The sequence below is a fragment of the Pseudomonas sp. B35(2017) genome, assembly GCF_002113645.1.
In the GTDB taxonomy this organism is placed as follows: Bacteria; Pseudomonadota; Gammaproteobacteria; order Pseudomonadales; family Pseudomonadaceae; genus Aquipseudomonas; species Aquipseudomonas ekonensis.
The window spans coordinates 1-55,654 of sequence record NZ_NEIZ01000026.1 but is presented as its reverse complement, the minus strand read 5'-3'; the positions used below and the strand labels follow the sequence as shown (position 1 = coordinate 55,654).

Sequence of the window (55,654 nt, the reverse complement as noted above, 5' to 3'; positions counted from 1 at the left end):
CGAACTAGCCGTAAAAAATGATGTTCCATTCAACGAAATCCCGGAAAAAGATCCGCGATTGACACTACCAGCGGAACTCACTCCGATTTCCGAAAAGATCATTAACTATGCATTGGGCAAAAGCCAAACCATTGGCCTTTCTCCTCAAGAAGAAGAGCTTCTTTTTCAAAAATACATTCACCTGTCCGACAACTGGAATGCGGCAAAAGGCATGAACAACAGCGATCTGGACGTTGTATTTATCAATCGACCTACAGACAACAACCAACGCACGGTTCACCCCAATGAATAGGCATCTACGCTTTATCGTTGCGCTCATACTTACGGGTGGCTCAACCTTCGCCCACAGCGGTTCGCTGCCTTATGAGGCTTGGCGCTTGGGTTTCTCAGCTCCGAACTACATGGAAGTCTGGATCGAGACAGCTGACGTCATAGATGTTCAAGGTCAAGTTTATAGACGCGCAATGAGCGGCAACTCAGCCATTCAAACCCCACCCAACAATTCCGGCAATCCGAAGGGTTGGCCAAAAAGGCCAGGCTGGGGAAAAGGGAAATACGTGACAGGGGCCGACCTTCCCAAAAAAATCTATGTTCGCTGGCAGTCCTTGGTCGAGCCGCAAACCTACCAAATGGGAATTGACATACCTGAGTCGACAAGGGAAATCATGCGCAAAGGTGAAAAAACATTCTGCGCTGCCGACGGAAAATGGATTACAGGTTATCGAGAAGCATTGGTTGTTGGCCTTGCGCCTGGCGGCATAGCAAAGGTTTGGGTGCTAGGCCCTTGTCTGTCGCCCATTGAGGTCACGAGAGTAAAGGCAGAAGTTGACCCACGAGGCCCATATGAAGGGAAATCCGGCGGCAAATATGACTCACTTTCCGACGTGTCCAAAGCCTACGTCGAAAAAAAGGGTGTCCCGTATGGCTCCTGGTGATATTTCGATACTCGCACTATGAGTACCTGGTTCAAGCCAGCAGATTCAGCAGCGAATGGACAACAGACGGTCGGAACTCGTGGAAGGTGCCCATCATTCCGTTTCGCTGCTTCGGGGTCAGCCGATTCTCGTCGACTACGTCTACAGGATCCGGCAGGGTCGCAAGAGCGCTTTCCTGTACGAAAACCTGGATACCTCGCGGGGCAGCAACGTGCACTGGAGGTGCATTGCCCTCAAAAAGGCGTGGACGTGCTGCTGGTGATCGGAGAATTCAGCCCCTTCCTTCGGCCTCAAACCGGAGAGATGGTCGCCAGCACACCGATCAGAATGGTCAGCGTCAGAAACCCACCCAGGAAAATCGCCATCTTCGCCATGTTGCTCTCCTCAATGCCAGGTTTGCGGTGCACCGGGCGCTTCGGGATGAAGGCCGCCGCGGATGACCGAACTGCCGGGCTATTTTGAGCGTGTGTCTGTTTGGGTTACAGAGGCAGATTGCGCAAGAAAAAGCGGATCAGATGGACATCTGATCCGCTTGCGCGATGCCCCTACATTCAGCGCAGCACACAAAGGTGCCCATTCCCGCTTGTTGATCTAGAGTCATGGGCGCCTTTCGAAGAACAACAACAGACAGGAGTGAACGATGGCCGACCTCAACCTGCACCCCAACGCCGCCCGATCCCTGGACCGCTGGCACGCGATGATCCGCACCGGCGACCTCTCCGCGCTGCCCGAGCTGCTCGACCCCAAGGCGGTGTTCCGCTCGCCGATGGCCCACACGCCCTATCCGGGCGGCCCCGTGGTCGCCATGATCCTCAACACCGTGAGCACGGTGTTCGAGGACTTCGCCTACCACCGGGAACTGGCGACGGCCGACGGGCTGAACGTGGTGCTGGAGTTCAGCGCCAAAGTGGGGAACAAGGAGCTCAAGGGCATCGACATGATCCGTTTCGATGAGCAGGGGAAAATCGTCGAGTTCGAAGTGATGGTGCGGCCGATGAGCGCGCTGCAGGCGCTGGGAGAGGAAATGGGGCGGCGGCTTGGGGCTTACCTGGCGGCGGCCAGAGCCTGATCCATCGCCTCGCCCCAGGCAAGGCACCGGGCGCAAAAAAGCCCACTGACCGTCACCGGTTCAGTGGGCTTTCTCAATCTGGCGGCTGGTTACAGCGCCATGTCACGCGAAGCGTTTTCCTTCGGTGCCTTGGCCTTGTCGGCCGCAGCGTCCGCCGCCGGGGCGGCCTGGCCGATGACCGGTGGGGTCGGCAGTTCCAGGACTTTGGCGGTGTAGGCCCACTCTTCGGCCACTTTGGCCGGATCGCTGTTCAGCTGGGTGCCGTAGCTTGGAACGATCTGGTGCAGCTTGGCTTGCCACTCAGGGGTGGCGACCTTGTCCTTGAAGACCTTCTGCAGCACGCTCAGCATGATCGGTGCAGCGGTCGAGGCGCCTGGCGATGCGCCCAGCAGGCCGGCGATGGTGCCGTCCTGCGAAGCGACGATCTCGGTGCCCAGCTTCAGCACGCCACCGGCCTGCTCGTCACGCTTGATGATCTGCACGCGCTGGCCGGCCTGCCACAGGCGCCAGTCTTCGGCCTTGGCGTTCGGGAAGTATTCCTTCAGCGCGTTCAGGCGGTCTTCATCCGACAGCATCAGTTGGCCGGCGAGGTACTCGACCAGCGGGTATTCCTTGATGCCGACCTTGGTCATAGGCCAGATGTTGTGGGTGGTGGTGCTGGTCAGCAGGTCCAGGTACGAACCTTCCTTCAGGAACTTGGTGCTGAAGGTCGCGAACGGCCCGAACAGGATGACGCGCTTGCCGTCCAGGACACGGGTGTCCAGGTGCGGAACGGACATCGGCGGCGCGCCGACGGACGCCTTGCCGTAGGCCTTGGCCAGGTGCTGCTCGGCGATGGCCGGGTTCTCGGTCACCAGGAACGAACCGCCCACCGGGAAGCCGGCGTATTCCTTGGCCTCTTCGATGCCGGACTTCTGCAGCAGGTGCAAGGCACCGCCGCCGGCGCCGATGAACACGAACTTGGCGTCGGTCTCGGTCTTGGTGCCGTCCTTCAGGTTCTTGTAGCTGACGCGCCAGCTGCCGTCGGCGTTCTTGGTGATGTCCTGCACTTCGCTCGACAGCTTCAGGTCGAAGTTCGGCTTGGTCTGCAGGTAGCCGGCGAACTGGCGGGTGATCTCGCCAAAGTTCATGTCGGTGCCCAGCGGGCTCCAGGTGGCCGCGATCTTCTGGTTCGGGTCACGCCCTTCCATCATCAGCGGAACCCACTTCTTGATCACTTCAGGATCTTCGGAGTACTGCATGCCGGCGAACAGCGGGCTCGCCTGCAGGGCTTCGTAGCGTTTCTTCAGGAACTTGATGTTGTCGTCACCCCACACGAAGCTCATGTGCGGCGTGGTGTTGATGAACGAGCGCGGGTTCTTCAGGACGCCCTGGCGAACCTGCCAGGCCCAGAACTGACGGGACACCTGGAACGCTTCGTTGATCTCGACGGCTTTCGGGATCGACACCTTGCCGTTCTCGTCTTCCGGGGTGTAGTTCAGCTCGGCCAGCGCAGAGTGACCGGTACCGGCGTTGTTCCAGCCGTTGGAGCTTTCCAGGGCGACGCCGTCGAGGCGCTCGACCATCTCCATCGACCAGCCCGGCTCCAGCTCGTTGAGCCACACACCCAGGGTGGTGCTCATGATGCCGCCGCCGATCAGCAGCACGTCCACTTTCTTCGCTTCTTCCGCGTAGGCGGACGACAGCCCCATCGACAAAGCCAGCCCCAGCAAGGCCGTGTTCACTTTCTTAAACATCTGTTGCACCTATGATAAAACGCCTTCCGCCCGCCGCTGTTGTGCGTGTGGGGCCCCTTGTTCGCGACGCTCAGGCCAGCGGCGCGGGTTCCGGCACACTTCAAAATTGACGGGTGGGCACACAAGGCCGACATGCGACATCGGCCTCAGTTATATGTCCCTTCTGAACTGACTTCTTATCATTATTGGCTTCAGCTACTTGAGCGACAGTGATTCCGCCGGCCCGCGAATGGCGGGCCGAACCGAATGAGGTCAAACCAAGTTGGCGCGAAGAATATCACGTCAGGGCCAACCCGCGCGTCTGTTCCCGACTTGGCGGTCTCTTTGCGCCTGGCCCGTTATCGGCCGCGCGGGGCGGAACATGACGGAGCCTTTCAGCCGTTTCCACCCCATTTCCGGGTGTCCCATCGCGAGCAGGCTCGCTCCCACAGGGCTCCGCGGTGATGCGGCAATGTGTTACTCCGTGTTAACAACGGGAGCGCGTCACAGCCGGAACCGGTCCACCGACTGCGCCAAACGCCCCGCCAGGCTCGACAGTTCATCGGTGGTGCCCGCCGTCTCGCCGATCACCTTGCTGTTGCCCTCGGACATTCCGGCGATCATTTCCACCTGATGGGCGATTTCGTTGCTGGCCTGGCTCTGCTCGCCGATGGTGCGGGTGATGTCGTTGACCAGTTGCGTGGTGTTGAGGGTGGCCTCGAGGATCTCGCGGATGGCGCGCTCGACATCGGCCGTGACCGCCATGCCCTTGTCGACCTGGGCCACGCCGGCCTCCATGCTGCTGACCGCCTCCCGGGTGCTGCTCTGGATACGCTCGACCATGGCGGCGATTTCCTGGGTCGAGGCGCTGGTACGGGCGGCGAGGCTGCGCACCTCGTCGGCGACCACCGCGAAACCGCGGCCCTGCTCGCCCGCCCGGGCGGCTTCGATGGCGGCGTTGAGCGCCAGCAGGTTGGTCTGGTCGGCAATGCTCTTGATCACCTGGATGATGTTGAAGATCCCTTCCGACTCCTGGTCCAGCGTCCGGATGACCTGGGCCGAGCGCTTGGCCGAACGGGCGATGTCGTCCATGTCGCTGACCACTTGGTGGATCACCTGCCCGCCGTTCTTGGCCAAGGTCTCGGCCTGGCTCGCCATGTTCAGGGCCCGCTCGGCGTGGCGGGTGATCTCTTCGATGCTGGCGGTCATCTGGCCTGCGGCGGCGGCCATGGTGCCGGCGGCGGCGCTCTGCTGCTGGCTGCTGTCGGCGACCTGGTGGCAGCCGTGGCTCAACTGCTCGCTCATGCCGCTGACGCCGTGGGCATTGCGCCGCACCACGTCGATCATGTCGCGCAGGTCGCGCTGCATGGTGCCCAGGGTGCGGATCAGGCCGCTGGCTTCGTCCCGGCCGGCGGGCTCGGCGATCGGTTCGCTGAGGTTGCCGTGGGCGATGCTCTCGGCGATGCGGCTGGCGGCCCTCAGGGGCCCGGTGATGCCCAGGTACACCCAGCGGCCCTCGGCCAACAGCAGCAACAGGCTGGCCAGCAGCACGGCGCCGAGGGCGACGTTGGCGCTGCGGATCGCTGCGGCGGTGCCTTCGCCGGTCTGACGGGTGTTGCTCTCGATCAGTTCGCTGAGGGCGGCCATGCGCTCTTCCAGCTGGCTGAACGCCGTGTTGAACGTGCCCAGTTCCTGCTGCGCCGCCTCGGGGTTGTCCAGCGCCAGGCCGACGATCCGTTCGCCCGCGCCGATGTAGGTGTCCAGGCTCGGTTTGATCTGTTCGAGCGCAGCGCGGATCGTCGGGTTGACCGGCAGCTTGAGGTTCTCGCCCAGCACCTCGCGAAAATGCGCCGCGTGCTCGTTGACCGACTGGCGCACCTCCTCCGCGGTGCTGGTGCTTTTGCCAAGGCCCGTGAGCATCGCCGAGAACACGTCGGCGCGCAGGGCGTCGTGCATCATGTCGGCTTCCAGGTGGTTGCGCAGCGCGGACATGCTCACCGCGCTGTCGTCGAACGCGGCGGACATCCGCCCGTTCCCCACATAGCTCACCAGACTGACGATCAGCGCCGTCACCAGGCTGGTCGCTATCAGCAGCATCAAGCGCAGTTTGATCGACACCGTGGTTTCCTCCCTGGTCACGCCGCCAATTGAGTCGTCAACGTTTGAGTTAAGCCTATTTCCGCCGGCCTGCCGCATCGGAACGTCTCGGCGTGTGTCTACGCCCCACCGTCCGCCCTCCGGCACGGAACTCCCGCACCGCCGCGCACCTCTCACATTATGTGGTAAGTCCATTTAGCCGCTTGCTGTTGGAGGTACACCGCCATGCGCCACTTAGTGCTCGTTTCGTCCCTCATCCTCTGCCTGCCCTTCGGCTCGGCCCTGGCCCGCGTGGACGCGGGCGACGTCGCCACTTCGGCGGGGATCTCCGCATCGCTCTACTCGACCTTCAAGGACCACAAGCTGGTGATTCCGGCCCGTGACGACCTGTCCGCCTTCGTCGCCAGCGGCGGCGCCATCCGGGGCGTGTACCTGGAATCGGTGCTGCAGCAGGTGCGCCAGGACAACCCAGGCCTTACGGCCAGCGACGAAGAACTGGCCAACGCCATCCTGGCCCATTACGAAGGCCTGTCGCAGTAGGCCAACATCCCCGACAGCGGTGGCCGACCGTAGTCGCCACCCTTTCGCCCTGCCGATGGACGGCAGGCGGGCGGGCATGGGCAAAACCGTCGGACGGCCTCTATGATGGAGGCCATGACGATTTGCGCACCGATCCGCTCCCCCTGCCCTCCCGGCGCCTGCAATTGCGGGCGCGATCCACTGCTGGAGAATCCCGGCGCGGATGTGCGCATCCTGATGCTGACCCGCCAGGAGGAAAAGCGCTTGCTCGAACGCCTGGAAAACCTGCAGAGCCTGGCCGACCTCGAACGCCTGCAAGGCCGGATGTTCGAGCAGCTGGGCATCCGCGTGAGCATCTCGCCGGGGTTCAACGAAGTGCGTACGATGCGCGGCATCGCCATCGACATCGATGAATTGCCCGGCCTGTGCCGCAAGACCCGTCAGTCGATCCCCGCTGCCATCCGCCGGGGGCTGGAGCGCCACCCGGAAATCGCCTTCGCCCTGCTCAACGCCCACGACCTGCTGCGCGACGCTTGACGGCCGCCCCGGTCAGGCGCCGCCCTTGGCCTGCTGCTCCAGGTGCACCTGCAGATCGGGGTCGATCCCCAGCGCCGCCGCCAGCTCGTCCAGGTAATTGCGTTCGGCCTCCTGCTGGTCGTCCACCAGCATCACGCTGGCCAGGTACATCTCGGCGGCCATCGCCGGATCGCCCTGGGCCGACTGCGCCACCTCCGCAGGATCCAGCGGCTTGGCCACCTCGGCGTCGAGCCATGCCTGCAGTTGCGGATCATCGGTGTGGCGGCCGATTTCGCTGCTGATCAGGTGCTTTTCCGATTCGTCGATGCGCCCGTCGGCCTTGGCCGCGGCGATCAGCGCACGCAGCACCGCGTGGCTGTGTTCCTCGACCTGCGGGCCGGAGAGCATGTCCGCGGTCTGCGGCGCCTGTTGCGGAGCGGCGCTGGCCTGGCTGCGTTGCCAGGCCTGGTACGCCTGGAACGCCATCATCCCGAGCGAAGCCAGCGCCGCGTAGTTGGTGCCGCCGGAGCGGCCCTGAGCGCCACCGCTCAGCGCTCCGCCGCCCAGCAGGCCGCCCAGCAGCCCGCCCAGTCCGCCCAACCCGCCGGCGGGCGCTCCGCCTGCGCTGTTGCCGCCTCCCAGCAACCCGCCGAGCAGGCCGCCGAGGCCGCCCAGCCCGTCGCTGGCCGAAGCACCGCTTTGTTGTCCCGCAGAGGCCTGGCCCCGCAGCAGTTGTTCAAGCAAATCGCTGGTGTTCATGACGGTGTCCTCCGGACGGCGTGAATGCGTCTGGCAACGATAGCCCTGCGCTGCCGCAGCGCCAGCACCGTTTGGCTGAAGCGCGGGGCCGGACGGCGATTTCTCCGGCATCCTTTTTCCGCGGCCAGCTAAGATTCATTGAGGGTGAACCTTATCCCGGCGCCACCGGTCGATACCTGCAACCCTGACCCGGCCCGCCTCACTTTCTGGAGAACGCCCCGTGATATCGACCGTCCACATCGCCAGGCTCAAGGCCTGGGGCGCCCATGGATTCACCGCGACCGGCGTGGTCACCGCTTTCCTGGCCACCCTCGCGCTGTTGGAGAACCAGCCGACCCATTGCCTGATGTGGCTGGGCGTGGCGCTGATCGTCGACGGGCTGGACGGGGCGCTCGCGCGCAAGGTCAACGTGCAGTCGGTGCTGCCGAGCTTCGACGGCTCGATCCTCGACCTGGTGATCGATTACCTGACGTACGTGTTCATCCCCGCGCTGTTCATCTACCGCTACATTCCCCTGCCCGACTACACCCTGCTGCTGACGGTGTCGCTGATCCTGGTGTCGTCGCTGTTCTGCTTCTGCAACGTCAACATGAAGAGCAAGGACAACTACTTCGTCGGCTTCCCCGCCGCCTGGAACGTGGTCGCCCTGTGCCTGTACATCATCGCGCCGGGGCCGTGGCTCACCCTGCTGACGGTGATCGGCCTGGCGCTGCTGACCGTCACCCGGATGAAGTTCCTGCACCCGTTCCGCGTGCGCCGGTTCATGCCGATCAACATCGCGGTGACGGCCATCTGGTTGCTGTGCAGCCTGTCGCTGGTGCTCAACCATCCGGTGATCAATCCGTTCGTGATGGGGCTGTGGCTGCTGATGTCGGCGTACTTCCTCGGCATCTGCGTCTGGCGCACGGCGCTGGAGTGGTTCGACGGCGCTCACCTGAAATAGAGGTTTCCCATGCCGATCCGTATCGTGCGCCTGGGCTCGCCCCGCGCCCCCGAAGAAGGCCTGCGCCTGGGCACCGTGCGCCGCCCGCCGCGCGGGGTGCCCAAGGCCGAGTTCGCCCGCCGTGATTTCTATGATGTATGGCAACCGCTGCTCTCGCCCAGCGCCGACCTGGTGGCCGAAGCGCTGCACGCCGAGGACGCCAAGGCCTGGGCCGCGTTCGTGCGCAAGTTCAAGGCCGAGATGAAACAGCCGGCGGCGAGCCAGATGCTGGATCTGCTGGCGGCGCTGTCGCACCAGACGTCGTTCGCCCTTGGCTGCTATTGCGAGGAAGAAGCGCACTGCCACCGTTCGGTGTTGCGCGAACTGCTGGTGGCGCGGGGGGCGCAGGTCAGCTGAGCGTTCGCGAGCCCTTCGTTGCCTGTCCCGCCGCCATCGCTGGCAAGCCAGCTCCCACAGTATCCGGGGTGTTCGCCTCAACGGCGGGCAACCGCAGTCCTTGTGGGAGCTGGCTTGCCAGCGAAAGCAATGGCCGCTTCGATGCAGGCATCGGCTCTACCACAGTATCCCGGGTGTTCGCATCAACGGCGGACAACCGCAGTCCCTGTGGGAGCTATAGCAATGGCCGCCTCGATGCAGGCATCGGCTCTACCGGCACCCGTCGCAGCGTCGCACTTGCAGGAGCAGGCCTCAGCGTTTGGCGATGACCACCTCCAGATACTCGCTCGGCACCACCAGCGATTTGTCCCCGCCCCGGTTCAGGCTGTTGAGCAATTGGGCCAGATCGCTTTCCAGCGCCAGGCCGCTTTCCGGCGGCAGCGCGGCGAAGGCTTTGTGCACCGGTCCGTACCAGTGGCGGAAAATGTCGATGAAGTGCGCCGCCGAGCGATAGCGGAAGTTAAAGTGGCGCCGCGTCACCTGAACCGCAAAATGGCGATCGTCGAACCGGGCGTGCAGCCAGGCTTCCGTCCCCCAGTTCGAAGGCGGCTGGGCGCCGGCCGGCGGCGGCAGGTGCCGGCCCAGGGTCTTGAACATCTGGCCGACGAACCCTTCCGGGGTCCAGTTGGCCAGACCGATCCGCCCGCCCCGTCGGCAGACCCGCGCCAGTTCGCTGGCCGCCTTGTCCTGGTCCGGTGCGAACATCACGCCGAAGGTCGACAGCACCGCGTCGAAACTGCTGTCGGCGAACGGCAGCGCTTCGGCGTCCGCCACCTGAAAGGTCACGTCCAAATGCTCGGCGCGAGCCCGGTCCTGGCCGCGTTCGAGCAGCGCCGCGACGTAGTCGGTGGACGTCACCAACGCGCCGCGCCGTGCCGCCGCCAGGGTCGCGTTGCCGTTGCCGGCGGCGACGTCCAGCACTTCTTCGTCGCAGCGCAGGTCGCAGGCCTCGGCGAGGTTTTCGCCGACGATCTGCAAGGTGGTGCCGATCACGGCGTAGTCGCCGCTGGCCCAGGCGACTTTCTGGCGTTCCTTCAGGGCAGAGAGATCAATGGGGGTACTCATGATGCGCAGCTCCGCTGACGGTGGCCCGGCTCATTCGGCCGTGGTCGGGTCGATGATGCTCGTCACCTGCGACACGCTGTTGGCGGGGAATCCGCCCAGCCTGGCGTGCTCGCGAACCAGCTCTTCGTTGGGGGCGATGTACACGCAGTAGATCTTGTCGCCGGTGACGTAGCTGTGCAGCCACTGCACCTGCGGCCCCAACTCACGCAACACCTGGCAGGACGTCTGCGAAACGGATTTGAGTTCTTGCGGCGAGAGCTTTCCGGCCCCTGGAATCTCGCGTTCAATCACAAACTTCGGCATGGCAACCTCGCTTGCTTCTCATCGGTGCTTGCGCCGGCAGTGGCGCAACCCGACCACTATCGCGCCGGGGGCGGCCGGCGTCCTTGCCAATCGTCCGGAGAGCCCGCAAAACCGGGGCTTTGCCGATGAGCGGCGGGATTTTGTAAAGGCGTCGAAACACAACCGCGCCCACGGAAAACGGCCCGGGGCTTTCGCCGCCGGGCCGTCAGTCTGCGCGGCTCATGCGGCCGGCGCTTTCGCCTCTTCCAGCAACTGCCGGATCATCTGTTCCTGGGCCTCGTAGCGGCCTTCGCCGAAGTGGGTGTAGCGCACTTGCCCCTTGGCGTCGATCAGGTAATGCGCCGGCCAGTACTGGTTGTCGAAATGCCGCCAGATCGCGTAGTCGTTGTCGATGGCCACCGGGTAGGTGATGCCGAGCTTCTTCACTTGATCCTTGACGTTGTCGATGATCCGCTCGTAGCCGTATTCCGGCGTGTGCACGCCGATCACCACCAGGCCGTCCTTGCCGTACTTCGCTTCCCACGCCTTGACGTACGGCAGGGTGTGCTGGCAGTTGATGCAGTCGTAGGTCCAGAAGTCCACCAGCACCACTTTGCCGCGCAGGGATTCGGCCGTCAGCGGCGGCGAGTTCAGCCACTGCACGGCGCCGGACAGGGACGGCATCGTACCCTTGCCTGCCTCCTCCATCAGCGAGTCCGCCCGCACTTTGCTGATGAAATAGTCGACCACCTTCGGCACGTTCTCCAGCACGCCCTTCTCGACCGACGCCACACCTTCGGACGACGTGCTGGCCAGCAGGGGCTTGTCGGCGCCGGTGGCGATCACGGCGGCGGTGGCCAGCACCGCCACGCCGGCACCGCGGCGCAACCAGCCGGTGAACGGGATCGACGGCTTGAGCCGGTTGACCAGCCCGCGTCCGGCGAAGATCAAGGTACCCAGCGACAGCGCACTGCCCGCGCCGTAGGCCAGCAGCAACAGGCTGGTCTGGGCGTTGGCGCCTTGCAGCATGGCACCGGTGAGGATCACGCCCAGGATCGGCCCGGCGCAGGGCGCCCACAGCAGACCGGTGGCGACGCCGAGCATGATCGATCCCATGGGACCGGCCTTCTTCCGGGCGTCCGGATCGAGGCGGTTGCCGAGCAGGACGAAGGGACGCGACAGCCAGTCGCCGACCCGGGCCGAGATCAGCGACAGGGCGAACAGCACCATCACGAACAGCGCGATGTGGCGGCCGGTGTTGCTGGCCTGGATCACCCACTCACTGCTGACCACCGCCAGGCTGGAGACCAGCGCGAAGGTCAGGGCCATGCCGCCGAGGGTCAGCAGGATCGAGGAGCGGCTGCGGTGGGCACCGGCGAACAGGAACGGCACCACCGGCAGGATGCAGGGGCTGAGGACGGTCAGCAGGCCGCCCAGAAAAGCGATGAGAAGCATGGGAGTCACCTTGATGTCGGAAGTGTTCCAGGTTCTGTGGCGGTCAGGCGTTCTGGCTGTCCAGCCATTGGCTCTGGGGTGTGCGGCTGGCGCCGTTCTCGGCCACCAGTTGACCCTGCGGCGTGCGGCTGGAGCCGTCGGCGGCCACCAGTTGACCCTGCGGCGTGCGGCTGGAGCCGTCGGCGGCCACCAGTTGACCCTGCGGCGTGCGGCTGGAACCGTCGGCAGCCACCAGTTGCCCCTGCGGCGTGCGACTGGAACCGTCGGCGGCCACCAGTTGGCCCTGCGGCGTATGGCTGGAGCCGTCGGAAGCGAGGCCTTGCTTGGCCAGCGGCGTCAGTTGGAAGCAGGTGCCGTTGCCGCAGCTGTGCTGCTCCACGGCAGCGCTGGCGTGGGCGGCGACACCGGCGAAGGCAAAGGCGAAAGCGGTCAGAAAGCGCGATACGTTGTTCATGGCGTTGATCCTTTTATGAAAGTGGGCAATCAGTTTTCGTTGTGGCAGCCGTCGCCGAACTTGCTGTAATCGAGCACACGGGTCTGGCCGGCCGAGTCGAGGTAGGTCATGCGGGCGTCGACGATGCCGCAGCTCCCTGGGTTGCTTTCCTTGAGGGAAATCACTTTCTGGATGTCCAGATGCGTGCCGTAGGTGTAGGTTTGCGCAGCGACATCGGCCTCGGCGCGGGCCGACAGGGTGCAGATATTCAGGGCGGCGAACAGGCAAGCGGCAGCGATGGTCTTGGTCTTGGTCTTGGCGTTCATGGCGTTTTCCTCGGGCGTCAATGGATGATTCGTTGTCCGGGCCCGGCGTCTGTGCCGTGCCTCGATGGAGCTCATTGAACGTTGGCGAGGTATCGCGCTTGTGTCGGCAAACGGCGCGTATCCATGGCTGTGTATCTGTGCAGGCCGGGGATACACAGCGATACAAAACCCTGAAAAAATCCGCTTTTTGCGTCAGCCTGTATCCGCCTGCGCGGCAGATACACTGCAATACAAACCCAGGCAGGCGGGCCCCTCGGGGCTCGATAGACTGCGCGTCATCCCCTTTGATTGAGGTTTGGCCCCATGGATCATGTCGATCACATCCTGATCGTCGACGACGACCGCGAGATCCGCGAGCTGGTCGGCAATTACCTGAAGAAGAACGGCCTGCGCACCACCGTGGTCGCGGACGGCCGGCAGATGCGCAGCTTCCTGGAAGCCAACACCGTGGATCTGATCGTGCTCGACATCATGATGCCCGGCGACGATGGCCTGCTGCTGTGCCGCGAGCTGCGCGCCGGCAAGCACAAGGCCACGCCGATCCTGATGCTCACTGCGCGCAACGACGAGACCGACCGCATCCTGGGCCTGGAGATGGGCGCCGACGATTACTTGACCAAGCCTTTCGCCGCCCGCGAACTGCTGGCGCGGATCAACGCCGTGCTGCGCCGCACGCGCATGCTGCCGCCCAACCTGGTGGTCACCGAAACCGGCCGCCTGCTGGCGTTCGGCCGTTGGCAGCTGGACACCTCGGCCCGCCACCTGCTGGACAAGGACGGCACCCTGGTCGCCCTGAGCGGCGCCGAATACCGCCTGCTGCGGGTGTTCCTCGACCATCCGCAGCGGGTGCTCAGCCGCGACCAGCTGCTCAACCTGACCCAGGGCCGCGAGGCCGACCTGTTCGACCGGTCCATCGACCTGCTGGTCAGCCGCCTGCGCCAGCGCCTGCTGGACGACGCCCGCGAACCGGCCTACATCAAGACCGTGCGCAGCGAAGGCTATGTGTTCTCCTTGCCGGTCGAAGTCCTCGGAGCCCCTGCATGAACCTTGCCCTGCGCTGGCCGCGCACCCTCGCCTCCCGGTTGTCGCTGATTTTCCTGATCGGGCTGATCCTCGCCCAGGCGCTGTCGTTCGGCGCGCAGTACTACGAGCGCTACGAAAGCGCCAAGCACACCATGCTCGGCAACCTGGAGACCGACGTCTCGACCTCCATCGCGATCCTCGACCGCCTGCCGGCCGAGGAGCGCCCGGCCTGGCTCAAGCGCCTGGCCCGGCCCAACTACGGTTACCTGCTCAGCGAGGGCGAACCCGGCACCCCGATCGGCGCAGGCGATGTGCCGGTGGCGGTCACGTCCATCACCGACGCCATCGGCGAGGCCTACCCGCTGACGTTCACCGACATCCCGGGCCCCAGGAAACACTTCCAGGGCCACCTGCGCCTGGGCGACGGCAGCCCGGTGACCATCGACGTGTGGCCGTCGATGGCGCCGCTCTCACCCTGGCTGCCGGTGGTGCTGATCGGCCAACTGGCCCTGATGCTGGTCTGCACCTGGCTGGCGGTGCGCATCGCGATCCGCCCCCTCACCCGCCTGGCCAATGCGGTGGAGACCCTCGACCCCAACGCCCACCCGATCAACCTGGACGAAAAGGGCCCCAACGAAGTGGCCTACGCGGCCCGTGCGTTCAATGCGATGCAGGCGCGCATCGCCGCCTACCTGAAGGAGCGCATGCAACTGCTCGCGGCGATTTCCCACGACCTGCAGACCCCGATCACGCGGATGAAACTGCGGGCCGAGTTCATGGACGACTCCGCCGAGAAAGACAAACTGTGGAACGACCTCGGCGAGATGGAGCACCTGGTGCGCGAGGGCGTGGCCTACGCCCGCAGCATCCACGGTTCCACCGAAGAGAGCCGGCGCACCCACCTGGACTCGTTCCTCGACAGCCTCGTGTTCGACTACCAGGACATGGGCAAGGACGTACAACTGGGCGGCAAGAGCGACGCGGTGATCGACACCCGCCCCCACGCCTTGCGCCGGGTGCTGGTCAACCTCACCGACAACGCCTTGAAGTTCGCCGGCGCCGCCGAACTGTGGGTCGAGCGGCAGGACGGCAAACTTTCGGTGAAAGTCATGGACCGCGGCCCCGGCATCGCCGAAGAGGAACTGGCCCAGGTGATGGAGCCGTTCTACCGCGTGGAGAACTCGCGCAACCGCAGCACCGGCGGCACCGGCCTGGGCCTGGCCATCGCCCAGCAATTGGCGATGGCTTTGGGCGGTTCGCTGAACCTGAGCAACCGAGAAGGCGGCGGACTGTGCGCCGAGCTGCGATTGCCCCTGCAAGGTTGATTTCTGTTTAAGAACCGCCGGCAAGCCGACGTCACGGACTACATTGCGCGATGCCGGCGGCTACAACGCCGGTAGAATCGGCCGATTGTTGCCCCTGGGCGACCCCTCTATCGTTGCGTGTATCGCCACATGCTCGCTGAACAGCCGAGCGATGAAGCAGACGTCCTCCGGCGACCGTCGGTCGTGACTGTCAGGTCTGACAGTCGCCGGACGCCGACATTTACTGTGTGGTGGCATCACATGCGCTCCGACCGAGACCGACCGCCATGACACTGCTGGAAAACGTAGAACAGACCTGCAAACGCCTGGCGCCCGGCGGGTGGCAGTCACTGATGCGGGCACACGGGCTGGACCTGTCGGCGGTGCCGCTTGACGTCGAGCTGCTCAAACCGCTGACCATCGATAGGTCCCTGCCGGGCTTCGAGGATTTTTCAATGGCAGGCTTCCGGGCCATCGAGCCAGGAGAACCCTCGCGCAGCCTGCTCTTCCATGCCTTGGCCTCAGCGCGGGTCACGCTCGATGCAACCGGCCAGCCGTTGCAACTGTTTCCCTCCCCGGCCGAGATCGAAACGCTGCTCGACCTGGTCTTCGGCATCCGCCCTCCCACACTCGACGAGCTCCGGCAAAGGGCCCGGGGAGCGCCTCTCGCCGTAGCCGTGTTTGCCGGCGAATACCGTTGCGCCGTCGATACGGTGCACGGCGTACACGCCGACCTGTGCTTTTCCCGCACCGGCATCGCCCGTGTCGGCACCGCCGCCGCCCGCTACGACCCCCGCCTGCGGAGCCATCTGCCTTGGGTGGACGATGATGCTTACGGCATCCGGGTCATGCCTGTGCGCTACAGCGCCTATGTCGCCGTGCAGCTCAAAGGCGACGCCGAACGGTTCGGCCCGTTGGACTTGCAGGAGGACATCGACGACGGCCTGGATTTCTGGGTGCCGTTGCACAAACTGTTCGCAGGCCCCGAATGCATCGCCGGCATGGAGCTGACGCTGCGGTTGGACAACCACCAGATCAACGAAAAGCTGCGGCACATACACCTGCGCCATGCCGGCACCGGTTGGCAGGAACCGGAGATCAGCCAACCGCCGTTCGTCATCAGCGAGGGTCTGGCGTATTGGGCAGACCCGGCGGATCGGGGGCCAGGGCTGTTGCTGCCGCAGGTCAGGCCACGCCTGGTCGAGCCGGCCTGCCTCGACGGCCAGCCCCTTGCCTTTCAGATGCCGGCCGGAACCGCCGGCATGGTGCATGGCCGCCACAAGCTCAATGAGGACGGCAGCATCGAGGATCTGAACGACCGGGAAGGCGTGGGCGAGCTGGTCGACCGCGGCGGCTACCGGGCCCTGCACTATCACGACGGTACGGCTGACGGTTGGGTGCGTGCGCATTGCTCGCCGTTGAACACCCTGATGCCGTCGGTGGCGGCCTACTCCGTGATCGGCCCACCGGATTTCTTCCCTTTGTGCACCCAGCGACGGTTGCTGACGTGGGTGAACCACGAACCTGTAATACCCGACCCCGACATCTGGCACGCCCGGTTGCAAGCCCTGTCGAACGTCCGCTATTGCGCCAACCTGGCGCTCAAGGACCAACCGTTTTCGCCAGACGACCGCAGCGTGACGGCAATCGTGGCACAACTGCGCAACGCCGGCGCTCCCCCCTCCGGCGACCTGCAACCGGCCATCGCCCGACCGACCTCATTGCCCGACGGCGCAGCCGGTGTGTTCGGCCCGGGTTGGGAGACCGGCTGGATCCGTCAGCGGATGCCAGACGACAGCTGGATCAATGTGCTGGCCGGTTACCAGATGGCCAGCCCGTTCACGGAAGACATACGCATCTGCGCGGCGCTGGGCTCGTTCTGGCCAGGCACCGCACCGGATTCGGCACAGACCTTTGAACCCCGCAGAACCTTGCACAGCATCATTCCGCTGACCGACGGGGAAACCGGTCAGGGGGCCGTCGCCTGGGATCACCAGCAACGGCCGCAACTGATACAGGATCAGGGGCGGACATTGGCCCGCTACCGCGCCTACGAATACAGCGACTACACGCAGGTCGCCCTCGACAACCGGTTTTCCCTGCAGCAGACCGGCGCCGTGGATCAGCAGGCCTACCAGAACCGGGTGCTGTCGATGTACCGCGTCTACAACGCACTCGGTGCAGGCCAGAACGACGCCGAGCGCAACCGTTGGCCGGTGCTTTCGTTCCAGAGCGTGCTGCGGCCCGATCCGGAGCTGGACCTGGCGGAGCGACAGGCCGGCACCGCACTGGACGGCTGGGTGCATCGCTACCGGATGTACCGACGCGGCGACGTCTCCACCCCGGCGGGCGACTTCAAGCGGCGGGACGTCGAGGTGCAGGAACAGGTGAGCCTCTTCGTCAGCGTCGCAGCGATGCTGCTGAAGACCGACGGCGCCCCCTGGCGACTTGTGCTTGAACCGCTTTGATGTGGTGGTGGTCGGCGGTGGCCCCGCAGGATCCGCGGCGGCCATCGGCTGTGCGCAGCGCGGATGGCAGGTCGCCCTGATCGAGCGACACGCCTTTCCCCGCTTCCGCCCCGGCGAAAGTCTGCATCCGGGCATCGAGCCGTTGCTGCAACAACTGGGTGTGGCTGAACGGTTGTGCGGCATGGATGCCATGCGCTTCCACGGGCATTGGGTGCAGTGGAACGCACCGCCGCGATACATCGGCTTCGGCGGCGACGACAACGGCCCGTGGCGCGGCTTCCAGATCGCCCGAGCCCGGCTGGACATGGCGCTGCTGCAAAGGGCTGCGGCGCTGGGAGTGACGGTTCGTCAGCCTTGTCGGGCGCGACGGGTGCTCATCCACCAACATCGCGTGATCGGCGTGGACACCGACACCGGCCCCCTGTTTGCCTCGTACGTGCTCGACGCCAGCGGAGCGTCGGGCTGGCTCGGCCGTCGACTGCAGCTACCGCTGCGCCGTTGCTCACCACCGTTGCAGGTCCGCTTCGGCTACCTCGACGGGCACATTGCACCCTATTCGCAGACACCGCACCTGCTGGCCGACACCGACGGCTGGACATGGCTGGCGCGGGTGGAGGAACAAACGCTGCACTGGGCACGGCAGACATTCGAAGCGCAACGCCTGACGAGGGGGGATCACCCGCCTTGCGCATTGCCCGAACCGCTGCGGAACCTGCCGCCCCGGGGGCGCCCCCGCAGCGCCGACGTGACGTGGCGCATCAGCGCCGCCCCCGCCGGCAGCGGCTACTTCATTGCCGGCGACGCGGCCAGCCAGCTCGACCCGGCCTCCTCCCACGGCGTGCTCAAGGCCCTGATGACAGGCATGCAGGCTGCGCAAGCAATATCCGACTGTCTCCGGCATCCGGCTTTGCAGACGGCGGCGCAGTCGCAATACAGCCAATGGTTGAGCGACTGGTTCGAACGGGACAAGGCCCAGTTGCAGCGTTTCTATCGCCTGCACCCGTGTCCGCCCCGGTGGCTGCCGACCGATGAATGAATCAGTTCCCCACCACACCGTCGTCATGCAACTGGCGCAGCAGCGCCTGTCCGCTGTCCAGAAACGCCGTAGTCACAGGCAACCCGGCTTCGGCCGCCAGCGCCCCGAGGTGTTCGGCCCCGATCATCTGCGGCCATTCGCCGATCCGTTGCAGCAGACGCCAGGCCAACGGGCTCAGCTCGGAAAACCTCACGCTGAAGTCTGCCGTGCGCCTGACCAGCAACAGGGTCGGCTCGGCGGGCGGCGTGGCCGGTCGATGATCCGGCCCCAGCTTCTGCACCGGCCAAGCGTAGGCCAGCGGCCAGGCAAGTGGCGACACCTGCAACGGCCGGGTCAGCAACGAGGCGCCGTCGCTCGGCGGCAAGGGCTGCGCATCGGACTGCTGCAACACCATCTCCACCCATTCGTAATGGGCCAGTTCCACCAGGAACCCCGGCCACTGGCCTTCGCCCGGCTCGTCCGCGCGATCGGCGAGGTAGCCGACGAACGCTTCGGCGATTTCACCGAACTTCGGCGTCTGCGCGCGGTGATCCCGCAGAAAGCCGCGGACCAATGTGCGCCAGGCGTCCTGGCCGATGATCCGGATCAGCACCGGAAAGGTGCCGCCCAGCAACTGCGAAACATTGTTGAACACCAGGTCGCGGTACACCTCGACCCGCGCCGCCTTCATGCCGGGCGGAGGCGACTGGTTGTCCGGATCCCGCAGGTAGCGGGTCAAGGCCAGTTGTTGCCGCTCAAGGCTGTCCATGCTGACCTCCTTCGGCTTGCAGGCGGCGGATGGTCCGCAACTCAGCCACCAGGTCGGAGAACGCCGGGAAGTTGAAGTCCCGTTCAAGCAAGGTCGGCCGCGCACCGAAACGGGCATAGGCTTTGGCCAGCAGCGCCCACACCACCGGTTTCACCGGGGCGCCGTGGGTGTCGATCTTCAGCGTGTCGGACTCATCGAAATGCCCGGCCACGTGCATGCCGACCACCCTGCCCGGCTCGATGGCATTCAGCAGGGTCAGCGGGTCGAACCCGTGGTTGACCGAGTTCACGTAAACGTTGTTGACGTCCAGCAGCAGGTCGCAGTCGGCCTCGCGCAGCACGGCGTTGGTGAAGGTCGCTTCGTCCATGTCCTGCCGGGGGGCGGCGTAATAGGAAACGTTTTCCACCGCCAGCCGCCGGCCGAGGATGTCCTGGGCCTGGCGGATCCGTGCGGCGACGTGGTGCACCGCCTCTTCGGTGAACGGCAGCGGCAGCAGGTCGTAGAGGTGGCCGTCGTCGCTGCAGTAGCTCAGGTGTTCGCTGTACAGCGGCACGTCGTAGCGGTCGAGGAACGCGCGCACCTCGTGCAGGAAACCGGTGTCCAGCGGCGCCGGGCCGCCCAGGGACAGCGACAGGCCGTGACACGACAGCGGGTAGCGCTCAGCCAGTTCGCGCAACGCCGCGCCATGGGCGCCGCCGACGCCGATCCAGTTTTCCGGCGCGACCTCAAGGAAGTCGAAATCGCCGGTGCGGGCGGATCGCAGGTCTTTGATCAGGCCACGGCGCAGGCCGAGCCCGACACGGGGCGGTACGGTGGGATGTTGAGTCTGCATGGGCAAGGTCTCGGTTGAGGCGCCGCCGGAGATGGCGGCTGACCTGTCCAGTAGGCGCCCTGGCTGTATCGCGGCTGTGTGGCCGGCCGGGTGAAGGTCGACGGTTTTGTATCGCGAACGGGGCCATACACACTGGGATACACGCCGGCGGTGGGTCCCGGGGCAGAAATCCGATGTCCGCCATCGGTTCGGGGTGAGTGTTTTGCCATCACGGGACTAGACTCAAACATTACCCAGTCGAGGGGGCCGCAGGGCGCCGCTTGCGCCCGATTCCATGACCACCGCCCGGTGGCGATCGCCTCGACGCCCGCACAGCCGCCGGAGCGTGATCCTGCAACAGGAGCACCTGTGATGGACGAGGCCAGACTCAACGAGTTCATGGGCAAACTGGTCAACGACATGGGCGGCGCGGCGATGCTGGCCAATGTCATCGTCGGCGAAGAGCTCGGCCTGTACCGGGCGATGGCCGACAGCCAGCCGATCAGCCCGGAAACCCTCGCCGAAAAGACCGCCTGCAACACCCGCCTGGTGCGCGAATGGCTCAGCGCCCACGCCGCCTCCGGCTACATGGAACACCTGGACGGAAAATTCCGACTTCCCGAAGAACAGGCCCTGGCCTTGGCCATCGAAGATTCGCCGGTGTATGTCGCCGGCGGCCTCGGGGTGGTCGCGTCGTTTTTCCACGACAAGGACAAACTGGTCAAAGCCATGCGCGGCAACGGCGCCCTGCCCTGGGGCGACCACCACCCGTGCATGTTCACCGGCACCGAGCGGTTCTTCCGCCCAGGCTACAAGGGGCACCTGATCGCCGAGTGGCTGCCGGCGCTGGACGGCGTGGTGGCCAAGCTTGAGGAAGGCGCCAAAGTCGCCGACGTCGGCTGCGGCCATGGCGCCTCCACGGTGATCATGGCCCAGGCCTACCCCAATTCGCGCTTCGTCGGTTTCGACTACCACGCGCCCTCGGTGACCGTCGCCACCCAACGCGCCGAAGAAGGCGGGGTCAGCAGCCGGGCACGGTTCTTCCAGGGCACGGCGAAAAGTTTTCCCGGCGACGACTACGACCTGATCTGCTACTTCGACTGCCTGCATGACATGGGCGACCCGGTCGGCGCGGCGCGTCACGCGTATGACTCGTTGAAGGACGACGGCACGGTCCTGCTGGTCGAACCGTTCGCCAACGATACGCTGGACGACAACATCAACCCGGTCGGCCGGTTGTTCTACGCCGCCTCGACGTTCATCTGCACCCCGAACTCGTTGTCCCAGGAAGTCGGCCTCGGGCTCGGCGCGCAGGCCGGCGAGCTGCGTTTGCGCAAGGTGTTCAGCGAGGCGGGCTTCAAGCAGTTTCGGCGGGCCACGCAGACGCCGTTCAACCTGATTCTGGAGGCACGCAAGTAACGCGGCGGGGTAAGGGAGCGTGCTCCCGACGGTGCGCAGGCCCCAAAACACAGAGGCCTGCTGCGCAATCCGGCGGGAGCAAGCCCCCTGGCCATGGCAGGTGCTAATCTGCATGCACCTTCTGCCTGCGGAGCTTCGGTCATGACCGACCGTTCCTGTCCCGACCGTTCCAACCCCGACGCCTTCACCCATTTGCTGGAAGCCATGGCTGGCGGCGACTTCGTGGTGCTCACCGGCGCCGGCATCAGCACCCCGTCCGGCATCCCCGACTACCGCGACAGCGACGGCGTGCGCCGTGGCCGCCAGCCGATGATGTATCAGGAGTTTCTCGCCGCCCCCGAATCCCGCCGCCGCTACTGGGCCCGGGCCATGCTCGGCTGGCCCCGGGTGCGCCAGGCCCGGCCGAACGTGGCCCACGAGGCGTTGGCCGACCTGCAGGAGCGCGGCCTCATCAACGGGGTCATCACCCAGAACGTCGACACCCTGCACGACCGCGCCGGCAGCCGCGACGTGATCGAACTGCACGGCAGCCTGCACCGGGTGCTCTGTCTGGACTGCGGCCGGCGCAGCGAACGGGACTCGGTCCAGCAGTGGATGGAAACGCAGAACCCTTACCTTGCCGGCGTCGATGCGGTGCAGGCGCCGGATGGCGACACCCTGCTCGACCCGGCCTTCGAGGCACGGTTCCAGATGCCCCGCTGCCCCCATTGCGACGGCGAACGGATGAAGCCGGACGTGGTGTTCTTCGGCGAGAACGTCGCCCAGCCCACGGCGGCGCAAGCCATGGCGGCGGTGGAACGGGCGGCCGGGATGCTGGTAATCGGATCGTCCCTGATGGCGTTTTCGGCCTTTCGCCTGTGCCGGGCGATCGCCGACCGGGGCAAGCCGCTGATCGCGATCAACCTGGGCAAGACCCGGGCGGATGAATGGCTGGACCTGAAGATCGAAGGTTCGTGCGAAGTGTTGTTGCCCCGCTTGGCGAAATGCCTGGCCCCATGACGGCTTTTGTGGGAGCCAGCCTGCTGGCGATGGCGTCCTTCAAGGCTCCGCAGGGCCCAGGCGCTGGCCGAGGTTTTCCTGGCGCAGGATATCGAACAGTGCCTGCGCCGCCGCCGACAGTTCGTTGCCCGGCTCGGTCAGCACACCGATGGCCCGCTCCACCACCGGTTCGCGCAAGGTCAGGCAGCACGCGCCCAGTTCCTGCATCTGCACCGCGCACAGGGCCGGAACGGCGCTGACGCCCAGGCCGCTGGCGACCATCCTTCCGACCGTCGCCAGTTGATGGCTTTCGAACTCCACCGGGAGTTTCATGCCCCGGGCCTGCAAGTGCTCCTCAAGCATCACCCGCACCGTGGACGGTCGCTGCAACGTGATGAACGGTTGCTCAAGCAAGGTCAGCCAGTCGATTTCCTGGCGCCCGGCCCACGGCGAATCCTGGGGCACCACCGCCACGAAGCGGTCGGTGTACAGCGGCGTGAAGCTCAACGACGTGCTCTGCATCGGCTCGAACGCCACCCCGAGTTCCACCTGACGGTCGCGCACCATCTCCAGCACCTGTTCGTTGACCACGTCGTTGACCGTGACATTGACGTTCGGGTAACGCGCGCGAAAATTCTTCAGGATCGGCGGCAGCAGGTTGCCGGCGAACGACGGCATCGCCGCCAGCGTCACCCGCCCCCGTTGCAGGCTGAAGCGTTGGCGCATTTCGTCTTCGGCGTTGTCCCAGTCGGCGATCAGGCGCCGGGCCAGCGGCAGCAGGGATTCGCCCTCCGGGGTCAACGCCACGTTGCGGGTGTTGCGGCTGAACAGGCGTCCGCCCAGCCCCTCTTCCAGCGCCTTGATGGTCAGGCTCAGCGCCGACTGCGACAGGTGCAGGCGCTCGCAGGCCACGGCGAAACTCAGGCTCTGGGCCACGGCGAGGAAGGCGCGGATCTGTTTGATGGTCATGGTCGCGTTGCTCCAGTTGTAAGCCGCAAGCGTTAAGCTGCAAGACGGGGACGGTGATTAATTGAGTTTTATCAATCAATCCACCCTAAAAATCAACTTAACAAATATATCGTCCGGCGAGACACTCCAACCATTCGGCTAGCCAGCCGCCTACCAACAATAAAAGAGGTGCCTATGGCAGGTTTCGACAAGCGCGTGTACTCCTACGAGGAGGCTCTGGCCGGCCTCAAGGACGGCATGACCGTGATTTCCGGCGGCTTCGGCCTGTGCGGCATCCCCGAAAACCTGATCGCCGAGATCAAGCGCAAGGGCACCCGCGACCTCACCGTCGTCTCCAACAACTGCGGCGTCGACGGCTTCGGCCTCGGTGTGCTGCTGGTGGACCGGCAGATCCGCAAGGTGGTGGCCTCCTACGTCGGCGAGAACAAACTGTTCGAGGAACAGCTGCTCAAAGGCGACATCGAAGTCGTCCTCACCCCGCAAGGCACCCTGGCCGAGAAAATGCGCGCCGGCGGCGCGGGCATCCCGGCCTTCTTCACCGCCACCGGCGTCGGCACCCCGGTGGCCGAAGGCAAGGAAGTGCGTGAGTTCCACGGCCGCAAATACCTGATGGAAGAGTCCATCACCGGCGACTTCGCCATCGTCAAAGGCTGGAAGGCCGACCACTTCGGCAACGTCATCTACCGCCACACCGCCCAGAACTTCAACCCGCTGGCCGCCACCGCCGGCAAGATCACCGTGGTCGAGGTCGAAGAGATCGTCGAACCCGGCGAGCTGGATCCGTCGCAGATCCACACCCCCGGCATCTACGTCGACCGGGTCATTTGCGGCACGTTCGAAAAACGCATCGAACAGCGCACCATCCGCAAATAACTCAGGCTGACGGAGAACAAGAACATGGCACTTACCCGCGAACAAATGGCTCAACGCGTCGCCCGCGAAATGCAGGACGGCTTCTACGTGAACCTCGGCATCGGCATCCCGACCCTGGTCGCCAACTACATCCCCGAAGGCATGGAAGTCATGCTGCAATCGGAAAACGGCCTGCTCGGGATGGGCCCTTTCCCGACTGAAGAGACCATTGATGCCGACATGATCAACGCCGGCAAACAGACCGTGACCGCGCGGATCGGCGCGTCGATCTTTTCCTCGGCCGAGTCCTTCGCGATGATTCGCGGCGGTCACGTCGACCTGACCGTGCTCGGCGCGTTCGAAGTGGACGTGCAAGGCAACATCGCCTCGTGGATGATCCCCGGCAAACTGGTCAAGGGCATGGGCGGCGCGATGGATCTGGTGGCCGGCGCCGACAACATCATCGTCATCATGACCCACGCCTCCAAGGACGGTGAGTCCAAGTTGCTGAGCCAGTGCAGCCTGCCGCTGACCGGCGCCGGGTGCATCAAGCGCGTCCTGACCGACCTCGCCTACCTTGAAATCGAAAATGGCGCTTTTGTCCTCAAGGAACGCGCACCTGGCGTCAGCGTCGAGGAAATCGTCGCCAAAACCGCTGGTAAACTGATCGTCCCGGATCACGTACCGGAAATGCAGTTCGCTGCCGAGTGAGGAATTCGAAAATGCAAGACGTCGTCATTGTTGCCGCCACGCGCACCGCGATCGGCAGTTTCCAGGGGTCGCTGGCCACCGTCTCCGCCGTGGATCTGGGCGCGGCGGTCATCCGCCAGCTGCTTGAGCAGACCGGTCTGGACGGTGCCCAGGTCGATGAAGTGATCATGGGCCAGGTGCTGACCGCCGGCGCCGGCCAGAACCCGGCGCGCCAGGCCGCGATCAAGGCCGGCCTGCCCCACGCCGTGCCGGCCATGACCCTGAACAAGGTCTGCGGCTCGGGCCTCAAGGCCCTGCACCTGGGCGCCCAGGCGATCCGCTGCGGCGACGCCGACGTGATCATCGCCGGCGGCCAGGAGAACATGAGCCTGGCCAACTACGTAATGCCCGGCGCCCGCACCGGCCTGCGCATGGGCCATGCCCAGATCGTCGACACCATGATCAGCGATGGCCTGTGGGACGCCTTCAACGACTACCATATGGGCATCACCGCCGAAAACCTGGTGGACAAGTACGGCATCAGCCGCGAGCAGCAGGACGCCTTCGCCGCCGCTTCGCAGCAGAAAGCCGCTGCAGCCATCGAGGCCGGCCGCTTCGTCGATGAGATCACCCCGATCCTGATCCCCCAGCGCAAAGGCGACCCGGTGGCGTTCAAGACCGATGAGCAACCGCGCGGCGACACCACCGCCGAATCCCTGGCCAAACTGCGCCCGGCCTTCAAGAAGGACGGCAGCGTCACCGCCGGCAACGCATCGTCGCTCAACGACGGCGCCGCCGCCGTGATCCTGATGAGCGCCGAAAAGGCCAAGGCCCTGGGCCTGCCGGTGCTGGCGAAAATCGCGGCCTACGCCAACGCGGGCGTCGACCCGGCGATCATGGGCATCGGCCCGGTCTCGGCCACCCGCCGCTGCCTCGACAAGGCCGGCTGGTCGCTGGATCAGTTGGACCTGATCGAAGCCAACGAAGCGTTCGCGGCCCAATCGCTGGCGGTGGCCAAGGACCTGCAATGGGATCTGGCCAAGGTCAACGTCAACGGCGGCGCCATCGCCCTCGGCCACCCGATCGGCGCATCGGGCTGCCGCGTGCTGGTGACCCTGCTGCACGAAATGCTCAAGCGCGATGCGAAGAAAGGTCTGGCGACCCTGTGCATCGGCGGCGGCCAAGGTGTGGCGCTGGCGCTGGAACGGGCGTAAGCCAAAAGCGTTCATCAGCGGTCGGCGGATCCACGACATCCGTCGCCCTCTGGCAACAAACCCGGCACGGCTTGCGTCGTGCCGGGTTCTTTTTTGCCTGGGCTCAGGGGAAACCGTTCAACATCGTCGGTGACTGACCCACCGCCATCGCCAGCAAGCTGGCTCCCACAGGTTTTTGCGATGATCTGCCATTTCTGCGTACACCGCCGGCCCCTGTAGGAGCTTGCCTGCAAGCGATGGCGGCATATCAGGCAATGAAGATGTCGGGTGTGCCGACCTCATCGCCAGCAGGCTGGCTCCCACAGGATTCTGCGTTGGGCTGCCATTTCTGCGAACGCCGCCGACCTTTGTGGGAGCTGGCTTGCCAGCGATGGCGGCATGTCAGGCAACGAGGATGTCGGCTGTGCTGGCCTCATCGCTAGCAAGCTACCTCCCACAGGATTCTGCGTTGGGCTGCCATTTCTGTGAACGCCGCTGACCTTTGTGGGAGCTGGCTTGCCAGCGATGGCGGCATGTCAGGCAATGAGGATGTCGGGTGTGCCGACCTCATCACCAGCAGGCTGGCTCCCACAGAATCTTGCGGTGGCCCGCCAATGCCGCGAACGCCGCCGGCCCCTGTGGGAGCTGGCTTGCCCGCGATGGGGATGGTGCAGCCCCTGCAACAGTGAAGGTCAAGCAACCAGCTGCAGGATCAGCCAACTGTTGGCCCCGCTGATCACCGCAAACAACCCCCACGCCAACACCCGGGTCGGCAACCGGTTCACGAACGGCCCCATCAGCTGTCGGTCGTTGGTCATGCGGATCAGCGGGTACAAGGCGAACGGCAGTTGCAGGCTCAGCACCACCTGGCTCAGCACCAAGAGCTTGCCCACCGCGCCGTCGCCCATCAGCCACACGCCGATGAACGCCGGGATCAGCGCCAGCCCCCGGGTGATCAGGCGCCGCTGCCAGCAGGGGATCCGCAGGTTCAGGAACCCTTCCATGATCACCTGGCCGGCGATGGTGCCGGTGAACGTCGAACTCTGCCCGGACGCCAGCAGCGCCACACCGAACAGCACGCTGGCCAGCGCCCCGCCCACCAGCGGATCCAGCAGGTGATAGGCGTCCTGGATGTCCGTGACGTCGGTGTGCCCGGACTGGTGAAACGCCGCCGCCGCGAGAATCAGGATCGCTGCGTTGACCAGCAGCGCCAGCGCCAACGAGCCGATGGTGTCGATGCGCGCCAGTTTCACCGCGTCCTGCTGGCTGGCCAGGTCCTTGCCGATCAGCCGCGTCTGCACGATGGATGTGTGCAGGTACAGGTTATGCGGCATCACCGTGGCGCCGAGGATGCCGATCGCCAGATACAGCGGCGCCGCCTCGCCGATGGCCGACAGCGACGGCTTGAAGCCTTGGGCGACGTCCGGCCAATACGGCTTGATCAGCAACAACTCCACGAAAAAGCACACGCCGATGGTGCCCACCAGCACCAGCATGATCGCCTCCAGCCGCCGGAAGCCCCGGTTCTGCAAGGCCAGCACCAGCAGCGTGTCGAACGCCGTGAGGGCGATGCCGACGCTCAGCGAGCACCCCAGCAGCAAATGAAATGCCAGCGCACAGCCCAACACTTCGGCCAGGTCGGTGGCGATGATCGAAATCTCCGCCAGCCCCCATTGCAGCCGTGCCGTGCTGGTGCTGTAGCGCTCACGGGACAATTGCGCCAGATCCCGCCCGGTGGCGATGCCCAGGCGCGAACACAGGCACTGGACGACCATCCCCGCCAGGCTCGTCAGCAGCACCACGAACAGCAGGCTGTAGCCGAACCGCGACCCCGCCTCGATGGCCGTCGCCCAGTTGCCCGGATCCATGTAGCCGATGGACACCAGCAGTCCGGGGCCGGCGAAGCGCAGCACACGCTTGAAGAATGAAGCACTCGGATCGACCGCGACGCTGCCGGCCACTTCCGGCGGGCAGAACGGCGCGGTGCCGACCTTGGGCAGACTGAATTTCACGCACACATCCAGAAACAAGTGGGAAAGGCTCGCAGCTTAGACGTTTCGCCCGCCGTGCCCAAGGGACGATGTGCCGAGTTTTCGGGGGGCGTATTTTTGTATACAAAAATTGTATTTTCCTGAAGCAATCCCCTCGCCGCGATGCTACCGTGGCCCCTCTCACCCGACGGAGCCCTTCGCGTGCTGATCCTCAAACTGTTGCTGATCCCCGGTTTCCTGCTGCTGATTTCCCTGGCCGGCAAGCGCTGGGGGCCAAGTGTGGCCGGTTGGCTGTCGGGGTTGCCGGTGGTGGTCGGGCCGATCCTGCTGTTCCTCGCCCTTGAGCAGGGCCTGGCGTTCGCCGCGCAATCGGCGGTGGCGGCGCTGTCGGCCATGCTTGCGATGATTGCGTTCTGCGTCACCTACGCTCAGGTCGCGCAACGGGCGAACTGGCCATGGGCGCTGGCGGTTTCCCTCAGCGTCTGGGCGCTGCTGGCGGTGGCGCTGTCGCTGATCCCGCCGTCGCTGCCGTTCTCGGTGGCGGCCGCTGCGACGGCGTTGCTGGCGGCGCCACGCCTGTTCCCCGACGTGCACCCGGTGGTGGGCGGCCCGGCGCCGAAATCGGATCGGTTGATCTGGCGGATGGTCGCCGGCGCGGCGCTGACGCTGGTGGTGACCCTGCTGGCCAGCACCGTGGGCGAACGCTGGAGCGGCCTGCTGGCGGTGTTTCCGGTGCTGGGCAGCGTGATGGCGGTGTTTTCCCAGCAGACCCGCGGCCCGGCGTTCACCGCCGCACTGCTGCGGGCGACGGCGACGGGGATGTATTCGTTTTCGGCGTTTTGCCTGGTGCTGGCGCTGGCCGTGCCCACGTTCGGGTTCGCCGGTTTCGCGGTGGCCGTCGCGGTATCGGTGGCCATGCTGGGCGTGACCAAGCAACTGCTCGCCAAGCCTGCCGCAACGAAAGCCCCCGCACAGCGGCCACCGGCCTGACCCGCCCTGACAAACCGCTCTGGAGCGACGCCCCGCTCCATGGGATGATCGCCGCCCACGTCCGACCACCCCATGGAGTTTCGAATGTCCCCGCTCTGCAAGAAAGCCGTCATCCTGTTGCTGGCGACGGCGGCCGGTCTCGGCGCCCTCAATGCCCAGGCCGCCAAGGCCAAGGACAAGGCTGCCGGCGAAAAGGTCGCGATGCTCGACGGCAAGCTCACCTTCACGCTGCCCAAGGGGTTCGTCGCCGACCCGCTGCCGCCGGGCCCGACCGGCGCCAAGGGCACGATGTACACCAACCAGGCTACCCGCACGGTGGTCATCGCCGCAGAGAACCAGATTCCCGAAGGCAACAACGTCAAGGACAACGACAGCGCGTTCCTCGACGCCACCGTGACGGACTTCATCGAAGGCCAGCGCAAGGCGTTGCCGGACTTCAACAAGCTCAGTGAGAAAAGCATCACTCGCAAGGGCAACGGCCTGGGCCTGCGCCAGGTGGACAGCACCGCCACCCAGGGCGGCGGCCAGACCCTCAACACCACGCTGATGGCCGGCTCCGGCACCCGGATGGCGCTGGTTCAGGTGATTTCCCGGGCCAGCGACAAGAGCGGCCACGAAACGCTGGTCAACGCGATCCTCAAGGAGAAGTGACCGTCAGGGATTGAGCCCCTGCAGCCAGGCGCTCAAATCCCGCAGTTCCGCCGCGCCGATGCTGTGGCCCACGCCGGGGTAGGCGTGGAACTGCGGCGCGTAGCCCAAGCGCTTCAGCAATGCATCGGCCTGGGTGCCGTCGCGATAGGGCACACGGTCGTCGGCGGTGCCGTGGCCGATGAAGACCTGCACCGGAGCCGGTGGCCCGGCGGCTTCGAGTTCGGCCTTGAGCACCGGCAACAAGCGCCCGCTCAATGCGGCGAATCCGCCCACCACTGCGGGCTGGCGCAAGCCCACTTCGTAACTCATCATCGCGCCCTGGCTGAAGCCGACCAGGTACACCTTGTTCGGCTCGGCGTGGTATTTCTGCGCCGCAGCCGTCACGAAGGCCCGCAGTTTCTGCCCGCTGGCCTTCAGGTCATCGGGCTCGCCGTTGTAGGCCCCTTCGCCCTTCTTGCGAAACCACTGGAAACGCCCTTCCCCCAGCGCCATCGGCGCCTGCACCGACAGGTAGTTGTACTGCGCCGGCAGCTGAAACTTCATGCCGATCAGATCCGCCTCGTTGCTGCCGTAGCCGTGCAGGAAAACCACCAGCGGACGCGGTTCGGCATCCGGGTGGACCTGGGCCAGGTAATTGAGCGGCAGATCGGTCTGCAGCGTGGTCTGGGCCTGGGCGGTGCCGCAGGCCAGGAGGGCAAACAGGGCTAGCGTCTTGAGCATGGGGCGTCCTTGGCGGTGGGCCGTATCAGGGGCAGAGCCTGGCATGATCCGCATTCTGTGTCGCAACCAAAACCGCTATCGCGAGCAGGCTCGCTCCCACAGGGGAACGCGGTCGACTGTGGGAGCGAGCCTGCTCGCGATGAGGCCCTTGAGTCAAACACACACTCAGTCGTTGATCAGCTTCCCGGCCCGGATCGGCTCGCGCCCGGCCACTTTCGCCTGCCAGATCCCCGGCTGGGTGTAGCGCCCGCGGTCGAGGGCGAACAATACGCCGCTGGTGCCGGCGCGCACGGTGGTGACCCGGTCGTTCAGCGGGTCGACCACTTCGAACAGGGCGTCTCCCTGCTCGACCCACTCCCCCGCGTCCCGCAGGAAGCTCACCACGCCATGGTGCGGCGCGAACAGGTATTGGGTGCCTTCGAACGGCATGCCTTCACAGCATTCCTGCGGCGCCGGTGGCCATTCGCCGCCGATGAAGCCTTGCTCTGCCAGGAAGCCCAGGATCGCCTCGCAGTTGGCCTGGGCCTGTTCGACCCGGGTGTCGCCCATGCTGCCCAGCTCCAGGGTGGTCGCCAGGTTGGCCGGCGGAATCGCCGCCTCGGGGAACGCCCGCGCCAGGCGCAGCCACGGCGACGAGCAGGATTCATCGAACGAGCTGCCGCCGGAGTCCTCGCACAGCAGCGCCACGCCGGCCTTCAGGCGGGCGGCCAGGGACTGCCACTGCGGCCAGTGCTGCGGCAACGCATACAGGTGAATGGCCGCTTCGAAGTCGCAATGCAGATCCAGGGTGATGTCGGCGTCACAGGCGTGGCGCAGCAGCAGACGGTGCAAGGCTTCCAGCTGCGAGGCCGGGGCCGGCAGGTCGTCGAGCACCTGGCCCATGGTCTGGCGGATCAGCGCGATGTTGGCGGCGGCGTCATCGCCCAGACGCTCGCCGACCAGGGCCGCCACCGGCGCGCTCAGTTCGACGAACGCACGGTTGAAGTTCTTGCCGCTGCCCAGTTCGAAGCGGCCCATGTGGGCGCTTTGCAGGTGCTGGTCCAGGCCGATGGGGTTGGCCACTGGCACCAGCTCGATCACACCTTGCAGGCGCCCTTCGCGCTCCAGCGCGCCCAGGCGCTGCTTGAGCTCCCAGGCCGTGCGCATGCCCGGCAATTCATCGGCGTGCAGGCTGGCCTGGATGTACACCTTGCGCGGGCCTGCGCCGAAGCGGAACACGCTGAGGGAACGTTCACTGCCCAGATGGCTCCAGGGCAACTGGTGATCGATGCGTTGCATGGGGAACTCCTGAATCTCGAAGCGGCGGTAAACGCCTGTGGGAGCGAGCCTGCCAGCGATGGCGGCCGGTCATGTCCGTGGGCAATCGCGGGCAGGCTCGCTCCCGCAAGGGTTTCTTGCAATCGCGAAAACGAAAAAAGTGGCCCCGCCGAGGCGCAGGCCACTCTTCTACAGCGCATTAATGGCCGTACACGTCAAAGTCGAAGTACTTGTCCTGCACTTGCTTGTACTTGCCGTTGGCGCGGATCTCGTTGATGGCGGTGTTGAATTTTTCCGCCAGCTCCGTGTCGCCCTTACGCACTGCGATGCCGGCGCCGCCGCCGAAGTACTTGGCGTCTTCATACGTCGGGCCGACGAACTCGAAGCCTTTGCCGGCGTCGGTCTTCAGGAAACCGTCGCTGAGGTTGACCGAGTCGGCCAGCATGGCGTCGATGCGGCCGGACACCATGTCCAGGTTGGCTTCCTGCTGTGAGCCGTAGCGCACCAGCTCGATGCCGGCCGGCACCAGCACTTCGGTGGCGTAGCGGTCGTGGGTGCTGGCGCGCAGCACGCCGACTTTCTTGCCCTTGAGCTCGGTCAGCGGATCCTTGACGCCGGAGCCCGACTTCATCACGAAGCGCGCCGGGGTGTGGTAGTACTTGATGGTGAAATCGACGTTTTTCTTGCGGTCGTCGGTGATGGTCATGGACGACAGGATCGCGTCGATCTTCTTCACTTTCAGCGCCGGGATCAGGCCGTCGAACTCCTGCTCGACCCAGGTGCATTTGACTTTCATCTGTTCGCACAGCGCGTCGCCGATGTCCACGTCGAAACCGGCCAGCTTGCCGTCGGGGGTTTTCATCGAGAACGGAGGGTAACCGGCTTCAATGCCGATGCGGATCGGCTTGGCCTCGTCGGCCACGGCGGTCAGGGACAGCATCGACAGTGCCAGGGCACCGAACATAACCAGCTTTTTCATTTATTTCTCCCGTGTGCGGAGGCTTTTATTGGCAGCTTTCGATTGTCAGGGTTCGGCCTTGCCGGTGATGGCAAAGAATCCGAAGTGGCCGGCAGTCTATGGCGGCTCGCACGGGGCAAATTGTGTTTAAGCGACAAATACTTACAGAAAATCGGCGAGTGCCTGGCAGGTGGGAAAGGTGTGCGCCATCACAGTGCAAGGACTGTAGGACAAACCCTCAATCTCACCAGGATCGAGGGCTATTGTGGTGAGGGAACCGGTTCCCTCACCACAACGGACGTTCGTCCTTCAGGCCGGGATCAGCATTCGCACCCGATCGCGGCGCTCGCCGGACGCTGCATCGCCACGCTCAATTGGAACCCCTCGTCCAGCCAACCGGTGACGCCTCCGATCATCTCCTTGACCGGATACCCCAGCGCCGCCAGCTTCACCGCCGCCTTGTTGGCGCCGTTGCAGTGCGGGCCGGCGCAGTAGACGACGAACAAGGTGTCCTTCGGGTAGCCGGCCAGGCTCTCGGCGGTCAGCAGACGTCCAGGGAGGTTGACCGCTCCGGGCACATGCCCGCGCTCAAAGGCCAGCGGCCCGCGCACATCCACCAGCACGAAGTCCGTTTCGCCGGCCTCCTGGCTGCTGAAGACGTCGGAGCAATCGGTTTCGAACGTCAGACGGTTGCTGAAATGCATCAAGGCGATGGCCGAGGAAGCGGCCGGGATTTGGCGAACCAGGCTGGTCATGGGGAAAGCTCCTGCGTCTGTGGGTGTGAACAGACTTTATCGGGGCGTCGCTTGCCGCTACAGTGGCGCACAAGACACTCATCGGGAATTTTCCGCCAAATGACTGATTCGCCCGGCCGGGTCGCCATCCTCGCCTACGATGGCCTCTGCACTTTCGAATTCGGCATCGCCGTCGAGATCTTCGGCCTGGCCCGGCCGGAGTTCGATTTCCCGTGGTACGAGCACTGCATCGCCGCCGTCGACCCGGGCCCGATGCGGGCCATGGGCGGCATCCGGGTGCTGGCCGACGGCGGCCTGGAACTGCTGGAGCAGGCGCGCACGGTGATCATCCCCGGCTGGCGCGACCGCAGCGCCCCGGTGCCTGAGGCCTTACTGACTGCGCTGCGCCAGGCCCACGCCCGCGGCGCGCGGCTGCTGTCGATCTGCTCCGGGGTGTTTGTGCTGGCGGCCAGCGGCCTGCTCGACGGGCATGGCGCCACCACCCACTGGCGCTACACGGCGGAACTGGCCGAGCGCTTTCCGGCCATCGAGGTCGACCCGGACGTGCTGTACGTCGACGCCGGACAGTTGATCACCTCGGCCGGCAGTGCGGCGGGCATCGACGCCTGCCTGCATCTGGTGGCCCGCGACTTCGGCACCCAGGTCGCCAACTCGGTGGCGCGGCGCCTGGTGATGTCGCCGCAGCGCACCGGCGGCCAGGCCCAGTTCATTCCCGCCCCGGTCAGCCCGACACCGCGCAGCGACCTGTCGCGGGTGATGCAATGGGCCCGCGAGCGGTTGCATGAACCTTTGGAAGTGCGCGACCTGGCCAGCGAGGCGGCGATGAGCGAGCGCACCTTCCTGCGGCGCTTTACCGAGGCCAGCGGCCAGTCGCCCAAGGCCTGGCTGCAGCACGAGCGGCTGGCCCGGGCGCGGGAACTGCTGGAGAGCAGCGGGCAGAACACCGAGCAGATCGCCCTGCGCTGCGGCTACCGCTCGGTGGAAAGCTTTCGCGTGGCGTTCCGCAGCGTGGTGGGCGTGCCGCCGTCGGTGTACCGCGAGCGGTTCGGGCGCGAGGTGCGGACACTGTCCTGAGGCCTTGATGCCGGCTGGGCCGGCCTCAAGGCTTGCGCAGCAGGTAGGTGTCCATGATCCACCCGTGCTCCGCCCGCGCCGCCTGGCGCACCCGCCCGATCTCATCGGCGACGTCCTGGAGCCGGCCGCTGATGAGGATCTCGTCCGGCGTCCCCAGATAGGCCCCCCAGAAAATCTCCGTCTGCGGATCCGCCACCTGACGGTACGCGTCCTGCGCATCCAGCATCACCACCACAGTGTCCGCATCGCTCACCTGCCCCGCCGCCAGGCGCCGTCCCGTGGTGATTTCGACCGAGCGGCCGATGCCGTTCAACGGCACCCTGTGCTGCGCCGCCAGCGCCTGGACACTGGTGATGCCGGGGATCACCTCGAACTCGAACACACATCGGCCCGACAGCACAATCGCCTGCAGGATGCGGATCGTGCTGTCGTACAGCGCCGGATCGCCCCACACCAGAAAACCGCCGCACTGGCCGTCAGCCAATTCTTCGTTGATCAGTCGTTCGAAAGACGCCTGCTTGGCACGGTTCAGATCCTCGACGCTGGCGGTGTAGTCCACATCCCCGCGTTCACGCTCAGGGCTGTGGGCTTCGACGAAACGGTACGCAGGATCGGTGATGTAGCGCTCACAGATTTCGCGGCGCAGGTCGATCAGCGAATCCTTGGCCTGGCCCTTGTCCATGAGAAAGAACACATCCACCCGGTTGAGCGCCTTCACGGCCTGCATCGTGATGTAGTCCGGATGGCCGGCGCCGATGCCGATGACCAGCAAACGTTTCATCAAAGGGCTCCTCCCAGGTCGATGCCGGGCAAGCGTAGCCGCCAGCGGCCGGCGAAACGCAGATCGACCAGGGCCAGCGGCTCGACATCGATGCACTGGGAGGCCTGGACCTGAACCACGTGGGCCAGCGCCGCACGGATCACAAACGGATGGGTGATCGCCACGGTGTGGCCGGGGCGGGATTGCAGGACGGCCAGCCAGGCCGCCACCCGCTCGCCCAACTGCGTCACCGATTCCCCGCCATGGGGCGCGGCCCCCGGATCCTCCAGCCAGGCGTGCAGCGCCTCGGGTTCGTTCTGCTGCAGCGCCTTGATCGATTGCCCCTGCCAGCGCCCCCAGTCGCAATCGCGCAACGCCTCATCGACTTGTGCTTCACGGCCAAACGCTTCGGCGGTCTGACGGGTGCGCAACTCGGGGCCGCAGACCAACCGGTACGGGGCGTCGAGCCGGGCGGCCAGCGCGGCGTCGGCCAGCGTCCTTTGCTCGATCGGCTCATCCGTAGGAAAACGCGCCAGTTTTTGTGCGACGGTTCGCGCGTGGCAAACCAGGGTCAGGCGGATGGCCAGCACGGTAAATCACTCGGTGAGGAAGAGAATGCGAGAACAGTTGAACGCCACGATGACGGCCATTGTGCCGTAAACAAAAGGTTCGCGGGGTGCGGGATGAAGAAGTCTACCGCCACGAAGCGACAATGTCTGACACGAGAATGGGCAATGGCCTACAAGCGAGAAAGAAACTCGCCTAGCCCTTACGGCCCGGGCATCTTGCCCCGTTTGGGTGCTTGCAGACATACGCTGAAAATTCACTAGACATGTAACGTGAGTTACATAAATACTGTTTTAACGGATTGTGAAACAAATTCTACACCCCCATCCAGCAGGAGCCCGGATGCCCCCTCTCAGAGACCTGATCACCGATCCCGGCCTCGACCTGACGCCCTCGGAGCGCAAAGTCGTGCGTGCGCTGCTGGATCAGTACCCGCGCAATGGCCTGGGGCCGATGGCACGCCTGGCCGAACACGCCGGCGTCAGCGACCCGACCATCGTGCGGTTGGTGAAAAAGCTCGGTTTCGGCGGCTACGCCGACTTCCAGGACGCGCTCCTCAGCGACATGGATCATCGCCTGCGCTCGCCGCGCACCCTGCTGCAGCCGCGTTCGCAGCACAAGAGCGACGACCCCTGGAGCCACTACCTGACCCACAGCCACGGGCTGCTGGTCGAGACCCAGGCCCTGACCCAACCCGAAGACGTGCGGATCCTGGCGGACTGGCTGCTCGATACGCGCCATCAGGTGCACTGCTTCGGCGGACGCTTCAGCAGCCTGATGGCCAACTACCTGCTCAATCACCTGCGCCTGCTGCGCCCCGGCTGCTTCGCGCTGGAAGACAACGCCCAACTGCCGGACCGGCTGTTCGACCTGCAACGCCAGGACGTGGTGCTGGTGTTCGACTACCGCCGCTACCAGACCCAGGCCCTGCGCGTGGCCAGCGCGGCCAAGCACAACAACGCCCGGGTGGTGCTGTTCACCGACATCTACGCCTCGCCGCTGCGGGAACTGGCCGACATGATCATCAGCGCCCCGGTCGAGTCCGCCTCGCCGTTCGACACCATGGTGCCGGCGCTGGCGCAGGTCGAAGCGCTGATCGCCAGCCTGACCCCGCGCTGCCCGAACCTGGCCGAACGCCTGGAGGGCATCGACGCCATGCGCAACGACTTCGACACCCACCTGCTGGAGGATAAATAAGGATGTTCAGCCTTCCCCACCGCTCGCCACGGGATCTGCCGTTCGTCACGGGCCACACCGCACTGCTGTTGGTGGACATGCAGCGGGCCTGGCTCGAACCGCAGTTCGACCCGCACCTCGAAGGCCCGGACGCCGCGTACTTCCTCAACCGTACCCGCGCGCAGGTGGTGCCCAACCAGCAGATGCTGCTCAACGCCTTTCGCCGGGCGCGGCAGAACGTGCTGCACACGATCATCGAAAGCCTGACCGCCGACGGCCGCGACCGATCGCTGGACCACAAACTGTCGGACATGCACCTGCCCAAGGGCAGCGCCCAGGCCCGGGTCATCGCTGAACTGACGCCTTCGGAAAACGAAATCGTGCTGCCCAAGACCTCGTCCGGGGTCTTCAACTCGACCAACATCGACTATGTGCTGCGCAACCTCGAGACCCGCCACCTGATCGTCGCCGGCATCGTCACCGACCAGTGCGTCGACATGGCCGTGCGCGACGCCGCCGACCGCGGCTACCTGGTGACCCTGGTGGAAGACGCCTGCGCCACCTACTCCGCCGAGCGGCACGAGGCCTGCCTGAACGCGATCAAGGGCTACTGCTGGATCACCGACACCCAGACCGTGCTGGGCCGCCTGCGGGAGATGCAGCCATGAGCGAACGCCTGTCGCCACTGCCGATGACCACCCTGGTCACCACCGACCTGACCGGCATCACCCGGGGACGCTCCTTCCCCACCGATGAGCTGGAACATTACCGCGCCGCCGGTTGCGGCTGGGTGCCGGCCAACAGCGCGCTGACCCCGCAGGACATCATCGCCAGCACCAACCCCTGGGGCGCCTACGGCGACCTGCGGCTGATTCCTGACCTGACCAGCCGCGTCACCGTCGGCAACGGCCCGGACGCGGCGGCCCCGGCGCTGGACTTCATCCACTGCGACATCCGCGAAACCGACGGCCAAGCATGGGGTGCTTGTCCGCGCACCCTGCTGCGCGATGAAGTCGAACGCTACCGCGACGGGCTCGGCCTGCAGATCAATGCCGCGTTCGAGCACGAATTCAACCTGCACGCAGGCTTTGCCGAACACCTGGCCTTCTCCCTCGAATCCCAGCGCCAGGGCGCCGAATTCGGCGGCTGGCTGCTCAGTGCGCTGCGCGCCGGGCAGGTCGAGCCGGAGATGTTCCTGCCCGAATACGGCAAGCACCAGTACGAGATCACCTGCCGCCCGGCCCTGGGCGTGGCGGCGGCGGACCGCGCAGTGAACGTGCGCGAGATCACCCGCGAGATCGCCCGGCAGATGGGGCTGGACGTCAGCTTCGCGCCCAAGACCGCCGCCGACGCCGTGTGCAACGGCGTGCACCTGCACCTCAGCCTGCTCGACCTCGAAGGCCGGCCGGTGCTCTACGACGCCGGCACCAGCAACGGCCTGTCGACCCTCGGCCAGCACTGGGCGGCAGGCGTGCTGCATTACCTACCGGCGCTGTGCGCGTTGACCGCGCCGACGCCGGTCTCCTACGAGCGCCTGCAGCCGCACCACTGGAGCGCGTCCTACGCCTGCCTCGGCCAGCGCAACCGCGAAGCGGCGCTGCGGATCTGCCCGACGGTGACGCTGGGCGACAAGCCTGTGGCCAAGCAATTCAACCTGGAGTTCCGCGCCATGGACGCCACCGCCTCGCCGCATCTGGCGATGGCCGCCCTGCTGATCGCCGGGCGCTTGGGCATCGAGCGCAAGTTGGCGCTGAACGCGGTCACCGACGAAATTCCCGATTCACTCAACGACGAACAACGCAAGGAGCGGGGCATCGTCGCCCTGCCCGGCTCGCTGGCCCAGGCACTGGATTGCCTGCGCAACAGTCAAGCGCTGGCGCTGGCCCTGCCGGCGCCGCTGCTCGATACGTATTTCGCCCTTAAGACCGAGGAACTGGCGCTGACGGAACAGCTCTCGCCCGCTGACCTGTGTGAGCACTATGCACGCCTGTACTGAACCTGCCGAGCTTGGGTTGTATACCCGACCGGTCTACAACCTGAGCCGCGAAGACTCGACGCACCCGCTGATCCTGGTGTGCGAGCACGCCAGCCGCTACATCCCCGAGGCCCTGAACGACCTGGGCCTGGATGAGGCCGCCGCCTGCGAGCACATCGCCTGGGACATCGGCGCGCTGGCGCTGGCCGAGCGGCTGTCGGAGCAATTGGGCGCGACGCTGCTGAGCGCCAACTATTCGCGGCTCTTGATCGACCTCAACCGGCCCCGGCACGCGCCGGACAGCATTCCGGCGCAGAGCGAGATCTATCAGGTGCCGGGCAACCGCGACCTGGATGAAACCACCCGCGAGTACCGCCGTCAGACGTTGTTCAAGCCCTTTCATTCGCGGTTGCAGCAATTGATCGACACCCGCCTGGCCGCCGGCCGTCCGGTGCGGGTGGTGGGAATCCACAGTTTCACCCCGGTGTACTACGGCCAGCCCCGCGAGCTGGAGGCGGGCGTGCTGTTCGGCCATGCCAAGGCCTACGCCCACCGTCTGCTCGATGGCCTGGGCCAGCACCCGCTGAAGGTGGCGGGCAACCAGCCCTACCGGGTCGACCCGCTGGGCGACATGACCGTGCCGGTGCACGGCGACGCCCGGGGCCTGGAGTCAGTGCTGATCGAGGTGCGCAACGACCTGCTGCGCAGCCCCGACGCGGTGGCGCGCTGGGCCGGTTATCTGGCCCCTCTGCTGTAGTCTTTTTGCTGTTGCCGTAAACGATGGACCGACATAACAACTAAAAATCGAACGATTGGCTGACAAGGAGTTGAGCTTCATGGAAATAGAACAGTTCGGCTACAAGCAGGAGTTGAAACGTAGCCTGACGCTGACCGACCTGGTGGTGTACGGGATGATCTTCATGATCCCCATCGCCCCGTTCGGCGTGTACGGCTACGTCAACGCCGAAGCGCCGGGGATGGTGCCGCTGGCCTACATCATCGGCATGGTGGCGATGGTGTTCACCGCGCTGAGCTACGGCAGCATGGCCCGGGCCTTTCCGGTTGCAGGTTCGGTGTATTCCTACGCGCAGCGGGGCCTTAACCCGCACGTGGGGTTCCTCGCCGGCTGGCTGATGCTGCTCGACTACCTGCTGATCCCGCCGCTGCTGTACGTCTACGCGGCCATGGCCCTGAACCATCTCTACCCTGAGGTTCCCAAGGTCGGATTCATCCTGGCGTTCCTGGTCAGCGCGACCTTCGTCAACCTGCGCGGCATCACCTTCACCGCACGCATGAACATCCTGTTCCTGCTGGCGCAGTTGGCGGTGCTGGGCATCTTCCTGTTCTATGCCTGGAACGCCCTGCACAACGGCGCCGGCAACGGCCAACTGACCCTGGCGCCGCTGTACCACCCGCAGACGTTCAACTTCGCCCTGCTGATGCAGGCGGTGTCGATCGCGGTGCTGTCGTTCCTGGGCTTCGATGCGATCTCCACCCTGGCCGAAGAGATCAAGGGCGACCCGGGCCGCAGCGTCGGCAAGGCCGCGCTGATCACCCTGGTGGTGATGGGCGCGATCTTCGTCGTGCAGACCTGGATCGCCACCGACCTGGCCGCCGGCATGGGCTTCAAGTCCGCCGACACCGCGTTCTACGAGATCGCCGAAATCGCCGCCGGCAGCTGGCTGGCGACCCTGACCGGCGTCGCCACCGCACTGGCCTGGGGCGTGGCGGTCGCCATCACCTCGCAGGCAGCGGTGTCGCGCCTGCTGTTCGGCATGGCCCGCGACGGCAAGCTGCCGAAGGTGCTGGCCAAGGTCCATCCGACCCACAACACGCCCTACCTGAGCATTTACCTGGTGGCCGTGCTGTCGCTGGTGATCTGCTACCTGTTCATCGATTCGGTGGACACGCTGACGTCGCTGGTCAACTTCGGCGCCTTGAGCGGCTTCATGCTGCTGCACCTGACCGTCATCAACCACTACTGGCGCCGGCAGAAGTCCGGGCAGGTGGTGCGTCACCTGATCTGCCCGGTGATCGGCTTCGGGATCGTCGCGGCCATCATGTACAACATGGGCGTCGATGCGCAGAAACTCGGCCTGATCTGGATCGCGCTGGGCCTGGTGTACCTGTTTTTCCTGAACCGCCTCGGCGCCGGCACCGCCCTGCCTGACCCGAGCAATGGCTGACAAGAAAAAGAGCGGCGTCTGACAAAGAATCAGGCGACCGCCGATTTAACGCGTGGAAACCGACAGTGATAGTCAGGTTCGGCGATGACGCCGAACCGTTCGATACAGGAGTGCATCCATGCTGGTCTTACGCCCAGTCGAGCCAACCGACCTGCCCCACCTGCAACAGCTGGCCCGCGACAGCCTCGTGGGCGTCACCTCCTTGCCGGACGACAGCGACCGCCTGCGCGAAAGGATCGCCAGCTCCTGCGCCTCGTTCGACAGCGAGACGCAGGCCCAAGGCTCGGAGAACTATTTCTTCGTGCTGGAAGACCAGGAACAGGGCCGGCTGGTCGGCTGCTCGGAAATCGTCGCCACCGCCGGCTGCGACGGCCCGTTCTACAGCCTGCGCAACCGCCACTTCACCAGCGCCTCGCGGGAACTGAACATCGAGCACGGCGTGCCGGCGCTGTCGTTGTGCCAGGACCTGAACAGCCACACCCTGCTGCGCGGCTTTCACATCGACGCCGCGCTGGTGCGCTCGCCCCACTCCGAACTGCTGTCGCGGGCACGGCTGCTGTTCATCGCCATCCACGGCCGGCGCTTCGCCGACGCGGTGATCACCGAAATCGTCGGCTACAGCGACGACCAGCAGCGTTCGCCCTTCTGGGACGCCCTGGGCAAGCACTTCTTCGACCTGCCCTACGCCGAGGCCGAACGCCTGTGCGGCCTGCAGAACCGCACGTTCCTGGCCGAACTGATGCCGCAGTACCCGATCTACGTGCCGATGCTGCCCCAGGCCGCGCAAGACTGCATCGGCCGGGTGCACCCCGACGGCCAGGAAGCGTTCGACATCCTTGAGCGCGAAGGCTTCGAGACCAACAGCTACATCGACCTGTTCGACGCCGGCCCCACCCTGTACGCCCGCACCGCGAACATTCGCTCGATCGGCCAGAGCCGGGCCGTCACGGTGCGGCGTCAGGCGCAGATCGACGCCCGGGGCCATTGCCTGGTCTGCAACGACGCCCTGAAGGGATTCCGCGCGGTGGTGGCCGAACTGGACGACCGACCGGGACAGCCGCTGGCCCTCACCCCGCAGTTGTGTGCGGCACTGGGCGTCACCGATGGCGACAGCGTGCGGGTGACCGCACTGTGAACCTTGCCCCGAACCAGCGTCCCAGCAGGCGCGCAGAAGGAGTTGCAGCATGATTGTCCGCCCGGTTCACGTCAGCGACCTGCCGGCCTTGATGGCGCTGGTGCGCCAGGCCGGTCCGGGGTTCACCACCCTGCCGGCCAATGAAGACCGTCTGGCCCACCGGGTGCGCTGGGCCAGGCGCGCCTTCTGCGGGCAGGTCGAGCGGGCCGACGCGGATTACCTGTTCGTGCTCGAGGACGACGAACAGCGCGTGGTCGGCGTCAGCGCCCTGACCGGCGCCATCGGCCTGCGCGAGCCTTGGTACAACTACCGGGTGGGGCTGACCGTCAGTTCGGCACCGGACCTGGGCATCCAGCGTCAGATCCCGACGCTGTTCCTCAATAATGAACTGACCGGCCAATCGGAACTGTGCTCGCTGTTCTTGGGCCATGACCAGCGCCACGGCAGCAACGGCCGCCTGCTGTCGCTGGGGCGGTTGCTGTTCGTCGCCGAGTTTCCGCACCTGTTCGGCGAAAAGATGATCGCCGAACTGCGCGGCAGCGCCGACGAGATGGGTTGCTCACCGTTCTGGGACAGCCTGGGACGGCACTTTTTCCAGATGGACTTCAGCCACGCCGATCACCTGTCGGGGCTGGGCAACAAGTCCTTCATCGCCGAACTGATGCCGCGCCAGCCGCTGTACACCTGCATGCTCACCGAGCAGGCCCAGGCGGTCATCGGCCAGCCGCACCCCACCACGGAGCCGGCGCTGAAGATCCTTCAGGCCGAGGGCTTCATCCACAAAGGCTACATCGACATCTTCGACGGCGGTCCGGTGATCGAAGCCCCCGTCCACAGCATCCGCACGGTGCGCGAAAGCCTGGAGCTGACCCTGGCCCTCGGCACGCCGGACGACCAGGCGCCCCAGTGGCTGATCCACAACCGCCGTCTGGAGAACTGCCGCATCACCGCCGCCCAGGCCCGCCGGGTCGGCGGCAGCCTGGTGGTCGACCGCCTCACTGCCAAGCGCCTGCAACTGCAGCCGGGCGACTCGGTGCGGGCGGTGCTGCTGCCCAACCAACAACAGCAGGCCGCCGCAGCCTGACCCTTAGCGGCGAGGGCGCTTGCTCCCGCTGCGGTGCGCTTTCTCCCGCCTTGCAAATTCGTCATGATCCTTGACCCATTCGCGTGATAGCCTCTTGATTCTTCGGCGTTGACACCTTTGCTCAAGCCTTTCCATTCCCTTGTATTGGTGGAATCAGTATGTCCAGGCTTTCCCATCAAGATTTGCGCCGTAACTTCCGTCAGCTGCTGGCCTCAGGCGCCTGCTACCACACCGCTTCCGTGTTCGACCCGATGTCCGCCCGCATCGCGGCCGACCTGGGCTTCGAAGTGGGGATCCTCGGCGGCTCGGTGGCGTCCCTGCAGGTGCTGGGCGCGCCGGACTTCGCCCTGATCACCCTGAGCGAATTCACCGAACAGGCCACCCGCATCGGCCGCGTCGCCCAGTTGCCGGTGATCGCCGACGCCGACCACGGCTACGGCAACGCCCTCAACGTGATGCGCACCATCGTCGAGCTGGAGCGCGCCGGCGTCGCCGCCCTGACCATCGAAGACACCCTGCTGCCGGCCCAGTTCGGCCGCAAGTCCACCGACCTGATCTCGGTCGCCGAAGGCGTCGGCAAGATCCGCGCGGCCCTGGAGGCCCGGGTCGATTCGGAAATGGCCATCATCGCCCGCACCAACGCCGGCATCCTGCCCAACCAGGAAATCATCAGCCGCACCAAGCAATACCAGGCCGCCGGTGCCGACGGCATCTGCATGGTCGGCGTGCAGGACTTCGACCAACTGGAACAGATCGCCGAGCACCTGAGCGTGCCGCTGATGCTGGTCACCTACGGCAACCCGGCGCTGCGCGACGACAAACGCCTGGCCGAACTGGGCGTGCGCGTAGCCATCGACGGCCACGGCGCCTACTTCGCGGCCATCAAGGCGACCTACGACAGCCTGCGCGAACAGCGGCAGATCTTCACCCAGGCCTCGGACCTGAGCGCCACCGAACTGACGCACACCTATACGCAGCCTGAGGACTACATCCTCTGGGCGAAGGAATACATGAGCGTCAAGGAGTAACTTCTTCAAGATTTGAAACGCACTGTTTGATCCGACCGGTCGACGCAATGTCGCCGGGCAGGGTCAATGCAGCCTTGGGCTTACATAAAAGACAACAACTCCAAACATCCGATAACAACCCAAACATTGCACAAACAACACCTCAACAAGAGAATGGCGGCATATAAACAAACCTAAAAACGCCACCATGATCAACCTGCTCAAACACTACAATTCGGCCCCTGCAGAATTAGCCGAAGCAATAAAGAACCTAAACCTGACAATAGAAATCCAAGAACTTTCCAACCATCTCTACAGCAACATCAAGACCTCTGCCAAACAACAGCAGCGGGCAACCATTCTCGACAACGTCAATCCGTACACCCAAACGCTGACATTGCACTGCACCGATGACGCGAACATCAGCGTCAGAACCCTGAGCAGCACCAGTTCGACCGTTCTTTATTCAGTGCCGGGACACAGCATCCTCTTTCCCGTCCACTCTGAGCGTTTCTCTGTCCAGCTGTACGGCATCGAAGGCGACCGGCTGAGTCTCGCCAGGCGCGTGACCGTCACGGATCGCGATCCATTGCTCATCGACGGCCGACATACCCTGTATGAGTGCGTCCCGTCCGAGGGCCCTACGCCCGTGCTGGTCGGCAGTATCAACCTGCCCGTTCGCAGCGCCGACATCAGCGTGTTTGACCGGTCCTCGCTACGCAAGGTCGCCTGGTTCCCCCACGACGACAGCGCCGCGCGCTACCTGGTCAGCCTCGAACTGCTTGAGGCGGCACAGGATCCGGAGGCCGTCAGGGTGGCCGAAGAGCTGATCCACCACTACCACCCGGCCGTTGCGTGGAAAGCGTTTCAGATCATCGATCAGCACGCTCAAGACACAGCCCGGCGATATGTGCCGCTATTGAGGAAACTGAACAACCCACGTCTCGACCAATTGCTCGAACGACGGAGCGAAGCCGCATGAAACTGCAGACGTTCATCGAGCGTATGGCGAATTACGACCCCAGTGTCGACAAGTCGAGCATCATCGAAGACCTCAAACAACTTGCGACAAACCGGACACTCTTGAGCGAGCATCTCTACAACACCATTCAGCAAAACGGTTTCAGCACGCGCAACACCCTTTACAGCCCTTATGCGTTTGTATTGCACTACAACGACTTATATACGCTGCGCCTCGGATTCTGGTCACCGGTCATATCAACGGATGAAAAACAGACATTCATTTATGACCTTTACCATTCGCATGACTTTGAAATGTATGCGGTCGGCTACAGCGGTGACGGCTATACAACGACATTGCGCGCAATCCTTGACCGCACGCCATTGAAAGCCGGCGTAAAACCCTCATTGGGGGACGAGCGCAGCGTGAAACTTGCACCCGGCCATGTTCTGCACATGTCGCCGCTGTATGACATTCACCGCCAGCTTCCACCCGAAACGATGTCCGCCTCGCTGAGCCTGATCATTCATCCTCGGCAGACGACAAAAAACGAAGAAGCCTGGTGCTTCGACGAGAACCTGGTGCCGACCTACCCCGGCATCGCCACGCAGGAAACAGCGGTCTTTGAGTACCTGCTGTCCTTGCTCCAACGCGGACTGCACTCTGCGTCCGCTCAACCAGAAAGGAAATCTGTATGAACACGCCACTCGAAAACTGGACCCAAACACCACTGCTGCGCGCCGGCACCGAGCTGATCAACACGCCGGTCAAGACCGCAGCCCAATCCCCATGCGCCAGCTTCATGCCGCGCTACAACGTGGGCAACATCCACGAAATCAAGCAGTTCTGGAACTTGCCTCAACAAAAGTAAGGCCAGCGCAAGCCACCCTTCGCCCGACGGCAGTCCGCAAGGACTGCCGTCTCGCTGTTCTTCAACACTCCCCAAGGCGGGGGCAGCCGCTTGCCCGCCCCTTCAGACCGAACCGAGCGCTTCGCGCCGGTGCTTGCCGTCGCTGTAGCACATCACCCGGTTGCGCCCGCCGCTCTTGGCCTCGTAGAGCGCCCGGTCGGCGTCGTCGAGCCATTGGGTGGCCTCGGCGTGGGACGGGTCGAACGCCGCCAGCCCGATGCTCAGGCTGACTTTCAACGCCGGGTTCTGCTCATACGCCAGAAAGGAAAAGCGCTCGCGCAAGGTCTCCATGGCCTGGGCGGCGTTGAACAGCGGCATGTCCGGCAGAATCACGCAGAATTCGTCGCCGCCGTAGCGCCCGCCCACATCGGCGTTGCGCAGGTTCTGCCTGAGGGTCTTGCTCAGTTGGCGCAGCACGATGTCGCCGGCCCCGTGGCCGTAGGTGTCGTTGATGGCCTTGAAGTGATCGATGTCGATCAGGGCGATCGCCGCCCCCTTCTGCAGGCTCTTGCAGCGTTGGAACTCGATCTGCAGCCGGTCTTTCCAGGCGCCGTGGTTGAGCAGCCCGGTCAGGCTGTCGGTACGGCTCAGGGCCAGCAGCTCGCGCTTGTGCAGGCCCAGGGTGTAGGCCTGGCGAAAGCAGATCCAGCCCAAAGCCAGCGGATACAGCATCAGCAGCGGCAGGCACGCATACAGTTGCAGCGGCGTGGTCGGCGGCACGAACGCCGGCGCGAACACCACCAGCCCGACGCCGATCCCCAACAGTTGCGCCGCCAGTCCCGCCAGCAGAAAGCGCAGCCCGCCGATGGCGACGTTGTTCATCGCCATCATCGAGACGGTGGTGGCGCTGGGCAAAGGGTTGAACTGCATGGCGGCGACCCAGAAGCCGCCGAGAAACGCGTCGATCAGCAGGTTGCGGTGTTCGGCATGGTAAGGCACGCGGGCCCGGCGGGCCCATTGAAAGGCCAGGTGCGGCCACAACAACCCGTTGAACAGCATCAGCGCCCAGACCCAGGGCGGCGGACCGAGCGGATGCATCGCCGCCCCCACACACAGGAGCCCCAGCGCCAGCCCGAGGGTTCGCGACGTATGCAGCCTCCTGGCCAACGACAGTCCTTTTCTTCCCTGACCTCCCGCTTTTTCCATAGGGGCCTCTACTGCGCGCATCGGAAGACGGATGTGCTGAGAGTCTAACAGGGCACCCTCAATTAGCCATCACCGGCCAGCGGGCCACCGATCGCACTGCCCGGGCCCGACACCGGGCAAATGATTGGCTATACATGAAAGGAGGAAAACGGAAAAACGACTATAAGAAGGAGGCGCATGCAGACCTATCAAGTGTTGATCATCGGCAGCGGTTTTGGCGGCCAGTGCGCCGCGGTGAATCTGCTCAAGGCCGGCATCGACGATTTTCGCTTGCTGGAACGGCGGGACTTCTTCGGCGGCACCTGGTGCCAGAACACCTACCCCGGCGCGGCGGTGGACGTGCCGTCGCCGCTGTATTCGCTGTCGTTCGCGCCCTACCCCTGGACGCAGATGTTCGCGGGGCAAGCCGAACTGCACCGCTACACCGAACACGTGGCGCAGCGGTTCGGCCTGCGCGAGCGGGTGGAGCTGGGCGCGAACGTCGAGCGCATCGAATGGGACGACGCGCAAAAGCGCTGGGCCGTGCACACCGTCGCCAAAGGAACGTTCCACGCACAGTTCCTGATCAATGCCACCGGGCCGCTGAGCCAGCCGGTCATCCCGCACTTTCCGGGCGCGGAACGCTTCCGGGGCAAGAGCTTTCACACGAACAACTGGGATCACGCCTACGACTACCGGGGCAAACGGGTAGCGATCGTCGGCAGCGGCGCCAGCGCGGCGCAGGTGATTCCGGCGATTGCCCCGGAGGTGGCGCAACTGCATGTGTTCCAGCGCACGCCGCACTGGGTGCTGCCGCGGGCCGACCGCACCTTCGGCCGCTTCCAGCGTTGGCTGCTGGGCCTCAAACCGGCCTACAAGCTGCTGCGCTGGTTGATCTACTGGCAGTTCGAAACCCGGGTGATCGCCTTCAAGTACTCCAAGCCGGCGATCCACCTGGTGCAGCGCCAGGCCCTGAATTTCCTCAAGCGCCAGGTGGCCGATCCGGACCTGCGCCAGCGCCTCACCCCGGACTTCACCATCGGCTGCAAACGGGTGCTGCTCTCCAGCACCTACTACCCCGCGCTGACCCGCGCGAACGTGACCCTGCACAGCCGCGAACAGGGCATCGCCGCCCTCGACGAAACCGGCATCGTCACCACCGACGGCCAGCACATCGACGTGGACCTGATCGTCTGGTCCACCGGCTACGACGCCACCGACGGGGTGATTTCCTACCCGGTCAGCGGCAAGAACGGCGTCCGGCTGCGCGACGTCTGGGCGCAGTACCCGCGCGCCTATCTGGGCACCAGCCTGCCGGACTTCCCCAACCTGTTCATCGTCACCGGCCCCAACACCGGGATCGGCCACACCTCGGCGCTGTTCATCATCGAATCGCAGATGAACTACATCCTCGACTGCATCCGCACCCTCAAGGCCCGGGGCCTGCGCAGCATCGAAGTCCGCCCCGAGGCAGAACGTACCTACACTCAGATGATCCACCGGGAAATGGAGCGCACGGTCTGGAAAACCGGCGGCTGCCACAGCTGGTACCAAAGCAGGAGCGGTCATGTGATCGCGATGTTTCCGGGGTTCAGCTTCAGCTACCACCGCCTGACGCGGTCGCTGAAGCCGGCCGACCACATTCTGTCCTGAACACGTATAAGGAAGACGTCCGATGCTTGTGCTCTTTGTCGCTCTCGCGGTTTTCGTGGCCTGGAGCTGGTTGAGCTACCCGGCGGTCGGCCATTGGCTCTACGACCTGAGCACGGCCGCCGAGGCCAAACTGTACCGCTTGCACAAGATTGAGGTGCCCATCGCCGAAATGAGCGTATCGACCTGGCAAGGCGGGCCCTACGAGGCGTCCAGCGCGATCCTGATGCTGCACGGCTTCAGCGCCGACAAGAACCTGTGGCTGCGCTTCGCCCGGCATTTCGTCAGCCAGTACCGGGTGATCGTCCCGGACATTGCGGGCCACGGCGAAACCGGCTTCAAGGCCGGCGGCGGCTACGACATCCCGGTGCAGGCCAAGCGGATGATCCAGCTGCTGGACGTCTGCGGCGTGGAGAAAGTGCACGTGATCGGCAACTCGATGGGCGGCTACATCGCCGCGTGGCTGGCGGCGACCTACCCCGAGCGCATCGCCTCGGTGGCGCTGGTCGACCCCGCCGGCGTCACCGCGCCGGAGGCCAGCGACATGGAGCGGCACCTGGCCCGGGGGCACAACCCGTTCCTGATCAACTCCCGCGAGGAGTTCCGACGCTTCTACGCCATGACCATGGCGTCGCCGCCCTGGGTGCCGGGGCTGGTGCTGGACGCCATCGCCCAGCGCTACGAGAACCAGCGCGACGAACTGGAAGAGATCTTCCGCGACTTCCGCGCCAGCCCGCCCATGGAGCCGAAACTGTCCGACATCAAATGCCCGGCGCTGCTGCTCTGGGGCCGCAAGGACCGGCTGATCGACGTCAGCAGCGTGCCGGTGTGGAGCAAGGGCATCGCCAACCTGCGGGTCGACGTGTGGGACGGCGTCGGGCACATGCCGATGGTCGAACAGCCGGCGAACACGGCGCGGCTGTACCGGGAGTTCCTGGGCACCCTGCGATGAACATCCTCTACGACGAGCGTCTCGACGGCCCCCTGCCCGATGTCGACAAGGGCGAACTGCTCAAGGCCTTGCGGCAGGCCCTGCCGGACCTGGATCTGCTGTGGCGCGAAGAAGAGCTCAAGCCCTACGAGTGCGACGGCCTCTCCGCCTACCGCACCACGCCGATGCTGGTCGCCCTGCCCCGTCGGCTGGAGCAGGTGCAGGCGTTGCTCAAACTGTGCCACCAGCGGCGGGTGCCGGTGGTGGCGCGCGGGGCCGGCACCGGACTGTCCGGCGGCGCGCTGCCGCTCGACCGGGGCGTGCTGCTGGTGATGGCGCGCTTCGACCGGATCCTGCACCTCGACCCGGACGCACGCACCGCGCGGGTTCAGCCCGGCGTGCGCAACCTGGCGATCTCCCAGGCCGCCGCGCCGTACGGCCTGTACTACGCGCCGGATCCGTCCTCGCAGATCGCCTGTTCCATCGGCGGCAACGTCGCGGAAAACGCCGGCGGCGTGCACTGCCTCAAGTACGGCCTGACCGTGCACAACCTGCTCAAGCTGGAAGTGCTCACGGTCGAGGGCGAACGCCTGACCCTGGGCAGCGACGCGCTCGATTCCGCCGGCCTGGACCTTTTGGCGCTGTTCACCGGCTCCGAAGGCCTGCTGGGGATCATCACCGAAGTCACCGTCAAACTGCTGCCCAAACCGCCGGTGGCCAAGGTGCTGCTGGCCAGCTTCGACTCGGTGGAAAAGGCCGGCCGTGCGGTCGCCGACATCATCGCCGCCGGGATCATCCCCGGCGGGCTGGAAATGATGGACAACCTCGCCCTGCGCGCCGCCGAAGACTTCATCCACGCCGGCTACCCGGTGGAGGCCGAGGCGATCCTGCTGTGCGAACTGGACGGCGTCGAAGCCGATGTGCACGACGACTGCCAACGGGTGCGCGAGGTAATGCAACGGGCCGGCGCCACCGAGGTGCGCCAGGCGCGGGACGAAGCCGAACGGGTGAAGTTCTGGGCCGGACGCAAGAACGCCTTCCCGGCCGTCGGGCGCCTGTCGCCGGACTACTACTGCATGGACGGCACCATCCCCCGCCGCGAACTGCCCGGCGTGCTGCACGGCATCGCCCGGCTCGGCGCGGAGTACGGCCTGCGGGTGGCCAACGTGTTCCACGCCGGCGACGGCAACATGCACCCGCTGATCCTGTTCGACGCCAACCGGCCCGGTGAGCTTGAGCGCGCCGAAGCCCTCGGCGCAAAGATCCTGGAACTGTGCGTGCAGGTCGGCGGCAGCATCACCGGCGAGCACGGGGTCGGCCGCGAGAAAATCAACCAGATGTGCGCGCAGTTCAACAGCGACGAACTGAGCGCGTTCCATGCCGTCAAAGTGGCGTTCGACCCCCGCGGCCTGCTCAACCCCGGCAAGAACATCCCCACCCTGCACCGCTGCGCGGAATTCGGCGCGATGCACATCCATGCCGGGCAACTGCCGTTTCCCGACCTGGAGCGTTTCTGATGACTGATCGGGATGCGGCCGACGCGCTGCTGGATCAAGTCAACCGGGCCAGGGCCGACGCCACGCCGCTGAAGATCCAGGGCGGCAACAGCAAGGCGTTTCTCGGACGCGAAGTGGCCGGCGAGGTGCTCGACACCCGCGCCCACCGGGGCATCGTGCGCTACGAACCGTCGGAACTGGTGGTCAGCGTGCGGGCCGGAACGCCGCTGAATGAGCTGCTGGCGACACTCGACGCCGCCGGGCAGATGCTGCCCTGCGAGCCGCCGTCCTTCAGCGATTGCGCCACGGTCGGCGGCATGATCGCCACGGGGCTGTCGGGGCCGCGGCGCCCTTGGGCCGGCTCGGTGCGCGACTTCGTCCTCGGCACCCGGATCATCACCGGCCTCGGTCAGCACCTGCGCTTCGGCGGCGAAGTGATGAAGAACGTCGCCGGTTACGACCTTTCCCGTTTGCTGGCGGGCAGCCACGGCTGCCTCGGCGTGCTGACCGAAGTCTCGCTGAAGGTGCTGCCCACACCCCGGCAGTGCCTGAGCCTGCGTCTGGAGATCGATTGCACGCGGGCCTTGGCCAACCTCGTCGACTGGGGCCGGCAAGCGCTGCCGATCAGCGGCGCCTGCCATGACGGAGTGGCGCTGTACCTGCGCCTTGAGGGCGGTGAAGGTTCGGTGTCCGCCGCTCATCAACGGCTGGGCGGCGATCCGCTGGATTCGGCCTTCTGGTCGGATCTGAACGACCAGCGCCTCAGCTTTTTCGACGAAGGCCCGCCGCTGTGGCGCCTTTCGCTGCCCCCTACCACCGGAGCGCTGGCGCTGCCTGGTGCGCAACTGGTCGACTGGGCCGGCGCTCAGCGCTGGCTGAAGTCCGATGCGACCGACGTTCAGCGCATCGCCCATGAGCTCGGCGGCCACGCCACCTGCTTCAGCCATGGCGCCAGCGACACGCCGTTTCAGCCGCTGGCCCCGGCGCTGATGCGCTACCACCGCCAGCTCAAGGCGCAACTCGACCCGCAAGGGCTGTTCAACCCCGGCCGGATGTACGCGGAGCTCTAACCATGCAGACCATCCTCAGCGAACAGGCCCGGCAACTGCCCCGGGCAGCCGAAGCGGAAAAGATCCTGCGCACCTGCGTGCACTGCGGCTTCTGCAACGCCACCTGCCCGACCTATCAATTGCTCGGCGACGAACTGGACGGCCCGCGCGGGCGCATCTACCTGATCAAGCAAGTGCTCGAAGGCGCACCGCCGACCGCGCAGACCCAACTGCACCTGGACCGCTGCCTGTCGTGCCGCAACTGCGAGACCACCTGCCCATCCGGGGTCGACTACCACAACCTGCTGGACATCGGCCGGGCCATGGTCGACCGCGCCGTGCCGCGCCCGCCGGGCCAGCGCCTGCTGCGCGAAAGCCTGCGGGCCCTGGCGCCCAATCCGGGCGTGTTCAAGGGTTTGCTGAGGATCGGCGCCACGTTTCGTCCGCTGCTGCCGCGTCCTCTGGAGGACAAGCTGCCGGCGCCTTCCTCGGCGAACGGCACGCGCCCGATCCCGCGCCACCCGCGTCGGGTGCTGCTGTTGGAAGGTTGCGTGCAGCCCGGGTTGTCGCCCAACACCAACGACGCGACGGCCCGGGTGCTCGACCGGCTCGGCATCAGCGTCACCCCGGTCAGCGAAGCCGGCTGCTGCGGCGCCCTCGACTACCACCTCGATGCCCAGGCCAAGGGGCTGGAGCGTGCCCGCCGCAACATCGACGCCTGGTGGCCGCACCTGGAGAGCGGCGCCGAGGCCATCGTCCAGACTGCCAGCGGCTGCGGCGCGTTCATCAAGGATTACGGGCATCTGCTGGCGCACGACCCGGCCTACGCGGACAAGGCCCGGCAGGTCAGCGAACGGTCGCTGGATCTGGTGCAGGTCCTGGCGCAAGAGCCCCTAGAACAGATGTGCAGCGCCGGCCAACGCCGCATCGCCGTGCATTGCCCCTGCACCCTGCAACATGCGCTGAAACTGGGCGGCGCCGTGGAAGCCTTGCTGACCCGTCTGGGCTTCAACCTCACGGCGGTGCCGGACGGCCACCTGTGCTGCGGCTCGGCCGGCACCTATTCGCTGACCCAACCGACGCTCGCCCGGCAACTGCGCGACAACCGCCTCAACGCCCTGGAAAGCGGCCGCCCGGATCTGATCGTCACCGCCAATGTCGGCTGCCAGAGCCATCTGGCCGGCGCCGGACGCACGCCGGTGAAGCACTGGATCGAACTGGTGGATCAGTCGTTGGCAGAATGAAGTCCGTAGGATTCTTCGTTTGCCCGCGCAGGAGAAGGCTGCGATCTTTTCCTCCATCCTTTACGTGACCGTGCCAGGAATTTTTTTCATGACCGTGCAGCCTTTCGTCAGCCCCGACCTGATCCGTCAACGCTTCTCCAAGGCGATGTCCGACATGTACCGCGAAGAAGTGCCGCTGTACGGCGCGTTGATGGAACTGGTGGAACAGACCAACCGCGACGTGCTCGCCCGGGATCCGCACATTGCCCGGCAACTGGCCGACACCGGCGAAATCCAGCGGCTGGACATGGAGCGCCACGGCGCGATCCGCGTCGGCACCGCCACGGAACTGGCCACCCTCGCCCGCCTGTTCCAGGTGATGGGCATGCAGCCGGTGGGCTACTACGACCTGACGCCGGCGGGGGTGCCGGTTCATTCCACGGCGTTTCGCGCGGTGCACGAGGCGGCGTTGCAGGTCAGTCCGTTCCGGGTATTCACCTCGCTGCTGCGCCTGGAACTGATCGAGGATCCTGAACTGCGGGCGTTCGCCCAGTCCGTGCTGGATCGGCGCTCGATCTTCACCCCGGCCGCCCTGCGCCTGATCGAACAGGCGGAAACCGCCGGCGGCCTCACCGAAGCCGAGGCCGAGGAATTTGTCCTGCAAGCGCTGGAGACCTTTCGCTGGCACCACAGCGCCACCGTCACCGCCGCGCAGTACCAGACCCTCAGTGCCCAGCACCGCCTGATCGCCGACGTCGTCGCCTTCAAAGGCCCGCACATCAACCACCTGACCCCGCGCACCCTGGACATCGACATCGTGCAGGCGCAGATGCCGTTGCACGGCATCACCCCCAAAGCCGTGGTCGAAGGCCCGCCGCGCCGGCAGTGCCCGATCCTGCTGCGCCAGACCAGCTTCAAGGCCCTCGACGAACCGGTCGCCTTCACCGACCAAGCGCAAACCCATGGCAGCCACAGCGCTCGCTTCGGCGAGATCGAGCAACGCGGCGCCGCACTGACGCCCAAGGGCCGCGCCCTGTACGATCGCTTGCTGAACGCCGCCCGGGACGAGCTCGGCGACTTCCCCAACGAGGGCAATGCCGCACGCTACAACGCGCTGATGACCCAGCATTTCAGCGAATTTCCTGACAGCCTCGACGGCATGCGGGAACAGGAACTGGCCTACTTCCGCTATTTCGCCACCGAACAGGGCTTGGCGGAGCGTCCCGGCGAGGCTTCGCTGGCCCAACTGCTGCGCGACGGCCATGTGAAAGCGGAGCCGCTGGTGTACGAAGATTTCCTGCCGGTGAGCGCGGCGGGGATCTTTCAGTCGAACCTGGGGGATGCGGCGCAGGCGCATTACGGCGAACACTCGAACCGTCAGGCCTTCGAGCAGGCGCTGGGCCGCACGACCATCGATGAACTGGCGCTGTATGCCGACACCCAGCGGCGTTCACTGGAGGCGTGCGCTGAGGCACTGGGTCTGAAACGTCTCTGAGGTCAGGTGGCCATGCTGCGCAAGAAGTTGCGCAATCATTCCGCAAAACGTCTGACACGGCACGCTGGAAGCCTTAAGCGACGCGGCCTCCAGCCGAGTGCGCAAGAAGTTGCGCAGCACTGCGCAACTTCTTGCGCACTTTCCGCAGGTTTCCCTGGCCCGATCGCCTTCCGTTAAGAAAAACCTATATAAATCACTGATTTATATAGGTTTTTTAATTTATGGCACGCTCCTTGATAACAGTCAGGCACCCACCGGGCGATTCCGCCTCCCGGGCACCCTAACTCAATCCGCAAGGAGCACCTCCCATGGCAACACCAGCGTACATGTCGGTTACCGGCGAAAAACAAGGCCTGATCACTGCCGGCGCCTTCACCGCCGACTCCGTTGGCAACACCTACCAGGAAGGTCACGAAGACCAGGTCATGGTTCAGGCGTTCAGCCACGACGTGATCATCCCGCGTGACCCGCAGTCCGGCCAGCCAACC

General features: G+C 65.3%; 56 protein-coding genes and 1 pseudogene (1 of these 57 cut by a window edge). 37 read left to right on the top strand and 20 right to left on the bottom strand.

The features are described from left to right. From CAG41_RS26945 to CAG41_RS26925, 3 genes are all read left to right on the top strand, one after another. On the top strand, positions 1 to 292 hold part of the coding region annotated (locus CAG41_RS26945; protein WP_170930308.1) for a DUF2235 domain-containing protein (this coding region is incomplete at its 5' end). Its footprint begins 1,344 nt before the window's first position; 292 of 1,636 annotated nt are visible. Further along, positions 285 to 935, top strand: a complete 651-nt coding sequence (locus tag CAG41_RS26940) for a DUF2931 family protein (RefSeq protein ID WP_085641122.1) — start codon at positions 285 to 287, stop codon at positions 933 to 935. The genes CAG41_RS26945 and CAG41_RS26940, both read left to right, overlap by 8 nt. Before the next feature lie 640 nt (positions 936 to 1,575). Beyond that, positions 1,576 to 2,004, top strand: a complete 429-nt coding sequence (locus CAG41_RS26925) for a nuclear transport factor 2 family protein (protein WP_085586722.1) — start codon at positions 1,576 to 1,578, stop codon at positions 2,002 to 2,004. An 89-nt stretch (positions 2,005 to 2,093) separates the two neighbouring features. On the opposite strand, the gene mqo is transcribed toward CAG41_RS26925, so the two are convergent. The 3 genes and pseudogenes from mqo to CAG41_RS29320 form a co-directional block, all read right to left on the bottom strand. Beyond that, positions 2,094 to 3,740: a malate dehydrogenase (quinone) gene (mqo, locus tag CAG41_RS26920; RefSeq protein WP_085586721.1), complete on the bottom strand. Its 1,647-nt coding sequence runs from the start codon at positions 3,738 to 3,740 to the stop codon at positions 2,094 to 2,096. 483 nt (positions 3,741 to 4,223) lie between these two features. Further along, positions 4,224 to 4,949 (bottom strand): methyl-accepting chemotaxis protein, encoded by a 726-nt coding sequence (locus CAG41_RS29325; RefSeq protein ID WP_371856134.1) that lies wholly within the window; start codon positions 4,947 to 4,949, stop codon positions 4,224 to 4,226. 129 nt (positions 4,950 to 5,078) lie between these two features. After that, positions 5,079 to 5,915: pseudogene (locus CAG41_RS29320) on the bottom strand (MCP four helix bundle domain-containing protein); the annotation flags it as partial. A 126-nt stretch (positions 5,916 to 6,041) separates the two neighbouring features. Between CAG41_RS29320 and CAG41_RS26910 the strand changes: the two are divergent. Both CAG41_RS26910 and CAG41_RS26905 read left to right on the top strand, forming a co-directional pair. Further along, positions 6,042 to 6,356: a DUF2388 domain-containing protein gene (locus CAG41_RS26910; RefSeq protein ID WP_085586719.1), complete on the top strand. Its 315-nt coding sequence runs from the start codon at positions 6,042 to 6,044 to the stop codon at positions 6,354 to 6,356. Positions 6,357 to 6,470: 114 nt separating this feature from the next. Beyond that, positions 6,471 to 6,872 (top strand): hypothetical protein, encoded by a 402-nt coding sequence (locus CAG41_RS26905; protein ID WP_085586725.1) that lies wholly within the window; start codon positions 6,471 to 6,473, stop codon positions 6,870 to 6,872. Between the two features lie 12 nt (positions 6,873 to 6,884). Here the strand turns inward: CAG41_RS26905 and CAG41_RS26900 are convergent, their stop codons facing one another. Then, complete coding sequence (locus tag CAG41_RS26900; protein WP_085633900.1) at positions 6,885 to 7,610, bottom strand: tellurite resistance TerB family protein; 726 nt, start codon at positions 7,608 to 7,610, stop codon at positions 6,885 to 6,887. Positions 7,611 to 7,830: 220 nt separating this feature from the next. Between CAG41_RS26900 and pcsA the strand changes: the two genes are divergently transcribed. Further along, positions 7,831 to 8,553, top strand: coding sequence for a phosphatidylcholine synthase (gene pcsA, locus CAG41_RS26895; RefSeq protein ID WP_085586717.1), 723 nt, complete (start codon positions 7,831 to 7,833; stop codon positions 8,551 to 8,553). 9 nt (positions 8,554 to 8,562) lie between these two features. Continuing rightward, positions 8,563 to 8,949, top strand: a complete 387-nt coding sequence (locus tag CAG41_RS26890) for a DUF488 domain-containing protein (protein WP_085586716.1) — start codon at positions 8,563 to 8,565, stop codon at positions 8,947 to 8,949. A gap of 291 nt (positions 8,950 to 9,240) precedes the next feature. On the opposite strand, the gene CAG41_RS26885 is transcribed toward CAG41_RS26890, so the two are convergent. The 5 genes from CAG41_RS26885 to CAG41_RS26865 all read right to left on the bottom strand — a co-directional run bounded on the left by CAG41_RS26885 (position 9,241) and on the right by CAG41_RS26865 (position 12,549). Continuing rightward, positions 9,241 to 10,053 carry a class I SAM-dependent methyltransferase gene (locus tag CAG41_RS26885; RefSeq protein ID WP_085633898.1) on the bottom strand — a complete coding sequence of 271 codons (813 nt, stop codon included), beginning with the start codon at positions 10,051 to 10,053 and terminating at the stop codon, positions 9,241 to 9,243. 30 nt (positions 10,054 to 10,083) lie between these two features. Continuing rightward, positions 10,084 to 10,356, bottom strand: coding sequence for a DUF4242 domain-containing protein (locus CAG41_RS26880; protein WP_085586714.1), 273 nt, complete (start codon positions 10,354 to 10,356; stop codon positions 10,084 to 10,086). 219 nt (positions 10,357 to 10,575) lie between these two features. Further along, entirely contained in the window at positions 10,576 to 11,790 is a 1,215-nt protein-coding gene (locus CAG41_RS26875) for a cytochrome c biogenesis protein DipZ (RefSeq protein WP_085633896.1), read from the bottom strand. Positions 11,791 to 11,833: 43 nt separating this feature from the next. Beyond that, positions 11,834 to 12,244: a hypothetical protein gene (locus CAG41_RS26870; RefSeq protein WP_085707710.1), complete on the bottom strand. Its 411-nt coding sequence runs from the start codon at positions 12,242 to 12,244 to the stop codon at positions 11,834 to 11,836. A gap of 29 nt (positions 12,245 to 12,273) precedes the next feature. Next, positions 12,274 to 12,549 (bottom strand): DUF2790 domain-containing protein, encoded by a 276-nt coding sequence (locus CAG41_RS26865; protein WP_085707709.1) that lies wholly within the window; start codon positions 12,547 to 12,549, stop codon positions 12,274 to 12,276. A 303-nt stretch (positions 12,550 to 12,852) separates the two neighbouring features. Between CAG41_RS26865 and CAG41_RS26860 the strand changes: the two genes are divergently transcribed. From CAG41_RS26860 to CAG41_RS26845, 4 genes are all read left to right on the top strand, one after another. Beyond that, a complete protein-coding gene (locus CAG41_RS26860; protein ID WP_085586710.1) occupies positions 12,853 to 13,593 on the top strand; it encodes a response regulator in 741 nt (246 codons plus the stop codon). Continuing rightward, positions 13,590 to 14,897, top strand: coding sequence for a HAMP domain-containing sensor histidine kinase (locus tag CAG41_RS26855; RefSeq protein WP_085586709.1), 1,308 nt, complete (start codon positions 13,590 to 13,592; stop codon positions 14,895 to 14,897). Before CAG41_RS26860 ends, CAG41_RS26855 begins: the two co-directional genes overlap by 4 nt. Positions 14,898 to 15,163: 266 nt before the next feature. Further along, complete coding sequence (locus CAG41_RS26850) at positions 15,164 to 17,344, top strand: hypothetical protein (RefSeq protein WP_085707708.1); 2,181 nt, start codon at positions 15,164 to 15,166, stop codon at positions 17,342 to 17,344. Beyond that, the gene (locus tag CAG41_RS26845) at positions 17,331 to 18,380 is read left to right on the top strand and encodes an NAD(P)/FAD-dependent oxidoreductase (RefSeq protein ID WP_085707707.1); all 1,050 of its coding nucleotides are present in this window, start codon (positions 17,331 to 17,333) and stop codon (positions 18,378 to 18,380) included. Before CAG41_RS26850 ends, CAG41_RS26845 begins: the two co-directional genes overlap by 14 nt. Position 18,381: 1 nt before the next feature. Here the strand turns inward: CAG41_RS26845 and CAG41_RS26840 are convergent, their stop codons facing one another. Then, a complete protein-coding gene (locus CAG41_RS26840; protein ID WP_085586706.1) occupies positions 18,382 to 19,128 on the bottom strand; it encodes a DUF2063 domain-containing protein in 747 nt (248 codons plus the stop codon). After that, positions 19,115 to 19,960: a DUF692 domain-containing protein gene (locus CAG41_RS26835; RefSeq protein ID WP_085586705.1), complete on the bottom strand. Its 846-nt coding sequence runs from the start codon at positions 19,958 to 19,960 to the stop codon at positions 19,115 to 19,117. Before CAG41_RS26835 ends, CAG41_RS26840 begins: the two co-directional genes overlap by 14 nt. 351 nt (positions 19,961 to 20,311) lie before the next feature. Between CAG41_RS26835 and CAG41_RS26830 the strand changes: the two genes are divergently transcribed. Next, a complete protein-coding gene (locus CAG41_RS26830) occupies positions 20,312 to 21,358 on the top strand; it encodes a class I SAM-dependent methyltransferase (protein WP_085633885.1) in 1,047 nt (348 codons plus the stop codon). 204 nt (positions 21,359 to 21,562) lie between these two features. Further along, positions 21,563 to 22,357: an NAD-dependent protein deacetylase gene (locus CAG41_RS26825; protein WP_139831409.1), complete on the top strand. Its 795-nt coding sequence runs from the start codon at positions 21,563 to 21,565 to the stop codon at positions 22,355 to 22,357. Positions 22,358 to 22,396: 39 nt separating this feature from the next. Here CAG41_RS26825 and CAG41_RS26820 read toward each other — a convergent pair whose 3' ends face one another. Beyond that, entirely contained in the window at positions 22,397 to 23,305 is a 909-nt protein-coding gene (locus tag CAG41_RS26820) for a LysR family transcriptional regulator (protein ID WP_085657153.1), read from the bottom strand. A gap of 174 nt (positions 23,306 to 23,479) precedes the next feature. On the opposite strand from CAG41_RS26820, the gene CAG41_RS26815 reads away from it, so the two are divergent. From CAG41_RS26815 to CAG41_RS26805, 3 genes are read left to right on the top strand one after another with little or no spacing between them, the layout of a single operon-like run. Continuing rightward, positions 23,480 to 24,178, top strand: coding sequence for a CoA transferase subunit A (locus tag CAG41_RS26815; protein ID WP_085586701.1), 699 nt, complete (start codon positions 23,480 to 23,482; stop codon positions 24,176 to 24,178). 24 nt (positions 24,179 to 24,202) lie between these two features. Further along, the gene (locus tag CAG41_RS26810; RefSeq protein WP_085707706.1) at positions 24,203 to 24,868 is read left to right on the top strand and encodes a CoA transferase subunit B; all 666 of its coding nucleotides are present in this window, start codon (positions 24,203 to 24,205) and stop codon (positions 24,866 to 24,868) included. 11 nt (positions 24,869 to 24,879) lie between these two features. Further along, positions 24,880 to 26,061, top strand: coding sequence for an acetyl-CoA C-acetyltransferase (locus CAG41_RS26805; protein WP_085586699.1), 1,182 nt, complete (start codon positions 24,880 to 24,882; stop codon positions 26,059 to 26,061). 671 nt (positions 26,062 to 26,732) lie between these two features. Here CAG41_RS26805 and CAG41_RS26800 read toward each other — a convergent pair. Next, a complete protein-coding gene (locus CAG41_RS26800) occupies positions 26,733 to 28,052 on the bottom strand; it encodes an Nramp family divalent metal transporter (RefSeq protein ID WP_085641102.1) in 1,320 nt (439 codons plus the stop codon). A gap of 180 nt (positions 28,053 to 28,232) precedes the next feature. Here CAG41_RS26800 and CAG41_RS26795 point away from each other — a divergent pair, with 180 nt between their 5' ends. Both CAG41_RS26795 and CAG41_RS26790 read left to right on the top strand, forming a co-directional pair. Continuing rightward, positions 28,233 to 29,021, top strand: coding sequence for a hypothetical protein (locus CAG41_RS26795; protein WP_085657151.1), 789 nt, complete (start codon positions 28,233 to 28,235; stop codon positions 29,019 to 29,021). 84 nt (positions 29,022 to 29,105) lie between these two features. After that, positions 29,106 to 29,672, top strand: a complete 567-nt coding sequence (locus CAG41_RS26790; RefSeq protein ID WP_085657150.1) for a hypothetical protein — start codon at positions 29,106 to 29,108, stop codon at positions 29,670 to 29,672. 3 nt (positions 29,673 to 29,675) lie between these two features. On the opposite strand, the gene CAG41_RS26785 is transcribed toward CAG41_RS26790, so the two are convergent. From CAG41_RS26785 to CAG41_RS26770, 4 genes are all read right to left on the bottom strand, one after another. Continuing rightward, on the bottom strand, positions 29,676 to 30,392 hold the full coding sequence (locus CAG41_RS26785) for an alpha/beta hydrolase (protein ID WP_085586694.1): 717 nt from the start codon (positions 30,390 to 30,392) through the stop codon (positions 29,676 to 29,678). A gap of 165 nt (positions 30,393 to 30,557) precedes the next feature. Then, positions 30,558 to 31,670, bottom strand: a complete 1,113-nt coding sequence (locus CAG41_RS26780; RefSeq protein ID WP_085586693.1) for a succinylglutamate desuccinylase/aspartoacylase family protein — start codon at positions 31,668 to 31,670, stop codon at positions 30,558 to 30,560. Between the two features lie 178 nt (positions 31,671 to 31,848). Further along, complete coding sequence (locus CAG41_RS26775) at positions 31,849 to 32,628, bottom strand: ABC transporter substrate-binding protein (RefSeq protein WP_085586692.1); 780 nt, start codon at positions 32,626 to 32,628, stop codon at positions 31,849 to 31,851. A gap of 299 nt (positions 32,629 to 32,927) precedes the next feature. Beyond that, a complete protein-coding gene (locus CAG41_RS26770; protein WP_085586691.1) occupies positions 32,928 to 33,362 on the bottom strand; it encodes a rhodanese-like domain-containing protein in 435 nt (144 codons plus the stop codon). A gap of 99 nt (positions 33,363 to 33,461) precedes the next feature. Here CAG41_RS26770 and ftrA point away from each other — a divergent pair, with 99 nt between their 5' ends. Next, the gene (ftrA, locus tag CAG41_RS26765; RefSeq protein WP_085586690.1) at positions 33,462 to 34,436 is read left to right on the top strand and encodes a transcriptional regulator FtrA; all 975 of its coding nucleotides are present in this window, start codon (positions 33,462 to 33,464) and stop codon (positions 34,434 to 34,436) included. A gap of 25 nt (positions 34,437 to 34,461) precedes the next feature. Here ftrA and cobF read toward each other — a convergent pair whose 3' ends face one another. Then, positions 34,462 to 35,217 carry a precorrin-6A synthase (deacetylating) gene (cobF, locus tag CAG41_RS26760; RefSeq protein ID WP_085707705.1) on the bottom strand — a complete coding sequence of 252 codons (756 nt, stop codon included), beginning with the start codon at positions 35,215 to 35,217 and terminating at the stop codon, positions 34,462 to 34,464. Then, positions 35,217 to 35,786, bottom strand: a complete 570-nt coding sequence (locus tag CAG41_RS26755) for a histidine phosphatase family protein (protein ID WP_085586688.1) — start codon at positions 35,784 to 35,786, stop codon at positions 35,217 to 35,219. The genes cobF and CAG41_RS26755 overlap by 1 nt, the downstream gene beginning before the upstream one ends. Before the next feature lie 319 nt (positions 35,787 to 36,105). On the opposite strand from CAG41_RS26755, the gene CAG41_RS26750 reads away from it, so the two are divergent. The 11 genes from CAG41_RS26750 (at position 36,106) to CAG41_RS28710 (ending at position 46,158) form a co-directional block, all read left to right on the top strand. Beyond that, positions 36,106 to 36,960, top strand: a complete 855-nt coding sequence (locus tag CAG41_RS26750; protein ID WP_085586687.1) for a MurR/RpiR family transcriptional regulator — start codon at positions 36,106 to 36,108, stop codon at positions 36,958 to 36,960. A 2-nt stretch (positions 36,961 to 36,962) separates the two neighbouring features. Then, complete coding sequence (locus tag CAG41_RS26745) at positions 36,963 to 37,607, top strand: isochorismatase family cysteine hydrolase (RefSeq protein ID WP_085633873.1); 645 nt, start codon at positions 36,963 to 36,965, stop codon at positions 37,605 to 37,607. Next, positions 37,604 to 38,935, top strand: coding sequence for a glutamine synthetase family protein (locus CAG41_RS26740; protein ID WP_085586685.1), 1,332 nt, complete (start codon positions 37,604 to 37,606; stop codon positions 38,933 to 38,935). The genes CAG41_RS26745 and CAG41_RS26740 overlap by 4 nt, the downstream gene beginning before the upstream one ends. Continuing rightward, positions 38,919 to 39,671, top strand: a complete 753-nt coding sequence (locus tag CAG41_RS26735) for an N-formylglutamate amidohydrolase (protein WP_085707704.1) — start codon at positions 38,919 to 38,921, stop codon at positions 39,669 to 39,671. Before CAG41_RS26740 ends, CAG41_RS26735 begins: the two co-directional genes overlap by 17 nt. Positions 39,672 to 39,750: 79 nt before the next feature. Further along, entirely contained in the window at positions 39,751 to 41,100 is a 1,350-nt protein-coding gene (locus CAG41_RS26730) for an APC family permease (protein ID WP_085633869.1), read from the top strand. Between the two features lie 118 nt (positions 41,101 to 41,218). After that, the gene (locus CAG41_RS26725) at positions 41,219 to 42,235 is read left to right on the top strand and encodes an arginine N-succinyltransferase (protein ID WP_085586682.1); all 1,017 of its coding nucleotides are present in this window, start codon (positions 41,219 to 41,221) and stop codon (positions 42,233 to 42,235) included. Between the two features lie 49 nt (positions 42,236 to 42,284). Then, complete coding sequence (astA, locus tag CAG41_RS26720) at positions 42,285 to 43,319, top strand: arginine N-succinyltransferase (RefSeq protein ID WP_085586681.1); 1,035 nt, start codon at positions 42,285 to 42,287, stop codon at positions 43,317 to 43,319. Positions 43,320 to 43,477: 158 nt separating this feature from the next. Then, positions 43,478 to 44,347 (top strand): oxaloacetate decarboxylase, encoded by an 870-nt coding sequence (locus CAG41_RS26715; RefSeq protein ID WP_085586680.1) that lies wholly within the window; start codon positions 43,478 to 43,480, stop codon positions 44,345 to 44,347. Positions 44,348 to 44,534: 187 nt separating this feature from the next. Next, on the top strand, positions 44,535 to 45,308 hold the full coding sequence (locus CAG41_RS26710; protein WP_085707703.1) for a hypothetical protein: 774 nt from the start codon (positions 44,535 to 44,537) through the stop codon (positions 45,306 to 45,308). Beyond that, the gene (locus CAG41_RS26705; protein WP_085707702.1) at positions 45,305 to 45,985 is read left to right on the top strand and encodes a transposase; all 681 of its coding nucleotides are present in this window, start codon (positions 45,305 to 45,307) and stop codon (positions 45,983 to 45,985) included. The genes CAG41_RS26710 and CAG41_RS26705 overlap by 4 nt, the downstream gene beginning before the upstream one ends. Beyond that, positions 45,982 to 46,158 (top strand): hypothetical protein, encoded by a 177-nt coding sequence (locus CAG41_RS28710; RefSeq protein WP_170930082.1) that lies wholly within the window; start codon positions 45,982 to 45,984, stop codon positions 46,156 to 46,158. Before CAG41_RS26705 ends, CAG41_RS28710 begins: the two co-directional genes overlap by 4 nt. A 102-nt stretch (positions 46,159 to 46,260) precedes the next feature. On the opposite strand, the gene CAG41_RS26700 is transcribed toward CAG41_RS28710, so the two are convergent. Next, positions 46,261 to 47,343, bottom strand: a complete 1,083-nt coding sequence (locus CAG41_RS26700; RefSeq protein WP_085633863.1) for a diguanylate cyclase — start codon at positions 47,341 to 47,343, stop codon at positions 46,261 to 46,263. 177 nt (positions 47,344 to 47,520) lie between these two features. On the opposite strand from CAG41_RS26700, the gene CAG41_RS26695 reads away from it, so the two are divergent. The 7 genes from CAG41_RS26695 to tssD all read left to right on the top strand — a co-directional run. Next, positions 47,521 to 48,975, top strand: a complete 1,455-nt coding sequence (locus CAG41_RS26695) for an NAD(P)/FAD-dependent oxidoreductase (RefSeq protein WP_085586676.1) — start codon at positions 47,521 to 47,523, stop codon at positions 48,973 to 48,975. Between the two features lie 22 nt (positions 48,976 to 48,997). Continuing rightward, positions 48,998 to 49,924: an alpha/beta fold hydrolase gene (locus CAG41_RS26690; protein WP_085633859.1), complete on the top strand. Its 927-nt coding sequence runs from the start codon at positions 48,998 to 49,000 to the stop codon at positions 49,922 to 49,924. After that, positions 49,921 to 51,420 (top strand): glycolate oxidase subunit GlcD, encoded by a 1,500-nt coding sequence (gene glcD, locus CAG41_RS26685; protein WP_085586674.1) that lies wholly within the window; start codon positions 49,921 to 49,923, stop codon positions 51,418 to 51,420. Before CAG41_RS26690 ends, glcD begins: the two co-directional genes overlap by 4 nt. Further along, the gene (glcE, locus tag CAG41_RS26680) at positions 51,420 to 52,469 is read left to right on the top strand and encodes a glycolate oxidase subunit GlcE (RefSeq protein ID WP_085707701.1); all 1,050 of its coding nucleotides are present in this window, start codon (positions 51,420 to 51,422) and stop codon (positions 52,467 to 52,469) included. The genes glcD and glcE overlap by 1 nt, the downstream gene beginning before the upstream one ends. Before the next feature lie 2 nt (positions 52,470 to 52,471). Then, positions 52,472 to 53,692, top strand: a complete 1,221-nt coding sequence (glcF, locus tag CAG41_RS26675; protein WP_085641084.1) for a glycolate oxidase subunit GlcF — start codon at positions 52,472 to 52,474, stop codon at positions 53,690 to 53,692. Between the two features lie 88 nt (positions 53,693 to 53,780). Then, positions 53,781 to 55,166, top strand: coding sequence for a VOC family protein (locus tag CAG41_RS26670; protein ID WP_085707700.1), 1,386 nt, complete (start codon positions 53,781 to 53,783; stop codon positions 55,164 to 55,166). Positions 55,167 to 55,474: 308 nt separating this feature from the next. Then, on the top strand, positions 55,475 to 55,654 hold a 180-nt coding region (gene tssD / locus CAG41_RS26665), incomplete at its 3' end, for a type VI secretion system tube protein TssD (protein WP_139834976.1).

Excerpts from the sequence above, each read along its gene's own strand:
- CAG41_RS26735 (WP_085707704.1), top strand. The coding sequence starts at position 38,919 with ATGCACGCCTGTACTGAACCTGCCGAGCTTGGGTTGTATACCCGACCG.
- glcF (WP_085641084.1), top strand. The coding sequence starts at position 52,472 with ATGCAGACCATCCTCAGCGAACAGGCCCGGCAACTGCCCCGGGCAGCC.
- CAG41_RS26865 (WP_085707709.1), bottom strand. The coding sequence starts at position 12,549 with ATGAACGCCAAGACCAAGACCAAGACCATCGCTGCCGCTTGCCTGTTC.
- CAG41_RS29325 (WP_371856134.1), bottom strand. The coding sequence starts at position 4,949 with ATGGCCGCCGCCGCAGGCCAGATGACCGCCAGCATCGAAGAGATCACC.
- cobF (WP_085707705.1), bottom strand. The coding sequence starts at position 35,217 with ATGAAACGTTTGCTGGTCATCGGCATCGGCGCCGGCCATCCGGACTAC.
- CAG41_RS28710 (WP_170930082.1), top strand. The coding sequence starts at position 45,982 with ATGAACACGCCACTCGAAAACTGGACCCAAACACCACTGCTGCGCGCC.
- CAG41_RS26890 (WP_085586716.1), top strand. The coding sequence starts at position 8,563 with ATGCCGATCCGTATCGTGCGCCTGGGCTCGCCCCGCGCCCCCGAAGAA.
- CAG41_RS26835 (WP_085586705.1), bottom strand. The coding sequence starts at position 19,960 with ATGCAGACTCAACATCCCACCGTACCGCCCCGTGTCGGGCTCGGCCTG.
- CAG41_RS26715 (WP_085586680.1), top strand. The coding sequence starts at position 43,478 with ATGTCCAGGCTTTCCCATCAAGATTTGCGCCGTAACTTCCGTCAGCTG.
- CAG41_RS26805 (WP_085586699.1), top strand. The coding sequence starts at position 24,880 with ATGCAAGACGTCGTCATTGTTGCCGCCACGCGCACCGCGATCGGCAGT.
- CAG41_RS26910 (WP_085586719.1), top strand. The coding sequence starts at position 6,042 with ATGCGCCACTTAGTGCTCGTTTCGTCCCTCATCCTCTGCCTGCCCTTC.
- CAG41_RS26815 (WP_085586701.1), top strand. The coding sequence starts at position 23,480 with ATGGCAGGTTTCGACAAGCGCGTGTACTCCTACGAGGAGGCTCTGGCC.
- CAG41_RS26670 (WP_085707700.1), top strand. The coding sequence starts at position 53,781 with ATGACCGTGCAGCCTTTCGTCAGCCCCGACCTGATCCGTCAACGCTTC.
- CAG41_RS26840 (WP_085586706.1), bottom strand. The coding sequence starts at position 19,128 with ATGGACAGCCTTGAGCGGCAACAACTGGCCTTGACCCGCTACCTGCGG.
- CAG41_RS26870 (WP_085707710.1), bottom strand. The coding sequence starts at position 12,244 with ATGAACAACGTATCGCGCTTTCTGACCGCTTTCGCCTTTGCCTTCGCC.
- CAG41_RS26940 (WP_085641122.1), top strand. The coding sequence starts at position 285 with ATGAATAGGCATCTACGCTTTATCGTTGCGCTCATACTTACGGGTGGC.
- CAG41_RS26750 (WP_085586687.1), top strand. The coding sequence starts at position 36,106 with ATGCCCCCTCTCAGAGACCTGATCACCGATCCCGGCCTCGACCTGACG.
- CAG41_RS26875 (WP_085633896.1), bottom strand. The coding sequence starts at position 11,790 with ATGCTTCTCATCGCTTTTCTGGGCGGCCTGCTGACCGTCCTCAGCCCC.
- CAG41_RS26775 (WP_085586692.1), bottom strand. The coding sequence starts at position 32,628 with ATGAAAAAGCTGGTTATGTTCGGTGCCCTGGCACTGTCGATGCTGTCC.
- CAG41_RS26830 (WP_085633885.1), top strand. The coding sequence starts at position 20,312 with ATGGACGAGGCCAGACTCAACGAGTTCATGGGCAAACTGGTCAACGAC.
- CAG41_RS26810 (WP_085707706.1), top strand. The coding sequence starts at position 24,203 with ATGGCACTTACCCGCGAACAAATGGCTCAACGCGTCGCCCGCGAAATG.
- CAG41_RS26705 (WP_085707702.1), top strand. The coding sequence starts at position 45,305 with ATGAAACTGCAGACGTTCATCGAGCGTATGGCGAATTACGACCCCAGT.
- CAG41_RS26885 (WP_085633898.1), bottom strand. The coding sequence starts at position 10,053 with ATGAGTACCCCCATTGATCTCTCTGCCCTGAAGGAACGCCAGAAAGTC.
- CAG41_RS26900 (WP_085633900.1), bottom strand. The coding sequence starts at position 7,610 with ATGAACACCAGCGATTTGCTTGAACAACTGCTGCGGGGCCAGGCCTCT.
- glcD (WP_085586674.1), top strand. The coding sequence starts at position 49,921 with ATGAACATCCTCTACGACGAGCGTCTCGACGGCCCCCTGCCCGATGTC.
- CAG41_RS26730 (WP_085633869.1), top strand. The coding sequence starts at position 39,751 with ATGGAAATAGAACAGTTCGGCTACAAGCAGGAGTTGAAACGTAGCCTG.
- CAG41_RS26860 (WP_085586710.1), top strand. The coding sequence starts at position 12,853 with ATGGATCATGTCGATCACATCCTGATCGTCGACGACGACCGCGAGATC.
- CAG41_RS26790 (WP_085657150.1), top strand. The coding sequence starts at position 29,106 with ATGTCCCCGCTCTGCAAGAAAGCCGTCATCCTGTTGCTGGCGACGGCG.
- CAG41_RS26905 (WP_085586725.1), top strand. The coding sequence starts at position 6,471 with ATGACGATTTGCGCACCGATCCGCTCCCCCTGCCCTCCCGGCGCCTGC.
- CAG41_RS26695 (WP_085586676.1), top strand. The coding sequence starts at position 47,521 with ATGCAGACCTATCAAGTGTTGATCATCGGCAGCGGTTTTGGCGGCCAG.
- astA (WP_085586681.1), top strand. The coding sequence starts at position 42,285 with ATGATTGTCCGCCCGGTTCACGTCAGCGACCTGCCGGCCTTGATGGCG.
- CAG41_RS26820 (WP_085657153.1), bottom strand. The coding sequence starts at position 23,305 with ATGACCATCAAACAGATCCGCGCCTTCCTCGCCGTGGCCCAGAGCCTG.
- glcE (WP_085707701.1), top strand. The coding sequence starts at position 51,420 with ATGACTGATCGGGATGCGGCCGACGCGCTGCTGGATCAAGTCAACCGG.
- CAG41_RS26770 (WP_085586691.1), bottom strand. The coding sequence starts at position 33,362 with ATGACCAGCCTGGTTCGCCAAATCCCGGCCGCTTCCTCGGCCATCGCC.
- CAG41_RS26880 (WP_085586714.1), bottom strand. The coding sequence starts at position 10,356 with ATGCCGAAGTTTGTGATTGAACGCGAGATTCCAGGGGCCGGAAAGCTC.
- CAG41_RS26700 (WP_085633863.1), bottom strand. The coding sequence starts at position 47,343 with ATGGAAAAAGCGGGAGGTCAGGGAAGAAAAGGACTGTCGTTGGCCAGG.
- CAG41_RS26855 (WP_085586709.1), top strand. The coding sequence starts at position 13,590 with ATGAACCTTGCCCTGCGCTGGCCGCGCACCCTCGCCTCCCGGTTGTCG.
- CAG41_RS26740 (WP_085586685.1), top strand. The coding sequence starts at position 37,604 with ATGAGCGAACGCCTGTCGCCACTGCCGATGACCACCCTGGTCACCACC.
- CAG41_RS26710 (WP_085707703.1), top strand. The coding sequence starts at position 44,535 with ATGATCAACCTGCTCAAACACTACAATTCGGCCCCTGCAGAATTAGCC.
- CAG41_RS26690 (WP_085633859.1), top strand. The coding sequence starts at position 48,998 with ATGCTTGTGCTCTTTGTCGCTCTCGCGGTTTTCGTGGCCTGGAGCTGG.
- CAG41_RS26745 (WP_085633873.1), top strand. The coding sequence starts at position 36,963 with ATGTTCAGCCTTCCCCACCGCTCGCCACGGGATCTGCCGTTCGTCACG.
- CAG41_RS26825 (WP_139831409.1), top strand. The coding sequence starts at position 21,563 with ATGGCTGGCGGCGACTTCGTGGTGCTCACCGGCGCCGGCATCAGCACC.
- mqo (WP_085586721.1), bottom strand. The coding sequence starts at position 3,740 with ATGTTTAAGAAAGTGAACACGGCCTTGCTGGGGCTGGCTTTGTCGATG.
- ftrA (WP_085586690.1), top strand. The coding sequence starts at position 33,462 with ATGACTGATTCGCCCGGCCGGGTCGCCATCCTCGCCTACGATGGCCTC.
- CAG41_RS26725 (WP_085586682.1), top strand. The coding sequence starts at position 41,219 with ATGCTGGTCTTACGCCCAGTCGAGCCAACCGACCTGCCCCACCTGCAA.
- CAG41_RS26780 (WP_085586693.1), bottom strand. The coding sequence starts at position 31,670 with ATGCAACGCATCGATCACCAGTTGCCCTGGAGCCATCTGGGCAGTGAA.
- CAG41_RS26925 (WP_085586722.1), top strand. The coding sequence starts at position 1,576 with ATGGCCGACCTCAACCTGCACCCCAACGCCGCCCGATCCCTGGACCGC.
- CAG41_RS26785 (WP_085586694.1), bottom strand. The coding sequence starts at position 30,392 with ATGCTCAAGACGCTAGCCCTGTTTGCCCTCCTGGCCTGCGGCACCGCC.
- CAG41_RS26850 (WP_085707708.1), top strand. The coding sequence starts at position 15,164 with ATGACACTGCTGGAAAACGTAGAACAGACCTGCAAACGCCTGGCGCCC.